The following is a 42985-nucleotide window of genomic DNA, read 5'->3' on the forward strand; positions in this document are numbered from 1 at the left end:
CAGGCGGGTTCGTTCCTGAACCTCTGTTACAATCCCGAACTGGCCGCGGAAGTGACTCTCCAGCCGATCCGCCGCTTCGACTTCGATGCCGCGATCATCTTCTCGGACATCCTCGTCGTGCCGCACGCTCTCGGCCAGCATCTCGAATTCCGCGAAGGCGAGGGCCCGCATCTCGATCCCATCACGAGCCTCGCCGATCTCTCGAAGCTCTCCGTCGAGAAGGCGAAGTCCACGTTTTCCATCGTGTACGAGGCGATCGATCGCACCATCTCCGGGCTTGGCGATCGGACCCCGCTGATCGGCTTCTGCGGCGCGCCGTGGACCGTGGCGAGCTACATGGTCGAAGGCCACGGGTCGAGCGACTATCGCGCGGCGAAGCTCCTCGCCTATCGCGAACCGGAAACCTTCAAGGCCATCCTCGATATGCTCGTGGAAGCCTCGGCCATGTATCTCATTGGCCAGGCGAATGCGGGCGCTCGCGCTCTGCAAATTTTCGATAGCTGGGCCAGCGCGCTCGCCGACAACGACTTCGACGCCTTCGTGATCGAGCCGACCGCCGAGATCGTGAAGCGCGTGAAGGCCGTGCATCCGAACGTGCCGATCATCGGCTTCCCGCGCGGCGCCTCGCCGAAATACGCCGATTACGTGGCCCGCACCGGCGTCGATGCCCTCGGCTGCGACACGGCCGCGCCGCTTCCCACGATTGCGGCCCAGCAGGACAAGGTCACCGTGCAGGGTAATCTCGATCCGCTGTTGCTGCTTGCGGGCGGCGATGCTATGGACCGCCGTGTGAACGCGATCCTTGAGGCTCTGGCTCCGAAGCCGTACGTCTTCAATCTCGGTCACGGCATCCTTCCGGATACGCCCATCGAACACGTCGAGCGTCTCATCCGTACGGTGCGCGGCTGAGGCCGTTGCGCTCAATCGGACCCTCCGAAAGACAACGAATCGATCTATAGCGAGATCGGGAGCGCCAAAATCGTGGCGCTCCGAAACCCGCCCGCGAACGGCCTGCCATGATCAGCCTCATGAACGACGCCTACCTGTACCTCAAGTCCTTCCACCTGATCGCGGCCTTCGCGTGGATGGCGGGCCTGTTCTATCTGCCGAGGCTTTACATTTATCACGCTGAGGTTGGGGTCGGCACGCCGCAGTCCGAAACGTTCAAGGTGATGGAACGCCGTCTCCTCAAGGCAATCATGAACCCGGCGATGATCGTCACCGTGGGCCTCGGCCTGTGGCTCGCTTTCGTCACCGACTATATCGACTGGCGCAACGCGCCGTGGCTCCACGCGAAAATCGCCCTGGTTATCGGTTTGCTGGTCATTCACGGTTTCCTCGCCAAATGGCGCAAGGATTTCGAAGCCGACCGCATCCCGCACAGCACGCGCTTCTTCAGGATCATAAACGAAGTTCCGACGTTGCTTCTGATCGGCATCGTCCTGCTCGTTATCGTGAAGCCCTACTAACGGTCTTTCTCCCGGGAAAACATGAGGCCGGCGTTTTTCACGTCTTTGCGAATGACGCAAACGCTGCTATATTGGCGTTTGTCGTCCAGTTTCCGACATTTGCCGTTCCAAGATCGGTCACCCCGATCCCGCATTTGAGTGAAGCAGCCGCGATCTGCCCTCCAGACAAGACAAGCGGCTCAGCGAACGTCCTCACCTCCCCCGGTTCGCGGGCCCACCGTCCGCGCCAACCCACACTCCCCCGAAAAAAGTCGTCGACCATCATGCAAGAAATGAAGCTTCAAGACCTCAAAGTTAAGTCCCCGACGGAACTTCTTGCGGTCGCCGAGGAATTTGCCGTCGAGAACGCGAGCGCGCTCCGCAAGCAGGAGCTTATGTTCGCGATCCTGAAGCAACTCGCGGCGCGTGACATCGAGATCACCGGCATTGGCGTCGTGGAAACCTTGCAGGACGGGTTCGGCTTCCTCCGGTCGCCGGACTCGAACTACCTTCCGGGCCCCGACGACATCTATGTCAGCCCAAGCCAGATAAGGCGCTTTGGGCTGCGAACCGGTGACACTGTCGAAGGGCAGATCCGGGGGCCGAAAGATGGCGAGCGCTATTTTGCGCTGCTCAAGGTCAACAAGATCAACTTCGACGACCCGGAGAAGATCCGCCACAAGGTTCACTTCGACAATCTGACGCCGCTTTATCCGAACGACTGGCTGAAGATGGAGACAGACCCGCCGCACTCGAAGGATCTGAGCGCGCGCGTCATCGACATCGTGGCGCCGCTCGGCAAGGGCCAGCGCGGCCTGATCGTTGCGCCGCCGCGTACCGGTAAAACCGTATTGCTCCAGAACATCGCGCACTCGATCACGGCGAACCATCCCGAGTGCTACCTGATCGTGCTTCTCATCGACGAGCGCCCGGAAGAAGTGACCGACATGCAGCGCTCGGTGCGCGGCGAGGTCATCAGCTCCACCTTCGACGAACCCGCGTCGCGCCACGTTCAGGTGGCCGAGATGGTCATCGAGAAGGCGAAGCGCCTCGTGGAACACAAGCTCGACGTTGTCATCCTGCTCGACAGCATCACCCGCCTCGGCCGCGCTTACAACACCGTGGTGCCGTCCTCCGGCAAGGTGCTCACCGGTGGCGTGGACGCGAACGCGCTGCAACGCCCGAAGCGCTTCTTCGGTGCGGCCCGCAACATCGAGGAAGGCGGCTCGCTCACCATCATCGCGACGGCGCTGGTTGAAACCGGTAGCCGCATGGACGAAGTGATCTTTGAAGAGTTCAAGGGCACCGGCAACTCGGAACTCGTGCTCGACCGCAAAGTCGCCGACAAGCGCGTATTCCCGGCGATGGACATCGCGAAGTCCGGCACCCGTAAGGAAGAGCTGCTCGTTCCGCAGGCACAGCTTCGCAAGATGTATGTGCTGCGGCGCATCCTGAACCCGATGGGTTCGATGGACGGCATCGAGTTCCTGCTCGACAAGCTTCGCCAGACGAAATCCAACGGCGACTTCTTCGATTCGATGAATACGTAAGCGCTGGCGGGGCCGCATCGGCCGCCTTGCGAAGAGACAATTTCACAAACGCAGAAGGCCGGGTTATCCGGCCTTTTTGCTGTCTGCGGGCGAGAGCGTGGGACATAGAGGAGAAATCGGGCGGCCCGCGCTCATGCGGAGCGTTACGTTGCCGGATATCGGAGAACTGCTCGGGGCTTCATTGCTGACGAGCGAGAACCTAGCCTGTGAATATGCGTCGCTTGAGATCAGCGCGACCTAGCTACTCTCGAATTCCGCAATGGCCCGCAGAAGCGCTTCCGGCACAGGTTCCGCCAGGATGTCGCTCCCGATCTGTGCCAGCTGCTTTTCGATTTGCCGCATCTCCTCAACTTCCGAAGCGAGCGCGGGATTCTCTTTGAGAAGGACCTCGAACGCGGCGAGTTCTTCTCCGAGAAGCTCACCGTCGAGATAGGCCGACACGATTATGGGAAGCCGGTCGTTCTGAAATGTGGCCGACGACGAATTGTCGGGCTCCAAGACAGGCTTCGGTTGCTCTCTCATTTGCATATTACATACGGGGTTTAGATTTCAGTAGCCAGGCGAACCTAACAACGCCCTCCAAAATCTGTTCCCTCACCCGCCCAATAATAGTGATATCTCGTCGACCTTGAGGCAATAAAGGCGGAAAGGCAAGCCCGCCGGACCGCGTTTTAGTAACGTTAAGGTTTCCCTAAGCGGCGGAGCCACCTGGGTTGGGCCGGTTGTCCCGCAATCGCTTGTCGCGCCGTGGATTCTTGACGCGTCCCTGCCCCGTCGGCCCCTCGCGATTTTCAGACAGGCGCCGATCGTTTTTCGGATCCTTGACGCGGCCCTGCCCCGTCGGCCCTTCGCGATTGCTTGAAAGCCGCTTGTCCCGATCGGGATCCTTGACACGGCCTTGACCGGTCGGCCCCGGCCTGTTCGAGGCAAGTCGGCGATCCTGAGCGGTGTCCTTGACGCGGCCCTGCCCCGTCGGACCCGAGCGATTTTGCGCCAATCGTCGGTCATTGCTCGGATCTTTAACGCGGCCTTGGCCACCTTGCTTGACGCGCGCGGTCGTATTCATTGCTGCTTTCTCGGTCGTACGTCGGGGAATGATCCCGTCGTCTTGTTCTTTCCCGGCAGACATGCGGGTATCCAAGTCTCCATTCGAGCCGGGGCTGTAATATTTCCCCTAAAGCGTGTTGAGCCAATAGACAACCCGCCTATCGGCAAATCACCCTCAATCGAATATTAAATATCATATAGATAGGGCATTAGGCTGCGGGCTATATCAAAAATTGGCATACACTATGCAGCTGTAACCGCGCAATTCGCACCGTTGTTCACGCCTAATGTGCCATCATAAATACTCACTGACAACAGAACGATACAGGCAAACTAGGTCAAGCATACGATGACCCTCGATGCTTGGGTCGCCAATTTCTGCACATTACGGTGATTGCAAAATAACGTGGAGAGCAGCTTCGTTTCGCAATGTGTGTCAGTTTTTTTGATCGACGCGGTCCCGACGCGGGACGTTATGTCGCGTCGACTGTATACCAGCATAAAAGCCGATGCCAGCGCTTTGTGTGGTGCATTTTGCGCAGTGAACGCATTGAGTGCGCACACTATTATCTGGTTTTTGGTCAGACCAACCTCGATGAGAGTGGCGGCAGGGAATGTGCCGTTACCGTGGGGTGCGCTGCGCCGGCATCTGCGAAATCGGCCGCCCTGCCCTCGATGCGTCCGCACAAAAAAAGCGCCGAAGTTTCGAAAACCTCGGCGCTTGAATGATCTGTATATTTGAATACGACGCCGCTCGGGCGTTACGGCGGAATATTACTTGTAGTAGCCGACGCCGCAGATCTGGCCGCCTGCCTTCGTGACATACGTCACCTTCTCAACCGGCTCGGTCTGGCCGGGGCGCGGGAACCAGTAATCGACTTCCACGAATTTGCCTTCCGCCGCATTCTTGATCAGCTCTTCGCCGAGCTTCTTGCCCTTCTTGTCCACGAGGTCGGCAAGCTTGGTGCCGCGAAGCTTCTCGTTCGCATGCGCCGTGAACACGTTGTCAGCGCCACCCGCGCAGAAAACGTAAAGGTCGCGGTCGCGGAAACCGCCGGTCGGATTGTTGAAGTCTGCAATCGCCTTCTTCTCGTCGGCCTTGACCGCCGTTACGGCCTTTTCAAGCAAAGCCTTGGCTTCAGGAGCAGTCCCCGAAGCTTGGGCGAGCGCGCCACCCGTAAAAGTGATCGTCGCCGCAAAAACGCCTGCCAAGAAAGAACGAAGCATCTTTTCCTCCAATTTTGATTATCTGGTTTGATGCCATTCTTATAGACAGGAGCGGAGGCGCTGCTTCAACCTAGACCATAGACTTACCACTTTCGCGGGAACCGACGCCGCCAACGCGCGCGTTGTTTTCCAACGCAAGAACGACGGTTTCGCCGGGTGGTGCGAACGGCGCGGTCACCTCATCGCCGTAGCTGCGGCGAACGCCTGCGAGGTGCCGTATCAGGAGGTCGAGATAAAGCCCCGGCCCACCGGAGTAAATACGCCAGCCAGCCTCCACCGCTATGTCGCCCGCGCGCACGCGTTCCCACTCCGCGCTCGCCTCATAGCGGTCAGAGAAAGCTGCGTCGCTGCTGCTCGCATAACAGTTCCGCTGGCGAAGCGCCGCGTTGCCGAGATTTTCCGCCACCGTTACGGGATTGACGACCCGCAAGCCCCACCAGAAAGCTTCATCCTCGCCCATGAGCGCCATCGCCTCGCACCAACGGAGATGCGCGTGGATGTACATCTGGCCCACCTCGCGCCCGAAGAACGGCGACGACTCCGCGCGCCGGAAGATGCGCTCCTCGCCGCCGTAATAAGGGAGCGGCTTGTCCATGAGGCGCACGCCATCGGGGAAGTTGAGATGCTCGCGGATCACGCCCAGATGGTGGCGCGCCTGCTCGCATGTGAAGAGGCCGCCTGCGATCGCGCAATTCATCGGGATCAGCGAATAGGAGACGCCGGTTTTCTTGTCGCTCGGGTGAAGCAGAAGCTCGGGCTCCGCGTCGGCGCCGTCGAAGATCGCATAGCCCGCCACGACGCCATCGCGGATGAGCCAGCGGTTGAAGTCCGCGAAACCTGCTGGTACAGAAGCGCCGCCGTCCAGCTGCTCGCCATGCGCTCGGCGAGCGAGGCGTCGGCGGGCTGAAGCGTGTCGTTCCAGTCGCCCTCGCCATAACGCGGCAGATGCGTGCCGGGCAGGAAGCGCGCCTCGATCTCGGCAAGCTCAGCCGCGAGGTGATCGGCCACGCTCGACGGCGCGGCGTCAGGCTCGCGCCACGCTACCGGCTCGGACAGGAACGCGAAGTCCTGCGTCGCCTCGACGTAATCGCAAACGGCCTTGAGCGGCCACACGATCACGTCGCCATGGCTCGGCACGCCCGCGATCCACGCATAGCGGTCGAACATGAACCATTGCGGCCAGTCGCTATCGGCCTTGCTCTGGCGCGCGATGACGCGACGCAGCACCTCTTTCGCCGTCTCGTCGTGACGGAAGGCGAGTAGAAATTCCATCGGCCCCTGGCAAACGTCGCGTGTGCCCCACGCCGCGCCCGAATATTGTTCGAGGCCGTGCGGCGCGGTGAGGTGAATGATGGCGTTATGCACGAGCCACGGCAGCAGCGTGTCGAACGCGGCGATGTCGCTGTCGCCCGACTGGAGCCGCGCGCCGCGCGTGGTGCGCGACCAGAAGACATCCGCCGACGCCAGCATCGCGCGGGTTTCGACGCCGCCCGCGTATTTCGCGGCTAGGCGTTCAGCTTCCGCCGCATCGGTCATGGAGCCGGTGACGGCGAGGCGCAGCGCGTTGGTCGGCCTGGTGCGCAGGGCGATGAAAGGGCCGCTACGCGCCGCGCCGTCTTTATAAAGAAGCTCGTCGCCGCCGATGGCTTCGATGGCATCCGGCGTGCTCGTGGTGAGGTGATAGACCGCGTCCGGGTATTGCTGGCCCCAGAGCGAGTCCGGGTCCGGCTGGAACGCCGCGCGCTTTGCGTCGTCGTCGATCTCGACGCGGCCCGCATGCGCATAATCGAACTCGCCGAGCGTCAGATTGCCGAACACGAGGAGCCGCACCGGCGCGCCCTCGACAAGCACCTCGATTTGCAGCGCCGCGTCTTCGCCGGTGGAGGCCGCGCGAACCGTGATCGCGCCGCCGCCGTGTTCATAGATCCAGCGCGCATCCGCAAGCCCCATTTCGAAGCGCGTCGGCAGCGTCAGCAGCCGCCATGCGCCGCCGATCTCGGCCAGCACGCGAACGCCGCTCGACCGCATGATGTTGTACGGGTCGCGCGATACGGAAAACAGCTTGTGGAACGAGGTGTTGCCGATGGTGAGCTGCGCCGCGAACGCGCCATGCATCCAAGCGGTGGCGGCGAGCGTCGTCTCTTCCGGCAGGAGGCTGTCGCTGCTGCGAAGGATCGTGCCGTGGCGGCGTTTAACGAGCCGGTCTTTCTCCGTGAGCACGACGTGGCGGCTTCCCGCCCCCTCGCCCTCGAACCAGGAGAGCAGACGCCCGCTCCACCATTCTTCATGCTTTCGCGCTTCGTCCTCGCGCGCAACGACTTCGCGGCAGACGAGCGGCGGCGCATCGCGCAGGATGTCGCGCGCGGACTCGGCAAGCGCCACGTCGCGCGGGAAAAACTCGCCCGCCGCGCCTTCAGCGGAATCGATGCGCGAGAGGTCGGCGTAGCTCGTCGGCGCGGTGTGATCGACGTCGTAAAGCGCGAAGAAGGTCCACGTCGCCGCCTCGCCGGGTTTCAGCTCCGCCGCACTCGACTGCACGATGGCGCAAGCCGTCTCATATTGCAGCCGCGCGCCGGGGAGGCTTTCGCCGAACGGCAGATCGAGCGACGCCGCGTCGCGATACGCCGGACCGAACAATTGCAGCGCATCGGTCGCGAAGCTCGCCGCGCCGTCGAAGCAGCCATGCGCCACCCACGGATGACGCCCGCCATCCTGCGTCATGTTCTGGCGGCTCATGATGACCGGGCCGAAGCGCGGATGCGGCTCAACCGTATGATCGATATATTGCGAGGCGTAGGCTTCGTTGCCCATGACAAAGCCGCGCGCGCCGAGGCCGAGATCCTGCACGAGGATCGCATCGCACGGCACTTCGCCGCCGCTTGCGTTCGTCACTTCCACGCGCCAAAGCCAGAGCGGCTGCTCGGGATGAAGCCAAAGCGTGACGCGATGCGCGAGCCCGTCCGTTTCGCCAGCCCACACGAAGCGGTCTTCATCTGCGCCGAAAGCCACATGCGCGCCCGGCCCGACGATCTCCACCGTGCGCGGCGCGGCACCGCCGACGCGCAGCAAGATCCGCATGATGCCGCCGCCAACCGGCGAGCCGAGAACCTGATTGATGAGGTTGCGGCGCGGGCCGTCCTCATGTTCGATGGCGAACAGGCATCCATTCGGCAGCACGGCAATGCGAAGGCCCGCCGCGTTCGCGATGCGCGCGAGGCCGAGGCCGTCTTCGCGCGGCGTGCGGAAGCTTTTCGTTGCGGTCATGATTTCAGGCTCCAGCTTGTGAAAGCGCAGCTTCACGCGCCGCCCACGCGCTGATGAAACCCGCATAGCTCCATGTAAGGTCTTCGGCGGATGTCGGCTCGCCGGTGGTCTGGTCGAATTGCTCGGAGAGGTCGCCCGAGGCGGGGATGAACTCGCGCACGCGTGAGAGGATCGCGTCGCCGCCGGCGATGTATTCCTCGCGCTCGGTGGGCACCGCGACCGCCAGCCGGTAATGATACTCCGCCGCCGCGAAGGTGCTGATATACCAGGCGCCGCCGCTGATATAGGTGTCGCCGTTGTAGCGGCCGAACATGATGCCGGACGAGCGCCCCGCGTTGATCGCGTAGGTGTCGCGGAACATCGCCTGCTGCCAGAGAAAGGTCGTGCGCACGCGCGGATCGGCAACGCTGTGCGCGCCGCTTTCGAGACCGGCATGCACCACGCCGAGGATCAGCGAGAAGTCGAGCGCCTTTTCGTCCGCATTTTCCCCACCCGGAAGGCGGCTGCGGAGAAGGCCCCGGCTTTCGTCCCAGTAGCGCTCAAGCAGATCCGCAAGCTCGTCGCGCCGTGCACCAAGCTCGGCTGCGAAGGCCGCATCGCCGCGCGCTTCCGCCCACCGCGCACCATGACGCAGCGCTGCATATTGCGCGATCACCGTATTGTAATGCTGCGCCCAGTCTTCTTCCCAGATGTCGTAGCAGGGCGCGCCCGCGTTGCGTGCGGTGTAGGCGAGGTCGCCGCGAATGAGCGCGTCCGCCGCAGCGCTGCCGATGCCGTCGTCGGTGAAGCGCAAGCAGGTGAGCGCGCGGAGCGCCGGGCCATCGTTCTGCGGGCGGTGCCAGTCGAAATAGTCGATGGTGCCGTCTGCGTTGAAACGTACGTCGCCCGGCACCCGGTCGCCATGCACGGCGGAAAGCTCGTCGTCCGGGCGTATGTATTTCAGATGATCGGCCTGCGCGCGCTCGCGGAAGCCGCCCGCCGCCACGAGCGCACGGCCTTCGATGGCGTTAAGGCCGAGGCTGAAATGCACGAAATCGTGGTAGCGGCGCGCCCACGCATCCGCGTCGATGCCGCGCCGGATAAGCAGGCGCGTCGCGTCGATGATGAGCGCGCTGTCGCGAAGCCAATGGAAGAAATAGTCGAGCTCGGTAGAAGCCGCGCTCGCCAGCACCGATCCCGGCGCGGGCTGCACCGTTTGTCCGAAGCCCGGTCGCTCTTTCACAAGCGAGGTGGCCGAGATCGCATGCGGGATCTTCGCCGCTGCGTGCCGCAGAAGCGCATCGCCCCAGCGTTCGAGCGAGGTTTCGGAAGCCGTCATCGTGCCATCTCCTTCTCGCGTGAGCCGTCGCGCTTGCCGATTTGCTGCCGTCAGGCGACGAGCGGCTCCGCCGTGAAGCCCAAAACCTCAAGCCCCGGCTTCACTTCCGGGCAACTCATGAACAGCCGCCACAAGAGCCCGCTCCGATAATTTTCGATCATCGCGATGATCGGTCCCTGATTGATCGCGAGGTTATCCTCGGCGACCCAGCCGACCGTTTCGTTAAAGGCGTCCGCGAAGCCGAAACTCCCCCATATGCGCGGGCCGAGATCGAAATAAAAATGGCGCAGCGCGGCGAGCGAGTGCGCTGGCGTGTAGGGCAGGCTCGACAGCGCGGCGGTGGGTGCGATCACGCCCTCGTCCTGATCCGGCGCGAAGGCGCGGTAGCCCTTGTCGCCATCGCTCGCGGTCAGGCCCCAGCATTTCGGGCCGTAGCCCGCGAAGCCGTTGGGGTTGGCAACGCAATAGCTGTAGTTCACCATCGTTTGCGCGTGGTTCTGCTGCCAATAGTCTGCGTAGCGGTCGCGAAGGCCGTTCGGATCGAGGCCGAGGAAGGAGTAATGCGCGAAGAATAGCGGGCCGCCGAGATCTGGACCGAGCGGCAGGTCTATGCCGTAATAAGTGCGGCCGTTGCGGAAGACGTTACCGCGCGCCCAGCCCTCGTGATATGGCCGCGCGTCGACGGGATATGTTGGCGACATAGCGGCGAGCACATAAGTAATGAGGCATTCGTTCCAACCCTCGATGCGCTGGAAGGCCTGATGCTCCTTCGTCGGCAGCCAGTGCCAGAGCATGATGTTGTCGTTCTCGACATGCGCCTGCCAGTTCACCGCGCGCCACAGCGCGTCGATCTTCGCCGCGAGCGCGCGCTCTGACGGATCGCCGTCCTTGAAATACTGGCGCGCGCAAAGCAGGCCCTGCACGAGATAGGCCGTCTCCACCACATCCGCGCCCGCATTGTCGGACCAGAGCGAGATTTCGCGGCCCGTATTGCCGTCGATATAATGCGGGAAAACGCCGTTATATTGCTCGGCGGTATCGAGGAAGCCCAGCATCGCGGCGAGCCGCTCCACGGCCTCGCGGCGCTCGATCCAGCCGCGCTCCGCCGCTACGATGATCGCCATCACGCCGAAACCCGTTCCGCCGATGGAAATCAGGTCGTTTCCCGCAGTGCGATTTGGGTTGCCGCGATCGCGCGCAAGCCCGCAATTCGGGTGCGCATAATCCCAGAAATAGCGAAACGTCTGCCGCTGCACGAGGTCCAGCAACGCGTCGTCGTCGATCCGTTCAGGCTTCCAAGGCTCGCTATGCACAATCACCTCGCTTTGCGGGCATATTCTCAAGCGGAAGTATCAGCACTTTCGCTCGTCTTCCAAGCCGGCTCTGGTAACAAATCCTGCCACGTCGGCGCTATGACGAACATCGCGCGTTTTCAGGCGTGTTCGGGCGTCTCCCGCAGTTCGCCATTCTCCAGCCTGAGCGGCATATGCAGCGACGGCGGCGTCGTGCACAAGTCGACTTTCCGCGTGTAGAAGCCGTTCCCGGGATCGAAGCGCCCGACGCTGATGAGCGCCGTGTCGGCGAGTTCATGCGTGAAAATGGAAGCGGCGAGATTGCGGCTCTCATCGTCGAGTTCGATGATGGATTCGTCCTGAATGATCCACTGCGGCTTGTAGAGAAGCATGTTGGCGAGCATCAGACGGCGCTGCTCATCGAGCGCAAGCTCCTTCTCCCAGCGTCGCTCGACATTCAGATCGGACGCCAGCTTCCCGAGCCGCACGCGTTCGAGCGCCTTGATGGCTTCGTCGTCGTCGATTTCCTCGGCCGGACGAGGATAGGCGAGCGCTGTCTTCAGACTTGCGGTCGGCAGATAAATCGTATCCGGCACGAAGGCGACGCGCTGGCCGGCGGGATAGCTGATCGTCCCCTTGCCCCAGCCCCAGATGCCCGCGAGCGCCTTTACGAACGTCGTCTTGCCCGACTTCGGCGCGGCCGAAATCAGGACGCGCTCGCCGGGGGCCACCCTCACGAGCGGCTCGCTCAACGTAACGCGGCCACTCGGAGCGTAGACACACAGCTTTTCGAGCGTGACCGAATTATCCGCGCTTTGCTCGTAGCGGATGTGCGAGGTCTTGCTGCTCTTCTCTTCGAGCGTTTGCAGCGCCGTCCTGTAGCCGATGACACGCGCGAGCATGGCGCGCCACTCCGCGATGGTGGGAAAGCGGTCGACATACCACCGAAGCGCGGCCTGGACCTGACCGAAAGCGCCGACCACCATCATCAGCCCGCCGAGCGAAAGCGACCCGGAAAAATAGCCTGGCGCGGCCAGAAGCAGCGGCGCGAGAAGCGCGAGCCAGCCGTAGCTGCCCGTCACCCAGCCGAGCGCCGCAAGCCGGTTCGCGATCTTCTGCATGATCATGAGCACGGTATCGACCGGGCGGTGCAGAAGCTCGCGCTCGGCCGCCTCGCCGTGCATGAGTGCGATCTCATCGGCCGACTCGTTCACCCGGACGAGGTTGATGCGGAAATCCGCCTCGGCAACGCGAAGATCGGTGTGCGCGGCGATGAGAGGCCGCCCCACGAGCCACGTGAAAAGCGACCCGATGGCGGCGTATCCGATGGCGGCCCACACCATGTAGCCCGGTATGGTAAACGCGTTGCCCTCGTAGACAAATACAACCTGCGCGGACAGCCCCCACAACACACCAACGAAGGCGCCAAGCAAGAGGGTAGACTGGATCAACCCCACGACGAGATCGACTGTGAGTTCGCAAAGCCGCCGCGTGTCTTCCTGAATGCGCTGGTCCGGGTTGACGCTAATCGCGCCGGTGAGCGGTAGCTGAAACGCGCGGCGCGGAGAAAGCCACTCCTTGAGCAGGTCGAAGGTTACTGCCTTGCGCAGGCGCACCTTGAGGGTTTCGTGCAACCAGGTCTGAGCTACACCGAGGCAAAGCAGCGTGCTCACGATCACCAGGAAGATAACGACCTCATTCATGAAGATCGACAGGTTGCGCGTGCCGATAGCGTCGTAGATGTTGCCTTGCCAGGTGTTGAGACGGATTTGCACAAGTGCATTTGTTGCAATCACGCCGGTTATTGCGCCACCAAACAACAAAAGACCATTACGCGCCTTTGGCCCATCTATAATTTTCCAAAGAGAGCGTACTTGGCTGTATACACTTTCCTGAGGTGCCGTCTCATTTTGCTTCACGGAAGACATACTTTCTAACGCTTTAGGGAAGAAGGGGGTTGACCGGCTTTGACGGTCCTTATAATCCGTAAGTCGAAGATTGACCACCCAAGGGCCAAGGCTGCGTTCGATGATGGAAGACGCTGCACGGATTGAGGGCCTGCTTCGGGCGATGACCCTTGAAGACAAGGTCGGCCAGCTTGCGATGATAAGGGCCGATTTCGACGCGGCCGGTTCGACGCTTCTTGCGCCGAAGGTTGCCGATATTACGGCAGGTCGCGCGGGCAGCGTTCTCGATCTGCGCGGCGCGAGCGCGATCCTTGCGGCGCAAAAGGCTGCTGTCGATGAGTCGCGCCTCAAAATTCCGCTGCTCTTCACGCTCGACGTGCTGCACGGCTATCGCACGATCTTTCCCGTTCCGTTGGGCGAAGCGGCGGCCTTCGATCCCGACCTTTGGGAACGCACCGCGCGCGCGGCGGCCATCGAGGCGGCGGCGGGCGGCATCGCGCTGACCTACGCGCCGATGCTCGACGTGGCGCGCGATCCGCGTTGGGGCCGCATCGTGGAAAGCACGGGCGAAGATCCGGTTGTGACGGCGCGCTTCGCAGAGGCGAAGGTCAAGGGTTTTCAGACCAGCGATCTGGCACGCGGCGACGCGCTCGCTGCAACGGCGAAGCATTTCGCGGGCTATGCCGCTGTCAACGCGGGGCGCGAATACGCCTCCGCCGACTTTTCGCAACGCACCTTTGAAGAGGTGTACCTTCCGCCCTTCGCCGCGTCGGTTAATGCAGGCGTGGCGGCCATCATGCCCGCCTTCATCGAACTGGCGGGCGTGCCGCTGACCGCGCATCGGGCGCTGTTGACCGGCGTGCTGCGCGAGCGCCTCGGCTTCGACGGCGTGCTCATCAGCGATTTCTTCGCCGTGGCGGAACTCATAAAGCACGGCGTGGCGGCGGACGCTGCGGAAGCCGCGGCGCTCGCGCTGAATGCGGGCGTCGACATCGACATGGCGAGCGGCACTTACACCGACGGCTTGCCGGAAGCGCTGGCGCGGGGGCTCGTCCGCATCGAGACCATCGACGCCGCCGTTCGTCGCGTGCTCGCGCTGAAACTTGCGCTTGGGCTTTTCGATAAGCCCTATGCGCGCGGCGAAGATGCACTTACGCCCACAACGATTGAGGCGCATCGCGCGCTTGCCCGCGAGGCGGCCCAAAAATCCATCGTGCTCCTGCAAAACAACGGCGTGCTGCCGCTTTCGGCGCAAACGAGCCGTCTCGCCGTCATAGGGCCGCTGGCCGACGCACCCGGCGAGATGCTCGGGCCCTGGCGTGCGGCGGGCGAAGCTTCGGAGGCGGTGAGTTTCCTCGATGGCGTGAAGGCCGCATTTCCGCATGCGGCGGTGTCCTATGCGAGCGGCGCGCACATTCCCGCCGCGCTCGACGCCGCGCGCTCCGCTGATGCCGTGCTCTTGTGTCTTGGCGAGACGGCCAGCATGTCCGGCGAGGCCAACAGCCGCGCGCGCCCCGTCGTGCCCGAAGCGCAGCGCGCCCTCGCCGAAGCGGTTTTCGCACTCGGAAAGCCGGTTATCGTGACGCTGACCTCGGGTCGACCGCTGATCGCGCCGTGGCTGTTCAAAGAAGCCGACGCCGTTCTCGCCGCGTGGTTCCTCGGCTCGGAAGCCGGCAACGCGCTCGGCGACATCCTCAGCGGTGCAGTATCGCCCAGCGGCAAGCTCCCGCTGAGTTGGCCTTTCGATGTGGGCCAGATCCCCATTTATTACGGCGAACGCCCGTCGGGACGCCCCGCCGATCCCGAAAACCACGACACGAGCAAATATATCGACGCGCCGAACGAACCGGAATTTCCCTTTGGCCACGGGATCGCGTATACTACCTTTGACTATGGTGAGCCGCGTGCGAGTGTCCAGACGCTGCGCGCCGGTGAAAGCGTCGCGGTGGAAGTCGACATCGCGAATGTCGGCGGTATGGCGGCCGAAGGAATTGTATATTTGTTTATCCGCGATCCGCTTGCTTCCGTGACGCGACCCCTCCTCGAACTGAAAGCCTTCACCAAGATAAAAACACTTTCGGGCGAACGCGTTACGGCGCGCTTCGATCTGATCACCGACGATTTTTCATTTCCCGATGCCGACGCCAGACGTCGCATCGAACCCGGTGAAATCGAAATCCTTACAGGCCCCAGCGCCGACCCTTCGCTGTTAACGCGCTGTCGTCTTCATATTGTAACGATCGAATAACCGGCTCCGGATCACTCACTTCCCCCCTCAATGGATGGTACGATACATGTCTGAATCTGAATACGAAATCGCGAACCACACGTCTCTTGACGTGTCGGAGCTGGCGGCGGCCTTGCGTGGCCAGAACCCGCTGTTCCGCAAATGGGCCGAAGGTTATGGCGTCATCAAGCACCAGGACGTCACCCAGGTGCGCATCTATGGTTTGGCCGAAACGCTGATCAAGGCGGGCAAGGCGAAAAACCTCGACGAAATCCTGAATAAGCTCATCGCGGCCGACCGCCTGACCAGCGCTGCTATGTGGATCGTCGTCCACATGACCTATGCGACCCGGGTCGACCTTGAAGGTCGGCCGCTCGCCGCCAACGACTTCAAGCACGCGCCGGAAGGCCACACCGGTGGCTCGCTCAACGTCGCGCCCGCTTATGTCGGCTACTTCCTCGCGAACGCCCTGACCGGCGAAACGCGCTCATGGGTCATGGGGCAGGGACACACCGTCGCCGCCATCGAATCCGTGAATCTTCTGCTCGACAATCAGACGCCGCAGCAGAAAGATCGCTATTCGCGTAACGAGGCGGGCCTGCAAAATCTCGTCCGTGACTTCTACTCCTACGCGATCGCGCCGGACGGCTCGCCCGGCGTGCCGCTCGGCAGCCATGCGAACCCGAACACGGCTGGCGCGACGATGGAAGGCGGCTATCTCGGCTTCGCGGAAGTGGAATATGTCCACATGCCGCTGAAGGGCGAGAAGCTCGTCGCGATCCTCTCCGACGGCGCTTTCGAGGAGCAGCGCGGCAGTGAATGGTCCTCGCGCTGGTGGCGCCCCGGCGACAGCGGCCTCGTCGCGCCGATCATGATCCTGAACGGCCGCCGCATCGAGGAACGCAGCGAGATCGAGCAGCAGGGCGGCACCGAGTGGCTGAACGACCACCTGCGCATCAACAACTTCGACCCGATCGATATCGACGGAACCGATCCGGCGGCTTTCGCCTGGGCGATCCTCATTTCCGAGTCCAAGCTCGAAGGTCGCGGCGCGCTGACGCTCGCGGGCAAGCGCGATTATCCGATCCGTCTGCCTTATACGGTCGCGCGCACCATCAAGGGCTACGGCTTCCCCGGTGCCGGCACCAACCGCGCGCACGGAACGCCGCTCCTCGGCAATCCGCGCCACGACGAAGCCGCGCGCCAGGAGTTTATCGAGGGTGCGGCAGCTCTGTTCGTGCCGCCTGCCGAACTTGAGACGTCCATCGCGACATTCAACGTGCACGCCGAGCAGAACCGCCCGAAGGAAGGCGACCATCCGATCGCGTCGCGCAATGTGGCAACGCCTGCGTTCCCTGAAACCGTGTGGTCCAAGGTTGGTGTCGACGTCTCGCCGATGGCGGCGGTCGACCGCTTCTTCGTGGATCTCGTCAAGGCGAACCCGAACCTTCGCCCGCGCGTCGGCAACCCCGACGAACTCGGCTCGAACCAGATGGGCCTGACGCTCGCGCATCTGAAGCACCGCGTGAACGTGCCGGAAGAAGGCGTGCCGGAATCGACAGAAGGCGCGATCATTACCGCGCTGAACGAAGAAGCCGTGATCGGCGCTGCGCTTGGCAACAAGGGCGGCCTCAACCTCTCGGTCAGCTACGAAGCCTTCGCCGTCAAGATGCTTGGCGCGCTCCGCCAGGACATCATCTTCGCGCGGCACCAGAAGCATCTCGGCAAGAAGCCGGGCTGGATCGGCGTGCCGGTCATCGCCACGTCGCATGCGTGGGAAAACGGCAAGAACGAACAGTCGCACCAGGATCCGACGCTGGCCGAGGCGCTGCTCGGCGAAATGTCGGACACGTCGCGCGTGCTGTTTCCGGTGGACGCGAACACCGCCGTTGAGGCGATGCGCACGATCTATCGCGACCATGGCACCATCGGTACGCTCGTCGTCTCGAAGCGCCCGGTGCCGTCGCTCGTCTCGCCGGAACTCGCGGTGAAGCTCTACGAGACCGGTGCGGCGACGTTCTCCGGCGATCTTGCGAAAGCGGACGTTCAGTTGATCGCGCTCGGCTCTTATCAGCTGGTAGAGGCGATCAAGGCCGGGAAGCGGCTCGAAGCGAAGGGCATCAAGGTGGCGGTTACGATCGTCGTCGAACCGGGCCGTCTGCGCGAGCCGCGCGACCACGTCGAAGGCAAGTTCGTGCTGTCCGATGCGGAACTGGAAGCGCTGTTCCCGGCGCGACTGCCGCGCGTCGTCGTCACGCATACGCGTCCTGAGCCCATCATCGGCGTGCTTCGTCGCATCGATGGCGGCCCGAAACATATGCGCGTGCTTGGCTACGTCAATCGCGGCGGCACGCTCGATGCGGCCGGTCTCCTGTTCGCCAACTACTCCACGTGGGCGCACATCACGCGCGAGGCGGCGAAGCTCATCGGCAAGGACGCTTACAAGGTTCTGACCGAGGAAGAAGTCCGCACCATCGACGGGCATGGCGATCCGCATCTCGTGATGAACGCCGCGCTCTGATTTATCGCGGCGGTCCATCGGGATTCCGGTGGATAGAGATCAAGCAGGGGGCTGAGCATTGTCTCGGCCCTTTCTTTTTTTCAAACGAAGCAAAGCGTTGCAACTGCGCAACGGTCTAGGGCGGCATCCGGCAATATTTGGACGCTTTTCATGTTGCGCGAATAATGAAGTTGCCGCGAAAAGGACGCCATCTCGCCTTACACATGACTTGGTGTATTAATTGTTAATAAAAAATAGACGATTTGTTCCTATAACGCTTTGCATCGATGCAAAAGCTGCATCTGTTGAAGCAAAACGGAGCACACCATGAACATTCTCTTCGAGGGCCTCTCCTCTATCTTCGCTTTCATCAAGGAAGAATTCGATCTCGACCCCGCGAACCTCTGGCTTCGCTAAACAATCGCAAGATCGAATATTTGCCTGATACTCAGGGTTCGCACGGCGAACGATGCAGAGCTACAGAATTTGTATTCATTGCGTTTAATACAGCGGCGGCGAGCCTTCAGATCTCGCCAAGGGACAGTCGCTTTTCTGAATTGAGACCGTCGAAAGCAGCAAGACCGGCGATTTCCGGCCGCCCGATCCGGCTCCTGCTTTCGAGAATGCCGCGCTTTCCGCGGACCGCGGCGCACCCGCCAGCCGAAATCCGGCGCGAGGTCGCTCATCGAGCTCATGAGCGACCGCCACACAATTCACCCGCCGCACTCTTCACGCGGCGGCGCTGTCGCCCGCATCGAGAAGCACGGCGATATTGATCTTCCCGGTCCGTTCCAGCACCCCGACCGAGACATTGCCGCTTGGCTCCGGCCGGACGGTGAAGCTGATCGACGCATCCCCGAGCCTCATGTTGCGAATCGTGATTTCGCCAATCGACATGGGCACCACGGGATTTCGCAGCGTGATCGTGCGGTGCGGCAGGCTGTAATGCAGCCCAAGCACCGCCTGCAACAAGTGAAACACCGCGCCGCTCGCCCATGCCTGCGGCGAACAGGCGACGGGATACAGCGTCGGGCCACGGCTACGCCGACGCGGAAAGCCGCAGAACAGCTCCGGCAACCGCCGCTGGTCCATGTAAGCCGCCGCTTGCATCAGCCCGTCGAAGATCGGCGCGATGCCTTGCGTCAGCCCGTAACGCGCGAGGCCGATGGCGATGATGGCATTGTCGTGCGGCCAGATCGACCCATTGTGATAGGACATCGGATTGTAGCGCGCCTCGCCCGAGGCGACGGTGCGAATCCCCCAGCCCGAATTGAAACGCGGCCGTAACAGATCGTTTGCCACCTGGCGCGCGCGTTCCGGCATCATGATGCCGGTCGCCATCGCGTGCGCCGCGTTGCTTGTGCGGACGCGGCAGGGCTGCTTCTTCCCGTCGAGCGCCAGCGCGTAAGTCCCGAGGTCGTCGCACCAGAAGGCCGCCTCGAACCTCAGACGAAGAAGCTCCGCTTTCGCGATCAGAGTGTCCGCGCGCTCGATCTCGCCGAGAAGCTTCGCACAATCCGCCGCCACCTTCAGCGCCGCGTAGACATAGCCCTGCACTTCGACCAGTGCGATAGGCCCGTCCGCGAGCGAGCCATCGGCGTGGAACACCGCATCGTGCGAGTCCTTCCAGCCCTGATTGACGAGGCCATTCTGATTGGCGCGCGCATATTCGACGAAGCCGTCGCTGTCCGGGTCGCCCGGACCATCGATCCAATCGAGCGCGGCGATCACGTTCGGCCAGATCTCGCGCAGGAATGCGATGTCGCCCGTGCGTTCGACATAAAGCCCCGCGAGCAGCACGAAAAGCGGTGTTGAATCGACGCTGCCGTAGTAGAGGCCGAAGGGCACCTCACCGAGCGCGGCCATTTCGCCGCCGCGCATCTCGTGCAGGATCTTGCCGGGCTGCGCGTCGGACGCGTCGTCGAAGGTGGTGGCCTGAAACCGCGCCAGCCGCTTCAGGACGCCGCGCGCGACAGATGGGTCGAACCACAGAAGCTGCATCGCGGTGATGAGCCCGTCGCGGCCGAAGGTGGTCGAGTACCACGGGATGCCCGCATAGGGATATTTGCCATCCGTGGTCTTCGTCATCAGCATGCGCAGATCGGCGAGCGAGCGACAGATGATCTCGTTCACCACCGCATTGGAGGTGTTGACGCTCGCGATCTCGCGCGGCTTGCCGACGAGGTCGCGGCGGGCGTGAAACAGCCCCCAGAGGAACGAGTCAGCGGCGGGCTGCCCCTCGCCGTCGCACTTTATCGCCACATAAAGACGCTCAGTCTCGCGCGGCGCGAGCGTCATCTTGAAGCGCGCCGTCGCCTCCGTCAGCTCGTCCGGAGCCGGCTCGAAGGTGAGCGTCGTCTCGCGCACCTTTCCGTCGATGCCGGTGTAACTCAGCTTGACCTTGTCCTCGCCGATGACCTCCTTCTTCAGGGAGCCGCGCGCGGGGCGCCGCATGCCGCGCACCTCGAACAGGTCGGCGAAATCGGCGTCGAAGTGGAAAAGAAGGTCGAGCGAGACGGGCTCCGCGCCATGATTGACGAACGCATTGCGTTGCGCCAGCCCGCCATTGTGAAGATAGATCGTGCGCTTGATGTGCACGGTGTCCTTGAGTAGCCCGATCCCGTCGCCAGCGACATGGATGTCGGGGTTGGTCAGGTCCGCGCGCATGTTCAGATTGTCGTCGCGCATCGTCGAGCCGAGGAGGAGCGGCATCTCGCCGTTCACGCACACCGAGAGCTTCGACAGATGACGCGTGTCGTGCGAGTAAAGCCCGCTGGCTTCATCGCTGGCACAACCGATGTCGCCGTAATTGTCCATCACCGCAAAGCAATCGTTCTGCTTCAGAATGCAGCGCGGCCGTGATGGAGCGCCTGCCGAGGCGATATAGAACGGGGATTCGCTCTCCGGTATCGTGTCGCAGGCGCTCGGTTCTTTCGGCGCATCCAGCATTCAAAACCTCTTCGTTCGCTGATGTTTGGCCCCCGCCCCCTAATGAACAAACTGCCCGCCACTAAAGCGCCGTCGGTGGGCAATTGTTGATGCTTTCTCGGATATTTTACTGCATCATCGCATAAAACCGCGATCAGTTTCATGGAGAATGGCATGGCATTCGAAGCACTGAAAGCTGAACTCGATCTTCTCCTGCAAACGGTTGCGGACGCGCCTGAAGATCGCTTCGGCTTCTACATCCAGTTGAAGGAAAAGCTGAACCAGGCTCGCGCCTTCGGCTACACGCCTCCTCAGGATCTGGTCGATCTCGAAGCCGAACTCGACAAGGAATTCACGGACGAGAACGCCGAAAAGTTTCCTCGTCCGTCCTGATCGAAGCGGCCAGACGCCCGCCCGGCTTTTTTCCAAAGCGGCTTGCCCTAATGCACCGAGGCCGGCGCTTCCGGCTGCGGCTCGCTTTCCAGTGCCGCCGCGATCACATCGTCCACGCGTTCGAGCCAGACGAAGTCGAGGCTCTTGCGCGTCTCTTCGGGGATGTCATCATAATCGCGACGATTGCGCGCAGGCAACATAACACGCGTTAACCCCGCGCGCGCCGCCGCCGTTACTTTTTCCTTAATGCCGCCAACCGGCAGCACGAGACCGCGCAAGCTGATCTCGCCCGTCATCGCCGTGTCGCTGCGCACCGTGCGCCCCGATAGCAGCGAATAGAGCGCGGTAAACATCGCCACGCCCGCGCTGGGGCCGTCCTTCGGGGTCGCGCCCGCCGGAACGTGGATGTGGATATCGCTCTTTTCGAAGAGCGCCGGATCGAGCCCGAGCGACGTTGCACGGTTCTTCACGAGGCTGAGCGCGGCTTGCGCGCTTTCGCGCATCACATCGCCGAGCTGGCCGGTGAGGATGAGCACGCCCTTGCCGGGCGCGCGCGTCGCCTCGATGAAGAGGATATCGCCGCCAACAGGCGTCCAGGCTAGGCCCGTCGCCACGCCGGGAACGCTGGTGCGCATCGCAACTTCGTTCTCGAAACGCGGCTGGCCGAGGATGCCCACGAGGTCATCCGTGTGGATCTGCACCTTGTCGCCCGGCGCTTCGGCGATGCGCACCGCGACGTTGCGCAACACCTTGCCGATTTCGCGTTCGAGCGAGCGCACGCCTGCCTCGCGCGTGTAGTCCTCGATGATGGCGGTCAGCGCGTCGTCGTCGATGCCCGCCTGCGCGGTGGTGAGGCCATTCGCTTCAAGCTGGCGCGCCACGAGATAGCGCTTGGCGATTTCGAGCTTTTCCTTCGCCGTATAACCCGCAAGCTGGATGATCTCCATGCGGTCGAGGAGCGGGCCGGGGATCGTGTCCAGCATGTTCGCCGTCGCGATGAAGGTAACGCGCGACAGGTCGAACGGCACGCCGAGATAAGCGTCGCGGAACGTATTGTTCTGCTCGGGGTCGAGCACTTCGAGCATCGCCGCGAACGGGTCGCCCTGAATGCCGCGCCCCATCTTGTCGATCTCGTCCAGCATCATCACCGCGTTGCGCTGACCCGCCTTCTTGATCCCCTGAATGATATTGCCCGGCAGCGAGCCGATATAGGTGCGCCGATGGCCACGGATTTCCGCCTCGTCATGCACGCCGCCAAGGCTGACGCGCACGAAGGGCCGCTCCATCGCGCGGGCGATGGACTGGCCGAGCGAGGTCTTGCCGACGCCGGGCGGGCCGACGAAGCACAGGATCGGGGCCTTGCCCTGCGGCGCGAGCTTGCGAACGGCAAGATATTCGATGATGCGCTGCTTGATCTTGTCGAGGCCGAAATGGTCGTCTTCGAGGATCTTGCGCGCCTGCGCGATGTCGATCGGCTTTTCATCCGGCAGCGCCCAGGGAAGCTCGGTGAGCGTGTCGAGATAGGTGCGGATCATGCCCGCTTCGGCCGCCTGCTCGGGCAGACGCTCATAGCGACGCAGCTCCTTTTTCGCCTGCGTCTCCACCTCGGTGGGCATCTGCGCCTTGGCAATGGCCGCGGCAAGTTCGGCGACCTCATCGGATTTGCCGTCGCCTTCGCCGAGCTGGCGCTGGATCGCCGCCATCTGTTCGCGCAACACGGCCTCGCGCTGGCGCTCGTCGAACACGGCTTTCGTCTGCCGGCCGATTTCCTGCGTGAGCCGCAGCACCTCAATGCGCTCGGACAGAAGCCGCGAGACCTTTTCCATGCGGATGGGCAGATCGACGGTTTCGAGGATTTCCTGCTTCTGCTCGCTCGGGATGTCCATATAGGCGGTGACCAGGTCGGCCAGCATTGCGCCCGAAGTGGCGTTCTGCATCGCGTTGACGAGTTCGGTCGGCACCTGCGGCAGAAGCTCCAGCGCCTCGACCGCCTTTTGGCGCAAAACCATCATGCGCGCTTCGATCTCCGCGCCATCTTCCGACGGTTCGGCGATCCGCTGCACGTTCGCGATCAGCACAGGCCGTTCCTGCTGGAAATCGAGCACGCGGAAGCGCTCGACGCCCTGCACGATGACGTGGTGTGTGCCGTCCGGCGCGGTGACGTAGCGCGCGATGTTCGCGACGGTGCCGACGCGGTGCATGTCGTTGCCGTGGGGCTCGGCGTTGCTGCTGTCGCGCTGCATGAGGATGCCGATCTGCTTTTCCTCGCGCATGGCCTGCTGAACCGCCGCGATGGAAATAGGCCGACCGATGGAGATCGGGAAGAGCGTGCCGGGGAAGATCGTCGTTTCGCGGATCGGGAGGATGAGAAGCGCGTTTGAACCGTCGGTGCCATCCGCCACGGTTTCACCGGGCTGCATCTCGGCCTCCGGCGCCGGACCGGTATTGGATTGATCCATTATGCCGCTTCCTTGTCAGAGAGATTTCTTTTCGAGGGTGATGAGCAGGCAGCCGTTGCTGGCCTGTCGCTGGACCGAAACATAATGCGCGGGCGGTAGCGGAATGCGCCGCGCGAAACGGCCCTGCGGCAGCTCAAGCTGATGAATGAGCGCCGTGCGCAGTTCTTCCGGCAGCGAGCGCTTGCCCGAGACGGTGAGCATGCCGCCCTCGATCACCGCATCCACGGTTTCGGGATCGACGCCCGGCAACGCGCACAGGATGAGCACTTCGGTCTTCGTTTCGAGAACGTCAACCGGCGGCTCCCAGGCCGGTTGCCCTGCCTGATGATGAACCTGAAAAAACTGCTGGTGTAGACGCTGGGCGCGGGAAAGGCGGTCAAGCGCCTCGAACCACATCCAGGTCGTGAATTCCTTTTTTGTCATGAAGTGCGTTCCTGACATCGGATGCTCGGATGCGCGTGAGAGAGCCACAGCCAAGCCGGATCGAGGGAATGGGGGTGCCTGCTATTCCCGGATGAATATGGACGGTGGGTGGGACAGCTTTCAAGGCTTCGCAATACGGATTATCCAGCGGGCGAGCGGCGCGTCCCTCGCAAAGGAAGGCGAGGCTACCGGTGCGGGGCTTTCCCGTAGAGTTTGCGAAGCTCGTCCTTCGCGCGTTCGAGCACCTGTTTGCGCTCGGCGGAAAGGGTGTGACCTGCGCGGTTGATGTAGAAGGTGAGCATCGACATGGCCGAGCGGAACGGCGGAGCCTTGCGGCGATCGCTCTTTTCCGCCGAGGCCTTCAGCGAGGCCGCGATTTTCCTCGGATCGTCGAGCGTGAAGACATCGGGTTCAAGGCTTAACGCATCGCTCGTTTCGGTTACATGCTGCGACCAGCGGTTTTGACTCGCCATCTGCTGTCTCCCAAAGCGCCGGAAGGGCGCATGCCGGGGAGAACGTTCGGGCGCGACCGGAGTTCTCGGCAACGCGGACTGTGCACAAAAGTCGAAAACCTGCTGCAACGGTGTGCGTCATGGGGACGCGCGCTTATGCAAATGCCGTAGAATTGAGCACAAATGCGGCTTGCCTGTTTCACACGCAGATTTACTGTGAGCAGATGAAACATATAATGCGATCCGCGCTCTCTTTTTGCATATCCTGACAACGCGCTCTCAACCCGTTCAATCAACCAAATAAAGGAGTTTGCATTCATGGCCCTTTCCCGCTGGGTACTCGGACTAGCCTTGTTTGCAATGCCAGGACTGGCTCAGGCGCAGGATCTGACCGGTACCCTGAAGAAGATCAAGGACACCGGCACCATCACCATCGGCTATCGCGAAACGTCGATCCCGTTCTCGTATCTGGGCGCGGAAAACAAGCCCGTGGGCTTCGCGATGGACATCTGCGAAAAGGTCGTCGACGCGGTCAAGAAGGAACTGAAGGACGACGCGATCAAGACAAACTACATCGCCGTTACATCCTCCACACGCATCCCGCTGATCGCCAACGGCACGGTGGACCTCGAATGTGGTTCGACCACCAACAACGCCGAGCGTCAGAAGCAGGTGTCCTACACCAACTCGCACTACCTTTCGGAAAGCAAGTACGTCACCAAGAAGGCGAGCAACATCAACTCGATTGCCGACCTGAAGGGCAAGACCGTCGTTTCCACGGCGGGCACGACCAACATCAAGCAGCTCAACGAACGCAACCAGGCGGATAATCTCGGGCTGACGATCCTGACCGCGAAGGATCACGCCGAAGGCTTCCTGATGGTCGAGACCGATCGCGCCGCAGCCTTCGTGATGGACGACATCCTCCTTGCGGGCCTCGCCGCCAATTCGAAAGATCCGAGCCTCTACGTGATTTCGACGGACGCCTTCTCGAAGGCCGAGCCTTACGGCATCATGTTGCCGAAGGGCGACGAGCCGTTCAAGAAGGTGGTCGATGCCGCGACGGCAGAAATCTACAAGGCCGAAGGCCCGGCGCTCTATACGAAGTGGTTCGGAACCCCGATCCCGCCGAAGAACATCAACCTCAATCTGCCGCTCTCGCCCGCGCTCGCGAAGCAGTTCGAAGCGCCGCTCGATTCGGCCGATCCAGACGCGTACATCCGTTAATCGCATTGCGAGGCGCCCCGGCGCCTCGCTTTTTATTTGCAGCGCGGAGACGGGGTCGTGGACAAGATCGTCGATTGGTTCAGCATTTTCTGGCAGGAGTCGGCCGAGGGAACGGGCACCTATGCCTACACCCTTCTGCTCGGTCTTCAGTTGACTCTCGAAATTTCAGTGATCGCGGCGGTGGTGGCCTTCGTGATGGGGTCCATCGTCGGGGTTTGCCGCACGCTGCCCTCGCCTCTCGTCCGGCGCCTGAGCGGCGCCTATGTCGAGTTTTTTCGTAACATCCCGCTCCTCGTCCAGTTGTTCCTTTGGTACTTCGTGCTGCCCGAGCTTCTGCCCCGCGATATCGGCATGTGGCTGAAGCAGGTGCCGCACTCGAACTTCTACACGGCGGCATTCGGGCTTGGCCTGTTTACGTCGTCGCGCGTGGCGGTGCAGCTTTCGGCGGCGATCACGTCCATGCCGCGCGGCCAGAAGATGGCGGCTACGGCGCTCGGCCTGACGACACGGCAGAGCTACACCAACGTGCTGCTGCCGATGGCCTATCGCATCGTGTTTCCGCCGCTGACGTCGGAGCTTCTCAATCTCATCAAGAATTCGTCGGTCGCGCTGACCATCGGCGTAGCGGAACTGACGCAGAGCGCGCGCAACATGGACAGCTACACGTTTCAGACGTTTCAGGCGTTCACGGCGGCGACGCTGATCTACCTCGTACTCAACATCACGATAACAGCGGTCATGCGGCGGATCGAGCACGGCGTCGCCGTTCCCGGCATGCTCGTGGCGAAGTGAGGCGGCGATGTTCTCGAACTTCGATTTTCAGGTCATCATCGACGCGCTGCCCTACCTCTTCCTTCAGGGCATGGTCTTCACGCTGAAGCTGACGCTTCTCGCGGCGATCTTCGGCACCATCTTCGGCACCGTGCTCGCACTGATGCGCCTTTCGGGCGTATGGCCGCTGCCGCAGATCGCGGGCGCCTATGTGAACTTCGTGCGGTCGCTGCCGTTGCTGCTCGTGATCTTCTGGTTCTTCTTCCTCGTGCCGTTCATCGCGCAGAAGATGGTCGGCTCACCGCGCCCGATCCCCATCGATCCGTTCCTCACTGCGCTGATTACCTTCAGCCTGTTCGAGGCGGTGTTCTTCTCGGAGATCATGCGCGCGGGCATCCAGTCCCTGCCGAAGGGTCAGGTCGCGGCGGGCTATGCGCTCGGCCTCAGCTACACGCAGGTGATGCGGCGTATCGTGCTGCCGCAGGCTTTCCGCAACATGCTGCCGGTGCTGCTCACGCAGACCATCGTGTTGTTCCAGGACACCTCGCTCGTCTATGTGCTGTCGCTGAACGACTTCCTCGGCATCGCGGGCAAGATAGGCCAGCGCGACGGACGCCTCACCGAGATGTATATTTTCGCGGCGCTCGTCTATTTCCTCATTTCCTTCGCGGCCTCGCAGGCGGTCCGACGCTTGCAGGCGCACACGGCAATCATTCGGTAGGGCTTCCACTCATGACCACGGCAACGACAACGCCGAATTCGGCCGCGAAACAGTCCTCTGGCGCGCCCGTCATCCAGATGATCGGCGTCAGCAAATGGTACACGCCCGAATTTCAGGTGCTCGACGCCTGCTCGACATCGGTGCAGAAGGGTGAGGTGGTGGTCGTTTGCGGGCCGTCCGGCTCCGGCAAATCCACGCTCATCAAATGCGTGAACGCGCTCGAACCGTTCCAGCAAGGCGACATCTTCGTCGAGGGCGTGCAGGTCAACGACCGCGCGACGAACCTGCCGAAACTGCGCTCGCGCATCGGCATGGTGTTCCAGAACTTCGAGCTTTTCCCGCATCTCACCATCATGGAAAACCTCACGCTCGCGCAGCGCAAGGTGCTCAAGCGCGGCAAGGACGAAGCCGACGCGAAAGCGCGGAAGCTGCTGCAACGCGTGGGCCTCTCCGATCAGGCGCCGAAATATCCGGGCCAGCTTTCGGGCGGCCAGCAGCAGCGCGTCGCCATCGCCCGCGCGCTCGCCATGGACCCGGTTGCGATGTTGTTCGACGAGCCGACCTCCGCGCTCGACCCGGAAATGGTGAGCGAAGTGCTCGACGTGATGGTGGAGCTTGCGCGCGAGGGCATGACGATGATGGTCGTCACGCACGAAATGGGATTTGCGCGGAAGGTGGCGAATCGGGTTATATTCATGGACAAGGGCGCCATCGTCGAAGACGTGCCCACGGAAGAGTTTTTCGGCAGTCCGCGCTCCGAGCGCGCGCAACTCTTCCTCTCGAAAATCCTGTCCCATTGATCGAATGGCGAAAGTTAACGGGTGTTAACCTTCGTTAACAAGCGGTTAACGCCGGTCATTATGCGCTCGGTCGCCCGTCAGCCTTCACGAACAGGCGTTGTGTCAGAGGTGCTCCTGACAAGGTCGATCGCCGCTTCGCAATCAGCCTTGTTCTTGTAGGATTCGCCGCTGGCAATAATCTCGTTGTTAGCTCCCTGCAAACGCCACCGCCACTCACCGGCCGCGTCTTTCCAGATTGTGAAATACATGAGCCTGTCTCCTCTGATAGGCGCCGCGGAAACTCGCGCGCTGACAAATATAGTTACTATACCGATTCTTCGGCCGGTCCAAACGCGCGGCCTGGTCTCGCTTCGGTGAAAAACCGAAAGAGCGCGCTATGTTGCAATCGCGATTTCGACGGTTGACACCGCGCCTCGCGGGGTGGACACCGAAGCCGATCTTGAAAAAGCGCGCGAAATCCTCGCAAGTGAGGACGGCGCGCCGCTTCGGCGAAACAGGTTAGAGTGATGACATCCATTTCAACGGCCGCGACGGCCACGCCCGCGAAGATCGCCTATCAAGGCGAGCCGGGCGCGAATTCGCATATTGCCTGCATCAATTACGATGCGTCGCTCGAACCCTTCCCGTGCGCTACGTTCGAGGAAGCGCTGCTGGCGGTGAAGCACCGCGCGGTGCGCTATGCGCTGATCCCGGTGGAGAATTCGGTCGCAGGCCGGGTTGCTGACGTTCATTACCTCTTGCCGAATTCCGGGGTGCATGTCGTCGGCGAGCATTTCGAGCGCATCTATCATCAGCTCATGGCGCTGCCCGGCGTGGATTTGTCTGCGCTGAAGACCGTTCACAGCCATACCCAGGCACTCGGCCAGTGCCGCAGTGCGATCCAGAAGCTTGGCCTGCGCCCCGTGCCAGAGGCCGACACCGCCGGCTCCGCGCGCATGGTGGCTGAGGAGGGCGATCCGACAAAGGCCGCCATCGCCTCGAAGCTCGCCGCCGATATCTACGGGCTGCGCATCCTGAAAAGCGACATCGAGGATGCGGCGCATAACACCACGCGCTTTCTTGCGCTCGCCGATGAAGCGGTGATGCCCGAGTCGGGCAATGGCCCCACGCTGACCACTTTTGTCTTCCGCGTCCGCAACGTGCCCGCCGCGCTGTACAAGGCGCTCGGCGGCTTCGCGACGAATGGCGTCAATATGACGAAGCTCGAATCCTATCAGCCGGAAGGCAGCTTCAGCGCCACGATGTTCTATGCGGACGTTGAAGGCCACCCCGAGGATCGCCCGCTCAAGCTCTCACTTGAGGAACTGGCGTTCTATTCGACAGAGGTCGTTGTGCTCGGCACCTATCCCGCGAGCCCGTTCCGCGACACGCTGAAGAAATTGCCGGTGGACGATGAGCCGCGCGCGCTGTTCTCCGCGCGATAGACATGCGCTAAACGGCATCGCTGAAGCTGCGGGCGAATCCGGCGGTTTTTTTGCCGTCTCGTTATTCCTGATGCTGGTTCGCGGCCGGAACGTCGATGGCCGCGCGCAGAGCATTGCGCGCCCTGGAGAGCCGCGATTTCACGGTTCCGACGGAAATATTCAGCACCGACGCCGCTTCCTCGTAGCGAAGGCCTTCCACCGCGATCAGCATCAGCACCTCTCGATGATCCTCCGTGAGGTCGAGAAATGCGTTCTGCACCTCGGACAGGACGATGTGATTGAGCTGCTGCGGCGAGCTGTAAAGCGGCGCATCCCTCTCAAGCCCGTTGCGATAGGCGATGTCGTGCTGAGCGCGCCGCTTGTCGTTTCGGAAAACGTTCTTCAGAATGACAAAAAGCCACGCCCGTAAATTTGTGCCCGGCTGCCATGATCCGATGTTTGCGATGGCGCGGGCGAGGCATTCCTGCACGAGGTCGTCGGAATAATCGGCGTCGCGCGTCATGTAGCGCGCGAACCGGCGCAGGCGCGGGATCTCTGCCTTCATCGCTGCGATAGTGTCGGTCGTTACGTCGCGATTATTGGGCATCGGGAATAAGCATTTCTTCTACCTTCGATAGATATAGGCGTCGAGTGTTAAGAAAGTAAGGCTTCGGCTTTGCGTCGCCGACTCTACTGGAACGATCATCTCTCGCGTCGTGTTGCAACTCACAAACCGCTGAACACTGAGTTAAGGGCGCACACCGCACCGCTCCGGCGTATTGGGAGAGAAATCATGGCGAATGTCACACTGGAGAACCGCGCCGCCGACGGGCAATCCGCTCAGCCGCGTCACGAACTGGACGCCACAAATCTCCCCGATCCGGAAGCTCTGCCGGAGCTTCGCATTTATAGCCGATCGACCATATTCTATTGGTGGCCGATCTGGCTCTGCGGTTACGCCGCTGCGGCGCTGACGTATTTCGGCGGAGAGAAGGTTGCGCTTTCCAACGGAACCGAGATCTACGTTCATCCCAACACGGGGCTCGGCCTGACTTTCGTGGTAATCCTCGCGCTGGTCATGATGCTGACGAACGTCAAACTTCGGGGCATCTACTCCGTCGTGTTCATATTGTCGGCTGCGTTCATGACGGTTCTGCTTGGTTGGTTGGGATGGTGGGACCGGATCTTCGCGTTCATCCCGCAACTCACTGTCTTCATGAATTTTGGCTTCTATTTCATCTTCTCAACGCTGCTGCTCGGCATATGGCTCGCGCGTTTTCTGGTGTTCGACAAGCTCGTGTTCTGGCGTGTCCGCCCCGGTCAGCTCACGGCCGAGCGCGTGATCGGCGGCGGCGAGCAAAGCTTCGACACCCGCGGCATGTTGTTCGAGCAGCGGAGCGACGATTTTTTCCGCCACAAGATCCTCGGTCTGGGATCGGCGGATTTGCTTCTGATTACGACTGGCGCGCGCAAGGAGGAAATCGACATCCCAAACGTCCTCTTCGCTGATCGAAAAATCAAGATGATGCAGCGGCTTATAGCAATCAAGCCCGACGAGGCGCTGGCGCACACGATCAAGCGTTGATCCGCACAGCGGGCCTGGAAGCGTTGTAAGCCCGCAGCGCTACACGCCGCCGCCAAGTTTCCAAAACAAAAGCGGCCCATAGGGCCGCTTTTGTTTTGGTACGCAGCTTGAGCGGCACGTGCCGTCAATGCTTGAAGCTGAAACGCTGTTTTGGCGCCTGCTCCGGTTCCAGTTCACGGTCGAACCCGAAATCCGGGGGAAGAGGAATGTCGTTGCGAGGATCCGGCGGCGGCAGCGCGGTATCCGCCATGTAGCTGCGGGGGTTGGGCGCGGGTCGTTGCGCGCCGACCGGCGTCAGCGGCGCCGGCTGCGGGGTCACGCTCGAATTTATCGCCGTCTGGCCGACCGCCGACCACTGGCTTGCACCGAACCAGACCTGCACGAGTTGATGCTCGTCCTCGGTGAGCTTCACCCCGGCATGATGGCACTTCGCCAGTACGAAATCGCGATAGGCGCGCGCCACGGCCGCCGGTGAGCGGGTGTGTTCAAGCCATGGGTCGATCTCGTCCACCGCGTCGAGCACGAAGGACACGTCTTTCATCGCCACGCGAAGCCCCTCCCGCGTGGCCCGCTCGACGACAGCCTGCGCCGTCTTCACGGGCGCGAATCCGCGCTCCTGCACCTCGGTGGCGATCAGCGTGAACAGCATCTGATATTCGCTCGGAGGAAGCGGCGGCGCTTTGCACGCGTCATAAATGCGCGTGATGGATGTTTGCAGTTCCGCGAGCTTCGAAGACCCCGTTTCCTGCGGCTGAGGTTGCGGAGCGGGCTGCCGGTCCACAAGCTTCTGCGGGGCGAGTTGCAGCGCCGCCACGTCGACGCGCTCCTCAAGCCGGTGTCTCGTAGGATCGTAGACGAAATGCGGCGGCTTGTCCGTGAGCCGGTAGTTGTCCGGCAGCGTCGCATTGAGGAAGTTCAGGAACCCGCCGGAGCCCGCCCAATTGGTGCCGAGCGTTTTTGCGTGGCCAAGGATTTTTTGCGCGCGATCCGCGAGATAGGCGATCGGCACGGGCTTTTCCGAGGATTGAACCACATCGAGAACGAGAGTCAGGATCTCGGCGCCGATGGACTGAAAATCTTCGATCAGGGATTGCACCGCCGAATTGGCATGCGACGACGGCCTGCGCTTTGCCGGCTCCATACTATAGCCGCTGTAGTTCGGCGCGGCGGGGATTGCCTGCGCGGGCGCCCCATACGCAGGTGACGGCGCGGGTATCGCCTGGGCGGGCGCGCCATAGCCCTGAAATGACGGATGCCCGTTGAAGCCGGCTTGCTGCGCGGCAGGCAGCGATGCCGCTGGAGCCGGTGCCGCTGGAAGAGTGGCTGGTGGCGAATAGGAGCGGTTCTGCTCATAGCCTTGTTGCCGTGCGCCGTCATAGCCCAGGCGCGGCGTGCGATCCTGCCCGATCATTGGCGCATCGCCCGCGCTCTCGCCGAGAAGGAAGGCGATCATATCGCGCTCTTCGATCCAGCCGTCGCTGAACGCCTTGTAGATGTCGGCGGTGCTTTCATTCGCGTAGACCACCGTGCGGCGGTCGTGCGAGCGAAGGTGATGCAAAACCGGCGTGAAATCGGCGTCGCCCGAAAGGACGATAAACTCCCCGAACCGTGTCGGATGCTCCAGAAAGTCGCGGATGTCGCACGCGATCTTGATATCGGTGCCGTTCTTGAACTGGTTGGACAGCGGCTGGCAATCCACCACTTCAAGCCCCGCCATCATGAAATTCACGCGGACATCGGCGAAGTTGTGTGGATCGTGCGGGCCGCCACGGCTGATGAGCTTGCGGCCCGGATTGCCGTAGCAGCGCGCCACGGCGAATCGCCGCCGCACATAATCCGAATGCGACTTGAAGCGGACAAGCCCGCCCGTTGCAATTCGAGCCATCCATTCAGCCGGATTTCGGGCGAATCGCCCCGCGGCCTCCTCGCTCTGGCGTCGCAAGGATAGATACACGTTGTCGAAATCGACGAACAACGCGGAAAGGCAGACCTCCGCGGACCCCGGAATCATAGCTCTATACCCCGCTCGGACCATCGTCTGCCAACATGACCCCTCAAACCGGCACACGATAGTTTATTTAAATTTATGGCCACTTAGCAAGGCTCCTGCTCAGCCTTGCCTTAACTCTGGCCATTCACATTTCGGAATCGCGACGCGAATTTTAAAGCGGGCTCCTTGCCCTGATCGAGCCTCGTCCGCATTCGAGGCCCGAAATCCCTCTGTCGCTCACGCCACTCCGAGAAGATAAGGCATTAAATGGTAAACGGCCCCCCCGCGCAAGCCCAACCTCCGCGCGCGGAGCTTATCCACATGGTGTGGAACAGGGGGACTGATAACTTCCGGCTGCGGCACATCTTCTATTGACCCGCTTTTGCAAGCTCCGGCTGTACGCCACCATTTTCTTGCGTAGGGCATTCGGTTCTGCGCTCCGCCGACGGCACTTCGACCCTGAATACAAGCGCATAGAGAGCTGGCAGAAACGTCATCGTGAGAGCTGTCGCGGCGAGGATTCCGCCCATCATGGCCGCCGCCATGGGCCCCCAGAACGAGGACTCCGCCAGCGGAATGAGCGCCAGCACGGCCGCCGTCGCCGTCAGCATGATCGGGCGGAAGCGTCGCACTGCCGAGCCGACGATGGCGTTATAGGTGTCGATCCCCGAGGCGAGATCCTGCTGGATCTGATCCACGAGAATAACCGTGTTGCGCATGATGATGCCGGCAAGCGCGATCACGCCCAGGATCGCCACGAAGCCGAAGGGCATCTGCGTCACGACAAGCGCGAAGGACGCACCGATAATGCCGAGCGGCGCCGTTACCAGCACCAGCATCGTGTGCGAGAAGCTCTGTAATTGCACCATGAGCAGGACGAGGATCGCGATCACGAGGATCGGTACCTTTGCTGCAATGGAGGCCTGGCCCTTGCCCGATTCCTCGATGCCGCCTTGCATTTCGATCTGATAGCCAAGCGGCAGGCTCGCGCGGAGGGGCGCAAGTTCCTTATAGATCGCGCTGACGACATCGACCGACTGAACGTCGTCCGGAACCTGCCCGCGCACGGTGATCGTCGGCAGGCGGTTGCGTCGCCACTCGACCCCCGGCTCAAACACAAGCCGCGCCTTGGCGACCTGCGACACGGGCACAGCTGCGCCCGACGCGGTTTTCACATAGGCGTTTTCCACCGCCGTCAGCAGCCCGCGCGTGCGATCCGGCTCGCGCAGCACCACGCCGATGGTCTGGTCCTTCTCGCGGAACTCCGTCAGCGTGCTGCCGGAAAGCACCGTTTGCAGCGTCTGGCGCACCGCGTTCGAGGTTACGCCGATAGCACGCGCGCGGTCTTGATCGATGTCGAGTTGCAGCGTCGGCGCAAGCTCAAGCCAATTGTCGTGCACATTGAAGACGTTCGGATTGGCGGCGGCGGTCTTCGCCACCTCATCCGCGATGCGGCGCACCTGCGCGCGGTCGGGGCCCTGTACGCGAAGCTGGATTGCCCAGCCAACCGGCGGCCCAAGCGCAAGCGGTTCCACCTTGAAACGAACATTCGGGAATTCCGCCGATAGCACAGCGCGCGTTCGATGGATCACAGCGTCGCGCATCACCGTGCCCTCCGCGTTCTTCGGTAAAACGAGGAATTGCGCGAAGTTCTTGGTGCGAAGCTGCTGGTCGAGCGGAAGGAAGAAGCGCGGCGCGCCCTCGCCCACGAAAGCCGTGAAGGTCGCGACATCGGGATCGGCAACCAACTTCTGTTCGAGCTTCTTTGCGGCGGCATCGGTTTCGGCGAACGAGGAACCCTCTGGAAGCCAGAGATCGACAAGAATTTCCGGTCGGTCCGATCCGGGGAAGAACGACTTCGGTACGAACGCAAAGCCGACAATCGCCAGAATGAAGGTTGCTACCGTGATCGCAACAACCTTCTTGCGGTGCAGGATGCACCATGCGATCGCCGCGCGAAGCCGCCGATAGATGGGCGTGTCGTAGACGTCGTGGTGCTCCGGGTTTTCCACCGGACGGTGGCGCAGCATCGTGTGCCCGATGTAGGGCGTGAAATACACGGCCGCCAGCCACGAGATGACAAGCGAGAGGCCCACCACCCAGAACAGCGAGTTCACATATTCGCCCGATGTGCTCGCCGCAAAGCCCACCGGGATGAAGCCCGCCGTTGTGATCAGCGTGCCCGTCAACATCGGAAAAGCCGTCGAGGTGTAGGCGAAGGACGCGGCGCGGACCTTGTCGAAGCCTTCGTCCAGCTTCCGCTCCATCATTTCGACCGCGATCATGGCGTCGTCCACGAGAAGGCCGAGCGCGATGATCAGCGCGCCGAGCGAGATGCGCTGGAGGTCGATACCGATGATGAACATGGCGAGAAACGTCGCGGCGAGCACGAGCGGGATCGTCAGCGCGACGACCACGCCAGCGCGCCAGCCGAGCGCGAACAGCGACACCGCGAGCACGATCAGCAGCGCCTCGCCGAGCGCCTTGAGGAACTCGCCGATGGCCTTCGTCACCACGGCGGGCTGATCCGAGATCTTCGTGAACGTCACGCCCACGGGCAGCTCGTTGTAGATCTGCGCGAGCGCGGTTTCGAGCGTCTTGCCGACTTCGACGACGTTGAAGCCGTTCGCCATGACGACGCCGAGCACCACGGCTTCGTTGCCGTCATGGCGGGTTCGGGCGACCGGCGGATCTTCGAGGCCGCGCTTTATTTCGGCGATGTCGCCGAGGCGGACGGTCTGCGTGCCCGCGCGAAGGCGAAGCTCGCGAATTTCGTCGACGGTGAGGATCGAGCCCTGAACATCGAGCCGGACGGCGCGCTCGCTCGTCTGCACGGACCCGGCGGGCGCCTGGCTGTTCTGCCCGTCCAGCGCCGCCTTGATGTCCTGAACGGTAATGTTGCGCTCGGCAAGGACGCGCGACGGGATTTCGATATAGACCTTTTCCGGCTGCACGCCCAGCAGATCTACCTTTCCGACGCCGCGAACGCGAAGCAGGATGTCACGCGCGGTTTTCGCGAAATCGCGTAGCTCGGGATAGGTGAAGCCTTTGCCCTCGATCGCATAGAGCGCGAGATAGGTGTCGCCGAACTCGTCATTGAAGAACGGCCCGACCACGCCCGCAGGCATGGTCTGCCTGATGTCGCCGATCTTCTTGCGAACCTGATAGAACGCGTCGGGGATCTCTCGTCCGCGCGCCTCGCCGCGGAGATTGACGAAAACCACCGCGCTTCCGGGGTGCGTATAGGACTGGATATAATCGAGCTGGGGCGTTTCCTGAAGCTTGGTCTCGATCTTGTCGACCACTTGCTCCTGCATCTCGTGCACGGACGCGCCCGGCCATTCCACCTGCACGACCATGGTGCGGAACTGGAAGTCCGGGTCTTCCTTCTGGCCGAGATGCAAGAGGGCGTAGATCCCCGTTGCGAGGATGAGTACCAGGAGAAAGCGCGTCAGGCTGCCGTGGCGGATCGCCCATGAAGAAAGGTTGAAGCCGCCGTCGTCTTTGTGCTCCGAAGAAGCATGCGGGTTGGAAGGTTCCATGTCGCCGTCTCGATGTCTGTTCAATAGGTTCGCGAGCCGCGGGCGGCGACCGTTGGGGAGAAGTCGGGCGAAAGACGCACTTTCATGCCGTCCGTCAGGAACTGGATGCCGCCGCTGACCACGATCTCGCCGGGAACGAGGCCGGATTTGATGCGCACGCCATCCTCTGCCACACCACCGAGTGTAACTTCGCGGCGCTTCACCATTTCGCGCTCCTTGTCCGCGACGTAGACGACCGGCTTGCCGCCATCCTCGGTGAGGGCGGTCAGCGGCACGACGACGGGCGGCGTTGCCTCCTGAACGCGGAATGCGACGGATGTCGTCATGCCGAGGCGCATTTCCGGCGTCGGCCGCGTGATGGTCACGCGAACGGCGTAGGTGCGCGAAGCCGTATCCGCGGCGCTGGCGATCTCGCGAATTTTGCCGTCGCTGCTCACGTCCGGCGCGGCCCAGAGCGCGATGCGGGCATTTTCGCCGACGCTGAGTCGCGCAATCTCGTTCTCCGGCACGGCGGCCGTAACCTCGATGGAGTCCGCGAGCGCGAGAGAAATCACCGCCTGCCCCGCGCTCACCACCTGTCCCGGCTCGGCGCGCACCGCTGTCACGACGCCGTCCTTGTCGGCGACGAGAAGTGCATAGCTTGTTGCGTTCGCGGCCTGATCGAACTGATCCTTCGCGGAGGTGTAGGCCGCCGTTGCGGCATCGTATTCCAGCTTCCGCTGATCGTAGACCGCCTTCGCGATGAAGCCTTTCGGCAGGAGATAGGCGGCGCGGTCGAAGGCGTCCTTCGCGACGTCCACCCGAGCTTTAGCGCTTTGAACGCTGGCACGCGCGCTGTTTTCCGCGAGCTTCAGGTCTATTTCGTCGAGGCGCGCAATCTTCTGGCCCGCTTTCATCTGGTCGCCGACATTCACAAAGCGCTCGACGATTTTGCCCGCCACGCGGAAGCCGAGCTGGCTTTCGATGCGCGGCGCGATCACGCCGGAATAGGTGAGGGTGCGCTCGGCGGATGGCGTTTGAACCACGAAAGTCTTCACCGGGCGAACGGGTTGCGCCGCCTCCTCTTTGTCGCCGCATGCCGCGAGCGCGAGCGGCACGAGGATAACGGCCATGACACCGCAGACGCGGCGGCGGGTGATAGATGACACATTTTCATAATCGTCATTCGAGAACAACATAGGTCCAGCCTTTCCTGCTTATTCGCCTAAGCCCTCAGGGCTGTCAGGACGAACGCGGCCATATCCGAGGCCGAGGGTGTCCTTGGGTTTGATCCGAATTGCGCGACGACAACCGGGTGCGAACAGACGATGATGGCCCCGACAACGCGTCTTGCCGCCAGCTCGGGGTCTTGCGCCCGAAATTCGCCCGACGCAATGCCGCTCGCGATGATTTCGGCGACCATCTCGTCGATAAAGCGAAGATGCGGCTCGATCACATCCCACTGCTGTTCCATGGCGACCACGACCATGTCGTGGACTTTCCTGTCGTTTATGAGCGTGTTGCGCGTGTGAGCTGAAAGATGCTCGATAAACAGCGTAAGGCGTTCGCTTGCCGCACCGCGACCGCTGGCGATCTCGCGAAGGCCGGCCTGCAACTTCGCGATGATTCGTGCGCAGATCGCCTCATTGATCTCGGCCTTGGACCCGAAGTACCGGTAAACGTTCGCGGGCGACATGCCGCATGCATCGGCGATGTCGGCGACCGTCGTCTTCAGATAGCCGAAATGTCGAAAGAGACGCTCGGCCTCGCTCAGAATGCGATCGCGCGTCGTTTCAGCGGTTGAGGCTTGCGCTGCCATGACCTTTTTACTCTGCGCCTGATTAGTGATGAAAAATGACATTCATCACTAATCGAGAATTCCGCAGATGGCAATGTTGTTCCGAGCGTGGGCCGATTTTTGGGATAAGTCTCGACCCGTTCTGCTGCTCACCCTGTCGAAAAATCGCCTTGTCAGCGTTTTTTCGCGGGCTGCAATGTTTGAGCCGCCGACACCGCGCCTGACGGCTTCGGGCGAACCATGGCGATGGAGACGCCGTCGAGCAACCATCGCCCATCGAGTTGCACGAAGATCAGGTCGAAATGCACCTGCTCGGGCGCCGATGAGAAAAGTCCGGTGAGACGAAGAAAACCATTCTCGTTCAAAACGGGGCGCCCAGAAAGCTTGGGCTCAAGAAAGACGACCGGAGAGAGATCGAGCTCACGCTGGCGCAAGGATGCGAAGAGTTCCGATAAACGGGACAGATTATTCGCGCGCTGAAAGCTCGGCGTACTCATGTCGCGAAGCACAGAATAGAACGCCGTTATCGCTGCCCGAACCGCTTCCGATGATCGTATTGGCGCTGACCGTAGCAGTTCCCGAACCAACCGTGCCGACGCCATTCCCCGACGCGTTGCCGCTACCGAGAACAAAGTTGTCCGAGACAACAGCGTCACCGGTCGTCGCGCCGATCCCGTTGCCGGACAGCGAGTCACCGCCAAAGGCGACGGTGTTGTCGGTAATGATCGCCGAGCCTCCGGAAGCACCCTGACCGTTGAGGGCACCGTTCCTGTCGCCGAGGAACGTGTTATTCGACAGCGTGGCCGTACCGTTGCCGTATACCACGCCTGTGACAGTGCCGCTCCCGGCGCCTGCTTCTTCGTCGATTACGAAGTTGTTCGTCAGTACGGCATAACCCGTGCCACCAATATCGCCTTGACCGTTGTATCAACAGGTACCTTTGCAGCCTGTGGATACAGTCCGAAAACGCAAAAAGCCCCGCCGAAGCGGGGCTTTCGAGAACGCCGACCTTAGCGGCCAGCGTCGGCGGTTGCCGCCGATCCTTGGGCTTTGCGATTAACGCAGTTGCAGGCGAGCCGCGCCCGCGCCGATGGCGAGGCCGGTTTGCGCCTTTACGCTGACGGGCTGAAGCGAAACAGTGCGGCTGCTGCCGCCGACGAGCACGTTCGCGCCCGCGCCGATGCCCACCGAGACGTCAGCCGATGCGCCAACATAGTCGCCGCGCAGCGCGTGGCGGCGCAGGCTCGTCGGGGCATAGACAGCCCACACGAGAACCGCCTTGTCGCGGATGCCGACATCGGGCCCGATCCGGTCGATCTTCGCGACGTAGTTTTCACGATGGCCGTATGCGCTGGTGAAAACGCAACGCGCTTCCTGCGAGGAGCCGACGAAGACGCCCTGCGAAGGCGCCGTGAAGCAGCGAAGCACACCGGCGCGCACACCGGCGTCGGCAGCCGTGGTCATTCCGAGCGCGATTGCTGCGCCCGAAAATAAAGTTACAAGCTTATTCATAGATATTCTCCCTCCATATTCGGTACCCCATCTTCAAACTCCAGCTATGCGGCGAAGTTCCGGCAAAGCGATGACGGGGCCGAATCGGACTAAATGACAGGAACGACATAAAAGCTGCTATTTGAGTCGCAGCACTGTGGTCCACAACAAAGTTGTAGCAGAATATTTCTGGTTGCTATATTTTAGTTACACTATCTAAGGTGGTAGTCGCCGATGCGTGCAAGGAACGTCCGCCGCAGAACCTGCGCCACCCGGTCCATCTCGCGGAGCGGTTCGTAAGACCAGTTTTCGATGCGGCCATCGAACATCCGAACGCGCCCGCTCTCTTCGAGCCGTCGCACGAACTCCCCGAACTTGTTGCGGCCGTCCTCGCGCCCGCGCCTGAACGGCAGGCTGGCGATATGGACGGGCTTCCCCGTGCTTGCCGCCTCGGTGATCATGTTGATGGAATCGCACGTCACCACGAAAGCGTCCGCGTGCGCCAGCATGCCGAGATAGGGGTTCACGCCGTGCTGGCCGTCATAGATATACGCGCCGGTGCCCACCAGGGCTTCGGCGAGCGCCGCCATATTGGCCTCGCCGGTGCGGCGCGACCCGCTGACGAGAAGCCCGAAGCCTTGCCCGGCAACTGCGGCGAGCTGCGCGCCCAGCGCGCGCATGTCCTCCGGGCGCAGGTCGTAGCGGGAATTCACGCCGCCGATCAGCACCGCCACGCGAGGGCGCGGGATCGCTGCGAACGCGTCCTCCCAGCGGGGCGCCTCGGCCGCGAGCCGCTGCTGGGTCATGATGTGCAGCGAGCCGTCCATCGTGACGATATTGTCGCCGGTCACGCCGTCATGCCACGGCACCACGATGCGGTCGAATGCGCCGCGCCGGACGACAGGGTCCTGGATCTGCACCGTGAAGGTGTGCCCCTTGCTCGCCTCGCGCAGATATATAAGAGGCAGCGCGCCGGGGCGTCCGGTCGCGATTGCGATGTCGGGCCACGGTGCTTCGAGCGATGCGCCGCTGCTGCTGAAGGCAAAGCGCTTGAACGCAGTGACGTACGGGCTTGCGATGCGCCACGGCTTGCGCAACACGACGCGCTTCAGCACCGGCTGAAGCCCCATCGCTTCCGCGAGGCCGAGCGACTGATTTTCGAGACCGGGGCGCCCGTCGCCTATAACCCAGCAGCTTGGCAGCGGATGCGGCCAGGAAAGGCTGGCTTCGGCGGTTGGGGCGGTGGTTTCGTCCATGGCATTTGCTCGCTACGTTGGCGCTTCGCCCGCAACGGCCTCCGTGTGGCTCGACCCGCACAAGGGATCGGCGACACCCGGAAAGCGCGCCGACGCTCTAGCACGCACGGTCCGCGGCGTAAACGGGTAGGCAATCGCAGGCTGTCCAACCCGACGCAAGGTCGGCTTCGTATAGCCGTAACCGACAAGCCGCGCCTTCGCCTGAGGCGCGGGCCGTGCAATTGGAGTTGATGCACCGCGCCGTCTCGGCTATCGAGCGCGGGAGCAAGAGTGGAGTTGTGCCGATGGTTTCGGTCGGGGAAGCGGCGTTTCGCGAGAAGGCAAACCCTTCGTCGCAGCCCCTTGGCGGAAACGTGGCGGGCGGGAACCTCGCGCTCACGCTCGGCCTGATCGCCGTTGCAGGCCTGCTCATTGCGCGCTTCGTCCTCGCCGCCACCACCGAACTCGCGGAAGACGAAGCCTATTACTGGATGTGGTCGAGGCATCTGGCCGCCGGATATTACGACCACCCCGCAATGATCGCATGGTGGATCCGCGCGGGCACAGAGATCTTCGGCGATACGGCTTTCGGCGTGCGCTTCGTCGGTCTCCTGAGCACGGTCGCCGGATCATACCTTCTATGGCGCGCGAGCCTCGCCTTGTTCGCCGACCGCGCGGCGGCGATTCTCGCCCTCGTGTGGATGAACGCGACCATCCTTTCCGCCGCCGCCGGTATCGTCGCGACGCCCGACACGCCGCTCGCCTTCTTCGCGACCTGCGTGTTGTTCGCGCTCGCGAAGCTCGTCGAAACGGGGCGTGGCGCGTGGTGGCTTGCCATCGGCGCGGCGCTCGGCCTCGCCTTCATGAGCAAATACACCGCCGCCCTGATGCTGCCGGGCCTGTTCCTCTGGATGGTCGGCACGCGCGAAGGCCGCCGGTGGTTCCTGCGCCCCGAGCCCTATCTCGGCGGCGTGGTGGCGCTCGTCGCCATCGCCCCCGTCGTCTGGTGGAACTACGCGCATGACTGGGCGTCCTTCGCGAAGCAGGCCGCGCACGGCGTCAAGGACAAGCCCGCCAACGCCATCGCAAGCATCGGTGAACTGCTCGGCGGACAGGCGGGCTTGGCGACGCCGCTCATCTTTCTCTTCTGCCTTTGGGGAAGTTTCTACGCGCTCGCACGCGGATTGCGGCGCGGCGATGCACGGTGGCTTCTGCTCGGCGGGATCGCCACCCCGATGTGGGCGTTCTTCATCATCCACGCGGCGAGTCAGAAGATCCAGCCAAACTGGCCGGGGCTGGTATATCCTTTTGCGATCCTCGCGGCCGTGCATGGCGGGCTTGCGGTGTTGGGTCATCGCCGCGCGCCAGTGCTTCGCGTCGCCTTCATCGCCGCTCCGTTCGTTGGGGTGGCGTTTACGCTTGTGGCATTGCTCCAGCTCGGCACGGGCGCGATTCCCGTCGAGGGCAAGAAAGACCCGACGGCGCGCATGAAAGGCTGGGCGACGCTCGGCGCGGACATCGACCGTCTTCGGCGCGAGCATGGCGCGGGCCTCGTGCTGACGGATCGTTATGCCATCACGGGCGAACTCGCCTTCTACGGCATGGGCGCCGATGGGGTGGCGCAGGTCAACGACCGCATCCGCTATGCGAATTTTCCGCCGCCCGATGAGGCCCGGCTGAAAGATGCGCCCGCGCTGCTGGTGCTCAAGGCGGGAGCGCAGGCCAAGGCTTCGCTGCCGTTCGATAGCGCTGTTCAAATAGGCACGGTCACGCGACCGGGCGGATTGCGGCCCCGCGACGCTTATGCTGTATTCCTTCTCAGCGGATATCGCGGCGGCCTCTTCGCCTGCAATCCGGCGACCAAACGGGGCGAGACATGCAGCCAGATGTGACAGAAGCGCGGCGCATCGATGCCGCTCCCGCGATTGCCAAAGGGCCGGATCTCACCGTCATCGCGCCAACCTTCAACGAGCGTGAGAATATCGAGCCGCTGATTGAGAAGCTCGCC

35 protein-coding genes are annotated in these 42985 nt (G+C 62.4%); 13 read left to right on the forward strand and 22 right to left on the reverse strand.

Going from position 1 to position 42985, the window contains the following annotated elements; genetic code table 11:
- From hemE to rho, 3 genes are all read left to right on the forward strand, one after another.
- Window positions 1-909: uroporphyrinogen decarboxylase (gene hemE, locus T281_RS04275; protein ID WP_037234803.1), on the forward strand; the 909-nt coding region annotated here is incomplete at its 5' end.
- Window positions 910-1016: 107 nt separating this feature from the next.
- Window positions 1017-1469, forward strand: coding sequence for a protoporphyrinogen oxidase HemJ (gene hemJ, locus T281_RS04280; protein WP_037234804.1), 453 nt, complete (start codon window positions 1017-1019; stop codon window positions 1467-1469).
- 263 nt (window positions 1470-1732) lie between these two features.
- Window positions 1733-2998: a transcription termination factor Rho gene (gene rho / locus T281_RS04290; protein WP_037234810.1), complete on the forward strand. Its 1266-nt coding sequence runs from the start codon at window positions 1733-1735 to the stop codon at window positions 2996-2998.
- Between the two features lie 237 nt (window positions 2999-3235).
- On the opposite strand, the gene T281_RS04295 is transcribed toward rho, so the two are convergent.
- From T281_RS04295 to T281_RS04325, 8 genes are all read right to left on the reverse strand, one after another.
- Window positions 3236-3496: an anti-sigma factor family protein gene (locus T281_RS04295; protein WP_155955096.1), complete on the reverse strand. Its 261-nt coding sequence runs from the start codon at window positions 3494-3496 to the stop codon at window positions 3236-3238.
- Between the two features lie 193 nt (window positions 3497-3689).
- Complete coding sequence (locus T281_RS04300) at window positions 3690-4127, reverse strand: hypothetical protein (RefSeq protein WP_199502241.1); 438 nt, start codon at window positions 4125-4127, stop codon at window positions 3690-3692.
- 692 nt (window positions 4128-4819) lie between these two features.
- Window positions 4820-5272: a cache domain-containing protein gene (locus T281_RS04305; protein ID WP_037234860.1), complete on the reverse strand. Its 453-nt coding sequence runs from the start codon at window positions 5270-5272 to the stop codon at window positions 4820-4822.
- A gap of 70 nt (window positions 5273-5342) precedes the next feature.
- Window positions 5343-6068, reverse strand: coding sequence for a hypothetical protein (locus T281_RS19490; RefSeq protein WP_245269147.1), 726 nt, complete (start codon window positions 6066-6068; stop codon window positions 5343-5345).
- The gene (locus T281_RS04310; protein WP_245269148.1) at window positions 5975-8536 is read right to left on the reverse strand and encodes a cellobiose phosphorylase; all 2562 of its coding nucleotides are present in this window, start codon (window positions 8534-8536) and stop codon (window positions 5975-5977) included. The genes T281_RS19490 and T281_RS04310 overlap by 94 nt, the downstream gene beginning before the upstream one ends.
- Window positions 8537-8540: 4 nt before the next feature.
- On the reverse strand, window positions 8541-9854 hold the full coding sequence (locus tag T281_RS04315; RefSeq protein WP_037234819.1) for a glycoside hydrolase family 15 protein: 1314 nt from the start codon (window positions 9852-9854) through the stop codon (window positions 8541-8543).
- 50 nt (window positions 9855-9904) lie between these two features.
- Complete coding sequence (locus T281_RS04320) at window positions 9905-11167, reverse strand: glucoamylase family protein (RefSeq protein ID WP_037234862.1); 1263 nt, start codon at window positions 11165-11167, stop codon at window positions 9905-9907.
- A gap of 119 nt (window positions 11168-11286) precedes the next feature.
- Window positions 11287-13074 (reverse strand): ABC transporter ATP-binding protein/permease, encoded by a 1788-nt coding sequence (locus T281_RS04325; protein ID WP_081796588.1) that lies wholly within the window; start codon window positions 13072-13074, stop codon window positions 11287-11289.
- A gap of 100 nt (window positions 13075-13174) precedes the next feature.
- Between T281_RS04325 and T281_RS04330 the strand changes: the two genes are divergently transcribed.
- On the forward strand, window positions 13175-15301 hold the full coding sequence (locus T281_RS04330) for a glycoside hydrolase family 3 N-terminal domain-containing protein (RefSeq protein WP_037234822.1): 2127 nt from the start codon (window positions 13175-13177) through the stop codon (window positions 15299-15301).
- Window positions 15302-15347: 46 nt separating this feature from the next.
- The gene (locus tag T281_RS04335) at window positions 15348-17801 is read left to right on the forward strand and encodes a phosphoketolase family protein (protein WP_245269149.1); all 2454 of its coding nucleotides are present in this window, start codon (window positions 15348-15350) and stop codon (window positions 17799-17801) included.
- A 708-nt stretch (window positions 17802-18509) separates the two neighbouring features.
- On the opposite strand, the gene T281_RS04340 is transcribed toward T281_RS04335, so the two are convergent.
- Window positions 18510-20729, reverse strand: coding sequence for an amylo-alpha-1,6-glucosidase (locus tag T281_RS04340; protein ID WP_037234835.1), 2220 nt, complete (start codon window positions 20727-20729; stop codon window positions 18510-18512).
- A gap of 153 nt (window positions 20730-20882) precedes the next feature.
- Here T281_RS04340 and T281_RS04345 point away from each other — a divergent pair, with 153 nt between their 5' ends.
- The gene (locus T281_RS04345) at window positions 20883-21101 is read left to right on the forward strand and encodes a hypothetical protein (RefSeq protein WP_037234865.1); all 219 of its coding nucleotides are present in this window, start codon (window positions 20883-20885) and stop codon (window positions 21099-21101) included.
- A gap of 47 nt (window positions 21102-21148) precedes the next feature.
- On the opposite strand, the gene lon is transcribed toward T281_RS04345, so the two are convergent.
- The 3 genes from lon to T281_RS04360 all read right to left on the reverse strand — a co-directional run bounded on the left by lon (window position 21149) and on the right by T281_RS04360 (window position 24456).
- Complete coding sequence (gene lon / locus T281_RS04350) at window positions 21149-23521, reverse strand: endopeptidase La (protein WP_052037025.1); 2373 nt, start codon at window positions 23519-23521, stop codon at window positions 21149-21151.
- A gap of 54 nt (window positions 23522-23575) precedes the next feature.
- A complete protein-coding gene (locus T281_RS04355; RefSeq protein ID WP_013420293.1) occupies window positions 23576-23983 on the reverse strand; it encodes an Hsp20/alpha crystallin family protein in 408 nt (135 codons plus the stop codon).
- A gap of 185 nt (window positions 23984-24168) precedes the next feature.
- On the reverse strand, window positions 24169-24456 hold the full coding sequence (locus T281_RS04360; protein WP_037234842.1) for a DUF3175 domain-containing protein: 288 nt from the start codon (window positions 24454-24456) through the stop codon (window positions 24169-24171).
- Between the two features lie 297 nt (window positions 24457-24753).
- Here T281_RS04360 and T281_RS04365 point away from each other — a divergent pair, with 297 nt between their 5' ends.
- The 4 genes from T281_RS04365 to T281_RS04380 all read left to right on the forward strand — a co-directional run bounded on the left by T281_RS04365 (window position 24754) and on the right by T281_RS04380 (window position 27954).
- Window positions 24754-25662 carry an amino acid ABC transporter substrate-binding protein gene (locus T281_RS04365; protein WP_037234844.1) on the forward strand — a complete coding sequence of 303 codons (909 nt, stop codon included), beginning with the start codon at window positions 24754-24756 and terminating at the stop codon, window positions 25660-25662.
- A 57-nt stretch (window positions 25663-25719) separates the two neighbouring features.
- On the forward strand, window positions 25720-26454 hold the full coding sequence (locus tag T281_RS04370; protein ID WP_037234846.1) for an amino acid ABC transporter permease: 735 nt from the start codon (window positions 25720-25722) through the stop codon (window positions 26452-26454).
- 7 nt (window positions 26455-26461) lie between these two features.
- Window positions 26462-27154, forward strand: a complete 693-nt coding sequence (locus tag T281_RS04375) for an amino acid ABC transporter permease (RefSeq protein ID WP_037234849.1) — start codon at window positions 26462-26464, stop codon at window positions 27152-27154.
- Window positions 27155-27231: 77 nt separating this feature from the next.
- Window positions 27232-27954, forward strand: a complete 723-nt coding sequence (locus T281_RS04380; RefSeq protein ID WP_037234868.1) for an amino acid ABC transporter ATP-binding protein — start codon at window positions 27232-27234, stop codon at window positions 27952-27954.
- A gap of 77 nt (window positions 27955-28031) precedes the next feature.
- On the opposite strand, the gene T281_RS18165 is transcribed toward T281_RS04380, so the two are convergent.
- Window positions 28032-28202 (reverse strand): YegP family protein, encoded by a 171-nt coding sequence (locus T281_RS18165; RefSeq protein WP_081796589.1) that lies wholly within the window; start codon window positions 28200-28202, stop codon window positions 28032-28034.
- A gap of 258 nt (window positions 28203-28460) precedes the next feature.
- Between T281_RS18165 and T281_RS04385 the strand changes: the two genes are divergently transcribed.
- On the forward strand, window positions 28461-29378 hold the full coding sequence (locus T281_RS04385; RefSeq protein WP_037234852.1) for a prephenate dehydratase: 918 nt from the start codon (window positions 28461-28463) through the stop codon (window positions 29376-29378).
- 61 nt (window positions 29379-29439) lie between these two features.
- On the opposite strand, the gene T281_RS04390 is transcribed toward T281_RS04385, so the two are convergent.
- Window positions 29440-29964 (reverse strand): sigma-70 family RNA polymerase sigma factor, encoded by a 525-nt coding sequence (locus T281_RS04390; protein WP_052037016.1) that lies wholly within the window; start codon window positions 29962-29964, stop codon window positions 29440-29442.
- Window positions 29965-30150: 186 nt separating this feature from the next.
- Between T281_RS04390 and T281_RS04395 the strand changes: the two genes are divergently transcribed.
- Window positions 30151-30942, forward strand: a complete 792-nt coding sequence (locus tag T281_RS04395; protein WP_037234854.1) for a hypothetical protein — start codon at window positions 30151-30153, stop codon at window positions 30940-30942.
- A gap of 124 nt (window positions 30943-31066) precedes the next feature.
- On the opposite strand, the gene T281_RS17420 is transcribed toward T281_RS04395, so the two are convergent.
- The 8 genes from T281_RS17420 to T281_RS04430 all read right to left on the reverse strand — a co-directional run bounded on the left by T281_RS17420 (window position 31067) and on the right by T281_RS04430 (window position 40998).
- Complete coding sequence (locus T281_RS17420) at window positions 31067-32977, reverse strand: NYN domain-containing protein (RefSeq protein WP_081796590.1); 1911 nt, start codon at window positions 32975-32977, stop codon at window positions 31067-31069.
- A 323-nt stretch (window positions 32978-33300) separates the two neighbouring features.
- On the reverse strand, window positions 33301-36474 hold the full coding sequence (locus T281_RS04405; RefSeq protein WP_037234856.1) for an efflux RND transporter permease subunit: 3174 nt from the start codon (window positions 36472-36474) through the stop codon (window positions 33301-33303).
- A gap of 20 nt (window positions 36475-36494) precedes the next feature.
- Window positions 36495-37652 (reverse strand): efflux RND transporter periplasmic adaptor subunit, encoded by a 1158-nt coding sequence (locus T281_RS04410; RefSeq protein ID WP_052037018.1) that lies wholly within the window; start codon window positions 37650-37652, stop codon window positions 36495-36497.
- 26 nt (window positions 37653-37678) lie between these two features.
- Window positions 37679-38272, reverse strand: a complete 594-nt coding sequence (locus tag T281_RS04415) for a TetR/AcrR family transcriptional regulator (RefSeq protein ID WP_037234877.1) — start codon at window positions 38270-38272, stop codon at window positions 37679-37681.
- A gap of 152 nt (window positions 38273-38424) precedes the next feature.
- Complete coding sequence (locus tag T281_RS17425; RefSeq protein ID WP_155955098.1) at window positions 38425-38760, reverse strand: hypothetical protein; 336 nt, start codon at window positions 38758-38760, stop codon at window positions 38425-38427.
- The gene (locus T281_RS17430) at window positions 38717-39076 is read right to left on the reverse strand and encodes a hypothetical protein (protein WP_052037021.1); all 360 of its coding nucleotides are present in this window, start codon (window positions 39074-39076) and stop codon (window positions 38717-38719) included. Before T281_RS17430 ends, T281_RS17425 begins: the two co-directional genes overlap by 44 nt.
- A 231-nt stretch (window positions 39077-39307) precedes the next feature.
- Window positions 39308-39763, reverse strand: coding sequence for a DUF992 domain-containing protein (locus tag T281_RS04425; RefSeq protein ID WP_037234858.1), 456 nt, complete (start codon window positions 39761-39763; stop codon window positions 39308-39310).
- Between the two features lie 191 nt (window positions 39764-39954).
- A complete protein-coding gene (locus tag T281_RS04430) occupies window positions 39955-40998 on the reverse strand; it encodes a mitochondrial fission ELM1 family protein (protein ID WP_052037023.1) in 1044 nt (347 codons plus the stop codon).
- Window positions 40999-41282: 284 nt separating this feature from the next.
- Between T281_RS04430 and T281_RS04435 the strand changes: the two genes are divergently transcribed.
- Window positions 41283-42869, forward strand: a complete 1587-nt coding sequence (locus T281_RS04435) for an ArnT family glycosyltransferase (protein ID WP_052037024.1) — start codon at window positions 41283-41285, stop codon at window positions 42867-42869.
- Window positions 42870-42985 lie beyond the last annotated feature (116 nt).

The sequence above is a fragment of the Rhodomicrobium udaipurense JA643 genome (genome assembly GCF_000636015.1).
GTDB classification, from domain to species: Bacteria; Pseudomonadota; Alphaproteobacteria; order Rhizobiales; family Rhodomicrobiaceae; genus Rhodomicrobium; species Rhodomicrobium udaipurense.

Bases quoted from the DNA above. Each gene is read 5' to 3' on its own strand.
- hemJ (WP_037234804.1), top strand. From the start codon at position 1,017: ATGATCAGCCTCATGAACGACGCCTACCTGTACCTCAAGTCCTTCCAC.
- rho (WP_037234810.1), top strand. From the start codon at position 1,733: ATGCAAGAAATGAAGCTTCAAGACCTCAAAGTTAAGTCCCCGACGGAA.
- T281_RS04300 (WP_199502241.1), bottom strand. From the start codon at position 4,127: ATGTCTGCCGGGAAAGAACAAGACGACGGGATCATTCCCCGACGTACG.
- T281_RS04305 (WP_037234860.1), bottom strand. From the start codon at position 5,272: ATGCTTCGTTCTTTCTTGGCAGGCGTTTTTGCGGCGACGATCACTTTT.
- T281_RS04310 (WP_245269148.1), bottom strand. From the start codon at position 8,536: ATGACCGCAACGAAAAGCTTCCGCACGCCGCGCGAAGACGGCCTCGGC.
- T281_RS04315 (WP_037234819.1), bottom strand. From the start codon at position 9,854: ATGACGGCTTCCGAAACCTCGCTCGAACGCTGGGGCGATGCGCTTCTG.
- T281_RS04325 (WP_081796588.1), bottom strand. From the start codon at position 13,074: ATGTCTTCCGTGAAGCAAAATGAGACGGCACCTCAGGAAAGTGTATAC.
- T281_RS04330 (WP_037234822.1), top strand. From the start codon at position 13,175: ATGATGGAAGACGCTGCACGGATTGAGGGCCTGCTTCGGGCGATGACC.
- T281_RS04335 (WP_245269149.1), top strand. From the start codon at position 15,348: ATGTCTGAATCTGAATACGAAATCGCGAACCACACGTCTCTTGACGTG.
- T281_RS04340 (WP_037234835.1), bottom strand. From the start codon at position 20,729: ATGCTGGATGCGCCGAAAGAACCGAGCGCCTGCGACACGATACCGGAG.
- T281_RS04345 (WP_037234865.1), top strand. From the start codon at position 20,883: ATGGCATTCGAAGCACTGAAAGCTGAACTCGATCTTCTCCTGCAAACG.
- lon (WP_052037025.1), bottom strand. From the start codon at position 23,521: ATGCAGCCCGGTGAAACCGTGGCGGATGGCACCGACGGTTCAAACGCG.
- T281_RS04355 (WP_013420293.1), bottom strand. From the start codon at position 23,983: ATGACAAAAAAGGAATTCACGACCTGGATGTGGTTCGAGGCGCTTGAC.
- T281_RS04360 (WP_037234842.1), bottom strand. From the start codon at position 24,456: ATGGCGAGTCAAAACCGCTGGTCGCAGCATGTAACCGAAACGAGCGAT.
- T281_RS04365 (WP_037234844.1), top strand. From the start codon at position 24,754: ATGGCCCTTTCCCGCTGGGTACTCGGACTAGCCTTGTTTGCAATGCCA.
- T281_RS04375 (WP_037234849.1), top strand. From the start codon at position 26,462: ATGTTCTCGAACTTCGATTTTCAGGTCATCATCGACGCGCTGCCCTAC.
- T281_RS04380 (WP_037234868.1), top strand. From the start codon at position 27,232: ATGATCGGCGTCAGCAAATGGTACACGCCCGAATTTCAGGTGCTCGAC.
- T281_RS18165 (WP_081796589.1), bottom strand. From the start codon at position 28,202: ATGTATTTCACAATCTGGAAAGACGCGGCCGGTGAGTGGCGGTGGCGT.
- T281_RS04385 (WP_037234852.1), top strand. From the start codon at position 28,461: ATGACATCCATTTCAACGGCCGCGACGGCCACGCCCGCGAAGATCGCC.
- T281_RS04390 (WP_052037016.1), bottom strand. From the start codon at position 29,964: ATGCCCAATAATCGCGACGTAACGACCGACACTATCGCAGCGATGAAG.
- T281_RS04395 (WP_037234854.1), top strand. From the start codon at position 30,151: ATGGCGAATGTCACACTGGAGAACCGCGCCGCCGACGGGCAATCCGCT.
- T281_RS17420 (WP_081796590.1), bottom strand. From the start codon at position 32,977: ATGGTCCGAGCGGGGTATAGAGCTATGATTCCGGGGTCCGCGGAGGTC.
- T281_RS04405 (WP_037234856.1), bottom strand. From the start codon at position 36,474: ATGGAACCTTCCAACCCGCATGCTTCTTCGGAGCACAAAGACGACGGC.
- T281_RS04410 (WP_052037018.1), bottom strand. From the start codon at position 37,652: ATGTTGTTCTCGAATGACGATTATGAAAATGTGTCATCTATCACCCGC.
- T281_RS04415 (WP_037234877.1), bottom strand. From the start codon at position 38,272: ATGGCAGCGCAAGCCTCAACCGCTGAAACGACGCGCGATCGCATTCTG.
- T281_RS04425 (WP_037234858.1), bottom strand. From the start codon at position 39,763: ATGAATAAGCTTGTAACTTTATTTTCGGGCGCAGCAATCGCGCTCGGA.
- T281_RS04430 (WP_052037023.1), bottom strand. From the start codon at position 40,998: ATGGACGAAACCACCGCCCCAACCGCCGAAGCCAGCCTTTCCTGGCCG.
- T281_RS04435 (WP_052037024.1), top strand. From the start codon at position 41,283: ATGGTTTCGGTCGGGGAAGCGGCGTTTCGCGAGAAGGCAAACCCTTCG.